At 73.1% G+C, this 55,646-nt stretch carries 54 protein-coding genes and 1 tRNA gene (1 of these 55 running past the window's edge); 21 read left to right on the top strand and 34 right to left on the bottom strand.

The annotated features are described in order from the left end of the window. The 4 genes in view from ABIH81_RS22660 to ABIH81_RS22645 are tightly spaced (each overlapping or abutting the next) and all read right to left on the bottom strand, a layout consistent with a single transcriptional unit that may run on beyond the window. A protein-coding gene (locus tag ABIH81_RS22660) for an ABC transporter permease (protein ID WP_349876894.1) crosses the window boundary here: on the bottom strand, positions 1-575 show its 5' portion. Its footprint begins 229 nt before the window's first position; the window shows 575 of its 804 coding nt (coding positions 1-575); the start codon lies at positions 573-575; the stop codon falls past the left edge of the window. After that, on the bottom strand, positions 572-1,522 hold the full coding sequence (locus tag ABIH81_RS22655) for an ATP-binding cassette domain-containing protein (protein ID WP_349876893.1): 951 nt from the start codon (positions 1,520-1,522) through the stop codon (positions 572-574). The genes ABIH81_RS22660 and ABIH81_RS22655 overlap by 4 nt, the downstream gene beginning before the upstream one ends. Beyond that, the gene (locus ABIH81_RS22650) at positions 1,515-2,162 is read right to left on the bottom strand and encodes a GNAT family protein (RefSeq protein WP_121685240.1); all 648 of its coding nucleotides are present in this window, start codon (positions 2,160-2,162) and stop codon (positions 1,515-1,517) included. Before ABIH81_RS22650 ends, ABIH81_RS22655 begins: the two co-directional genes overlap by 8 nt. Further along, the gene (locus ABIH81_RS22645; RefSeq protein ID WP_121685239.1) at positions 2,159-3,616 is read right to left on the bottom strand and encodes an aldehyde dehydrogenase family protein; all 1,458 of its coding nucleotides are present in this window, start codon (positions 3,614-3,616) and stop codon (positions 2,159-2,161) included. The genes ABIH81_RS22650 and ABIH81_RS22645 overlap by 4 nt, the downstream gene beginning before the upstream one ends. A 168-nt stretch (positions 3,617-3,784) precedes the next feature. On the opposite strand from ABIH81_RS22645, the gene ABIH81_RS22640 reads away from it, so the two are divergent. The 3 genes from ABIH81_RS22640 (at position 3,785) to ABIH81_RS22630 (ending at position 7,916) form a co-directional block, all read left to right on the top strand. Beyond that, complete coding sequence (locus ABIH81_RS22640) at positions 3,785-4,459, top strand: flavoprotein (RefSeq protein ID WP_349876892.1); 675 nt, start codon at positions 3,785-3,787, stop codon at positions 4,457-4,459. An 11-nt stretch (positions 4,460-4,470) separates the two neighbouring features. Further along, positions 4,471-7,077 carry a class III lanthionine synthetase LanKC gene (gene lanKC, locus ABIH81_RS22635; RefSeq protein WP_349876891.1) on the top strand — a complete coding sequence of 869 codons (2,607 nt, stop codon included), beginning with the start codon at positions 4,471-4,473 and terminating at the stop codon, positions 7,075-7,077. Positions 7,078-7,244: 167 nt separating this feature from the next. After that, positions 7,245-7,916 carry a GAP family protein gene (locus tag ABIH81_RS22630; protein WP_121685237.1) on the top strand — a complete coding sequence of 224 codons (672 nt, stop codon included), beginning with the start codon at positions 7,245-7,247 and terminating at the stop codon, positions 7,914-7,916. A gap of 1 nt (position 7,917) precedes the next feature. Here ABIH81_RS22630 and ABIH81_RS22625 read toward each other — a convergent pair whose 3' ends face one another. The 3 genes from ABIH81_RS22625 to ABIH81_RS22615 are packed head-to-tail and all read right to left on the bottom strand — an operon-like array spanning position 7,918 to position 10,234. Then, positions 7,918-8,217 (bottom strand): phosphopantetheine-binding protein, encoded by a 300-nt coding sequence (locus ABIH81_RS22625; protein ID WP_184686150.1) that lies wholly within the window; start codon positions 8,215-8,217, stop codon positions 7,918-7,920. Beyond that, positions 8,214-9,701, bottom strand: coding sequence for an AMP-binding protein (locus tag ABIH81_RS22620; protein ID WP_349876890.1), 1,488 nt, complete (start codon positions 9,699-9,701; stop codon positions 8,214-8,216). Before ABIH81_RS22620 ends, ABIH81_RS22625 begins: the two co-directional genes overlap by 4 nt. Further along, on the bottom strand, positions 9,698-10,234 hold the full coding sequence (locus ABIH81_RS22615) for a hypothetical protein (protein ID WP_349876889.1): 537 nt from the start codon (positions 10,232-10,234) through the stop codon (positions 9,698-9,700). Before ABIH81_RS22615 ends, ABIH81_RS22620 begins: the two co-directional genes overlap by 4 nt. An 833-nt stretch (positions 10,235-11,067) precedes the next feature. On the opposite strand from ABIH81_RS22615, the gene ABIH81_RS22610 reads away from it, so the two are divergent. The 11 genes from ABIH81_RS22610 to ABIH81_RS22560 are packed head-to-tail and all read left to right on the top strand — an operon-like array spanning position 11,068 to position 18,772. Continuing rightward, positions 11,068-12,102 carry a ketoacyl-ACP synthase III gene (locus ABIH81_RS22610; RefSeq protein WP_121685233.1) on the top strand — a complete coding sequence of 345 codons (1,035 nt, stop codon included), beginning with the start codon at positions 11,068-11,070 and terminating at the stop codon, positions 12,100-12,102. A gap of 16 nt (positions 12,103-12,118) precedes the next feature. Continuing rightward, positions 12,119-12,382, top strand: coding sequence for a phosphopantetheine-binding protein (locus ABIH81_RS22605; RefSeq protein WP_349876888.1), 264 nt, complete (start codon positions 12,119-12,121; stop codon positions 12,380-12,382). Positions 12,383-12,393: 11 nt separating this feature from the next. Continuing rightward, positions 12,394-13,050: a GNAT family protein gene (locus ABIH81_RS22600; RefSeq protein WP_233585998.1), complete on the top strand. Its 657-nt coding sequence runs from the start codon at positions 12,394-12,396 to the stop codon at positions 13,048-13,050. Then, a complete protein-coding gene (locus ABIH81_RS22595) occupies positions 13,043-14,029 on the top strand; it encodes a TauD/TfdA family dioxygenase (RefSeq protein ID WP_349876887.1) in 987 nt (328 codons plus the stop codon). The genes ABIH81_RS22600 and ABIH81_RS22595 overlap by 8 nt, the downstream gene beginning before the upstream one ends. Continuing rightward, positions 14,026-15,252 carry an aminotransferase class V-fold PLP-dependent enzyme gene (locus ABIH81_RS22590; RefSeq protein ID WP_349876886.1) on the top strand — a complete coding sequence of 409 codons (1,227 nt, stop codon included), beginning with the start codon at positions 14,026-14,028 and terminating at the stop codon, positions 15,250-15,252. The genes ABIH81_RS22595 and ABIH81_RS22590 overlap by 4 nt, the downstream gene beginning before the upstream one ends. 59 nt (positions 15,253-15,311) lie before the next feature. After that, positions 15,312-16,040: a 3-oxoacyl-ACP reductase family protein gene (locus ABIH81_RS22585; RefSeq protein WP_121685228.1), complete on the top strand. Its 729-nt coding sequence runs from the start codon at positions 15,312-15,314 to the stop codon at positions 16,038-16,040. Next, entirely contained in the window at positions 16,037-16,978 is a 942-nt protein-coding gene (locus tag ABIH81_RS22580; protein WP_121685227.1) for an ACP S-malonyltransferase, read from the top strand. The genes ABIH81_RS22585 and ABIH81_RS22580 overlap by 4 nt, the downstream gene beginning before the upstream one ends. Beyond that, complete coding sequence (locus tag ABIH81_RS22575; protein ID WP_349876885.1) at positions 16,975-17,892, top strand: ACP S-malonyltransferase; 918 nt, start codon at positions 16,975-16,977, stop codon at positions 17,890-17,892. Before ABIH81_RS22580 ends, ABIH81_RS22575 begins: the two co-directional genes overlap by 4 nt. Before the next feature lie 21 nt (positions 17,893-17,913). Beyond that, positions 17,914-18,393, top strand: a complete 480-nt coding sequence (locus tag ABIH81_RS22570; protein WP_334458522.1) for a DUF2975 domain-containing protein — start codon at positions 17,914-17,916, stop codon at positions 18,391-18,393. Then, positions 18,393-18,611 (top strand): helix-turn-helix transcriptional regulator, encoded by a 219-nt coding sequence (locus ABIH81_RS22565; RefSeq protein WP_030499989.1) that lies wholly within the window; start codon positions 18,393-18,395, stop codon positions 18,609-18,611. The genes ABIH81_RS22570 and ABIH81_RS22565 overlap by 1 nt, the downstream gene beginning before the upstream one ends. Then, entirely contained in the window at positions 18,608-18,772 is a 165-nt protein-coding gene (locus ABIH81_RS22560) for a hypothetical protein (protein WP_349876884.1), read from the top strand. Before ABIH81_RS22565 ends, ABIH81_RS22560 begins: the two co-directional genes overlap by 4 nt. 32 nt (positions 18,773-18,804) lie before the next feature. Here the strand turns inward: ABIH81_RS22560 and ABIH81_RS22555 are convergent, their stop codons facing one another. From ABIH81_RS22555 to ABIH81_RS22540, 4 genes are all read right to left on the bottom strand, one after another. Beyond that, on the bottom strand, positions 18,805-20,004 hold the full coding sequence (locus ABIH81_RS22555) for an RtcB family protein (RefSeq protein WP_349876883.1): 1,200 nt from the start codon (positions 20,002-20,004) through the stop codon (positions 18,805-18,807). 30 nt (positions 20,005-20,034) lie between these two features. Further along, positions 20,035-20,107, bottom strand: a tRNA-Glu gene (locus ABIH81_RS22550). 474 nt (positions 20,108-20,581) lie between these two features. Further along, positions 20,582-21,256: an HAD family hydrolase gene (locus tag ABIH81_RS22545; protein WP_349876882.1), complete on the bottom strand. Its 675-nt coding sequence runs from the start codon at positions 21,254-21,256 to the stop codon at positions 20,582-20,584. A gap of 76 nt (positions 21,257-21,332) precedes the next feature. Beyond that, a complete protein-coding gene (locus ABIH81_RS22540; RefSeq protein WP_349876881.1) occupies positions 21,333-21,725 on the bottom strand; it encodes a hypothetical protein in 393 nt (130 codons plus the stop codon). A 147-nt stretch (positions 21,726-21,872) separates the two neighbouring features. On the opposite strand from ABIH81_RS22540, the gene ABIH81_RS22535 reads away from it, so the two are divergent. Next, complete coding sequence (locus ABIH81_RS22535; RefSeq protein WP_349876880.1) at positions 21,873-22,646, top strand: alpha/beta hydrolase family protein; 774 nt, start codon at positions 21,873-21,875, stop codon at positions 22,644-22,646. 32 nt (positions 22,647-22,678) lie between these two features. Here the strand turns inward: ABIH81_RS22535 and ABIH81_RS22530 are convergent, their stop codons facing one another. From ABIH81_RS22530 to ABIH81_RS22520, 3 genes are read right to left on the bottom strand one after another with little or no spacing between them, the layout of a single operon-like run. Then, on the bottom strand, positions 22,679-23,185 hold the full coding sequence (locus ABIH81_RS22530; protein WP_349876879.1) for a DinB family protein: 507 nt from the start codon (positions 23,183-23,185) through the stop codon (positions 22,679-22,681). A 44-nt stretch (positions 23,186-23,229) separates the two neighbouring features. Next, positions 23,230-24,042 carry a M15 family metallopeptidase gene (locus tag ABIH81_RS22525; protein ID WP_349876878.1) on the bottom strand — a complete coding sequence of 271 codons (813 nt, stop codon included), beginning with the start codon at positions 24,040-24,042 and terminating at the stop codon, positions 23,230-23,232. A 55-nt stretch (positions 24,043-24,097) separates the two neighbouring features. Continuing rightward, on the bottom strand, positions 24,098-25,063 hold the full coding sequence (locus ABIH81_RS22520; protein ID WP_349876877.1) for an acetylxylan esterase: 966 nt from the start codon (positions 25,061-25,063) through the stop codon (positions 24,098-24,100). A gap of 198 nt (positions 25,064-25,261) precedes the next feature. On the opposite strand from ABIH81_RS22520, the gene ABIH81_RS22515 reads away from it, so the two are divergent. Next, a complete protein-coding gene (locus ABIH81_RS22515; protein ID WP_349876875.1) occupies positions 25,262-26,287 on the top strand; it encodes a substrate-binding domain-containing protein in 1,026 nt (341 codons plus the stop codon). A 15-nt stretch (positions 26,288-26,302) separates the two neighbouring features. Here ABIH81_RS22515 and ABIH81_RS22510 read toward each other — a convergent pair whose 3' ends face one another. The 6 genes from ABIH81_RS22510 to ABIH81_RS22485 all read right to left on the bottom strand — a co-directional run bounded on the left by ABIH81_RS22510 (position 26,303) and on the right by ABIH81_RS22485 (position 33,334). Further along, on the bottom strand, positions 26,303-27,583 hold the full coding sequence (locus ABIH81_RS22510; RefSeq protein ID WP_349876874.1) for a D-alanyl-D-alanine carboxypeptidase: 1,281 nt from the start codon (positions 27,581-27,583) through the stop codon (positions 26,303-26,305). Positions 27,584-27,674: 91 nt separating this feature from the next. Then, positions 27,675-28,946, bottom strand: coding sequence for a serine hydrolase (locus tag ABIH81_RS22505; protein WP_349876873.1), 1,272 nt, complete (start codon positions 28,944-28,946; stop codon positions 27,675-27,677). A 100-nt stretch (positions 28,947-29,046) separates the two neighbouring features. Next, positions 29,047-29,463: a protein-tyrosine phosphatase family protein gene (locus ABIH81_RS22500; RefSeq protein WP_349876872.1), complete on the bottom strand. Its 417-nt coding sequence runs from the start codon at positions 29,461-29,463 to the stop codon at positions 29,047-29,049. Between the two features lie 99 nt (positions 29,464-29,562). Next, positions 29,563-30,192 (bottom strand): hypothetical protein, encoded by a 630-nt coding sequence (locus tag ABIH81_RS22495; RefSeq protein ID WP_349876871.1) that lies wholly within the window; start codon positions 30,190-30,192, stop codon positions 29,563-29,565. Between the two features lie 13 nt (positions 30,193-30,205). Next, positions 30,206-31,990 carry a DUF4012 domain-containing protein gene (locus ABIH81_RS22490; RefSeq protein WP_349876870.1) on the bottom strand — a complete coding sequence of 595 codons (1,785 nt, stop codon included), beginning with the start codon at positions 31,988-31,990 and terminating at the stop codon, positions 30,206-30,208. A gap of 102 nt (positions 31,991-32,092) precedes the next feature. Then, the gene (locus ABIH81_RS22485) at positions 32,093-33,334 is read right to left on the bottom strand and encodes a glycosyltransferase family 4 protein (RefSeq protein WP_349876869.1); all 1,242 of its coding nucleotides are present in this window, start codon (positions 33,332-33,334) and stop codon (positions 32,093-32,095) included. A gap of 123 nt (positions 33,335-33,457) precedes the next feature. Between ABIH81_RS22485 and ABIH81_RS22480 the strand changes: the two genes are divergently transcribed. Next, on the top strand, positions 33,458-34,039 hold the full coding sequence (locus ABIH81_RS22480; protein ID WP_349876868.1) for a low molecular weight phosphatase family protein: 582 nt from the start codon (positions 33,458-33,460) through the stop codon (positions 34,037-34,039). On the opposite strand, the gene ABIH81_RS22475 is transcribed toward ABIH81_RS22480, so the two are convergent. Further along, positions 34,020-35,468 carry a polysaccharide biosynthesis tyrosine autokinase gene (locus ABIH81_RS22475; RefSeq protein WP_349876867.1) on the bottom strand — a complete coding sequence of 483 codons (1,449 nt, stop codon included), beginning with the start codon at positions 35,466-35,468 and terminating at the stop codon, positions 34,020-34,022. The two genes, ABIH81_RS22480 and ABIH81_RS22475, sit on opposite strands and share 20 nt — an antisense overlap. 185 nt (positions 35,469-35,653) lie before the next feature. Between ABIH81_RS22475 and ABIH81_RS22470 the strand changes: the two genes are divergently transcribed. Both ABIH81_RS22470 and nhaA read left to right on the top strand, forming a co-directional pair. Then, complete coding sequence (locus ABIH81_RS22470; protein WP_349876866.1) at positions 35,654-37,501, top strand: nucleoside-diphosphate sugar epimerase/dehydratase; 1,848 nt, start codon at positions 35,654-35,656, stop codon at positions 37,499-37,501. 161 nt (positions 37,502-37,662) lie between these two features. Beyond that, entirely contained in the window at positions 37,663-38,964 is a 1,302-nt protein-coding gene (gene nhaA, locus ABIH81_RS22465) for a Na+/H+ antiporter NhaA (RefSeq protein ID WP_349876865.1), read from the top strand. 54 nt (positions 38,965-39,018) lie between these two features. Here nhaA and ABIH81_RS22460 read toward each other — a convergent pair whose 3' ends face one another. The 8 genes from ABIH81_RS22460 to ABIH81_RS22425 all read right to left on the bottom strand — a co-directional run bounded on the left by ABIH81_RS22460 (position 39,019) and on the right by ABIH81_RS22425 (position 46,027). Then, positions 39,019-39,222, bottom strand: a complete 204-nt coding sequence (locus ABIH81_RS22460; RefSeq protein ID WP_349876864.1) for a hypothetical protein — start codon at positions 39,220-39,222, stop codon at positions 39,019-39,021. 132 nt (positions 39,223-39,354) lie between these two features. After that, positions 39,355-39,942: a TMEM165/GDT1 family protein gene (locus tag ABIH81_RS22455; RefSeq protein ID WP_349876863.1), complete on the bottom strand. Its 588-nt coding sequence runs from the start codon at positions 39,940-39,942 to the stop codon at positions 39,355-39,357. Between the two features lie 228 nt (positions 39,943-40,170). Then, the gene (egtD, locus tag ABIH81_RS22450) at positions 40,171-41,136 is read right to left on the bottom strand and encodes an L-histidine N(alpha)-methyltransferase (protein WP_349876862.1); all 966 of its coding nucleotides are present in this window, start codon (positions 41,134-41,136) and stop codon (positions 40,171-40,173) included. 32 nt (positions 41,137-41,168) lie between these two features. Next, a complete protein-coding gene (gene egtC, locus ABIH81_RS22445) occupies positions 41,169-41,915 on the bottom strand; it encodes an ergothioneine biosynthesis protein EgtC (RefSeq protein ID WP_349876861.1) in 747 nt (248 codons plus the stop codon). A gap of 9 nt (positions 41,916-41,924) precedes the next feature. Then, positions 41,925-43,232, bottom strand: a complete 1,308-nt coding sequence (egtB, locus tag ABIH81_RS22440) for an ergothioneine biosynthesis protein EgtB (RefSeq protein WP_349876860.1) — start codon at positions 43,230-43,232, stop codon at positions 41,925-41,927. Further along, entirely contained in the window at positions 43,229-44,464 is a 1,236-nt protein-coding gene (egtA, locus tag ABIH81_RS22435) for an ergothioneine biosynthesis glutamate--cysteine ligase EgtA (RefSeq protein WP_349876859.1), read from the bottom strand. The genes egtB and egtA overlap by 4 nt, the downstream gene beginning before the upstream one ends. A gap of 155 nt (positions 44,465-44,619) precedes the next feature. After that, positions 44,620-45,390 carry a hypothetical protein gene (locus ABIH81_RS22430; protein WP_349876858.1) on the bottom strand — a complete coding sequence of 257 codons (771 nt, stop codon included), beginning with the start codon at positions 45,388-45,390 and terminating at the stop codon, positions 44,620-44,622. A 1-nt stretch (position 45,391) separates the two neighbouring features. Then, the gene (locus tag ABIH81_RS22425; RefSeq protein ID WP_349876857.1) at positions 45,392-46,027 is read right to left on the bottom strand and encodes an RNA polymerase sigma factor; all 636 of its coding nucleotides are present in this window, start codon (positions 46,025-46,027) and stop codon (positions 45,392-45,394) included. Between the two features lie 494 nt (positions 46,028-46,521). On the opposite strand from ABIH81_RS22425, the gene ABIH81_RS22420 reads away from it, so the two are divergent. Next, a complete protein-coding gene (locus ABIH81_RS22420; protein WP_349876856.1) occupies positions 46,522-47,907 on the top strand; it encodes a protein kinase in 1,386 nt (461 codons plus the stop codon). Positions 47,908-47,974: 67 nt separating this feature from the next. Here ABIH81_RS22420 and ABIH81_RS22415 read toward each other — a convergent pair whose 3' ends face one another. From ABIH81_RS22415 to ABIH81_RS22395, 5 genes are all read right to left on the bottom strand, one after another. Continuing rightward, positions 47,975-50,455: an FtsX-like permease family protein gene (locus ABIH81_RS22415; RefSeq protein WP_349876855.1), complete on the bottom strand. Its 2,481-nt coding sequence runs from the start codon at positions 50,453-50,455 to the stop codon at positions 47,975-47,977. A gap of 5 nt (positions 50,456-50,460) precedes the next feature. Further along, positions 50,461-51,225 carry an ABC transporter ATP-binding protein gene (locus ABIH81_RS22410; protein ID WP_349876854.1) on the bottom strand — a complete coding sequence of 255 codons (765 nt, stop codon included), beginning with the start codon at positions 51,223-51,225 and terminating at the stop codon, positions 50,461-50,463. 148 nt (positions 51,226-51,373) lie between these two features. After that, the gene (locus ABIH81_RS22405; protein ID WP_349876853.1) at positions 51,374-52,039 is read right to left on the bottom strand and encodes a response regulator transcription factor; all 666 of its coding nucleotides are present in this window, start codon (positions 52,037-52,039) and stop codon (positions 51,374-51,376) included. After that, positions 52,036-53,241 carry a histidine kinase gene (locus ABIH81_RS22400; RefSeq protein WP_349876852.1) on the bottom strand — a complete coding sequence of 402 codons (1,206 nt, stop codon included), beginning with the start codon at positions 53,239-53,241 and terminating at the stop codon, positions 52,036-52,038. The genes ABIH81_RS22405 and ABIH81_RS22400 overlap by 4 nt, the downstream gene beginning before the upstream one ends. A 51-nt stretch (positions 53,242-53,292) precedes the next feature. Next, positions 53,293-53,988, bottom strand: a complete 696-nt coding sequence (locus ABIH81_RS22395) for a DUF305 domain-containing protein (RefSeq protein WP_349876851.1) — start codon at positions 53,986-53,988, stop codon at positions 53,293-53,295. Between the two features lie 138 nt (positions 53,989-54,126). Between ABIH81_RS22395 and ABIH81_RS22390 the strand changes: the two genes are divergently transcribed. After that, a complete protein-coding gene (locus ABIH81_RS22390) occupies positions 54,127-55,578 on the top strand; it encodes a hypothetical protein (RefSeq protein ID WP_349876850.1) in 1,452 nt (483 codons plus the stop codon). The last annotated feature ends 68 nt before the right edge of the window (positions 55,579-55,646 follow it).

The raw sequence follows: 55,646 nt of genomic DNA, 5'->3' as shown, positions 1-55,646 counted from the left end.
GGCACGAATGCGCTCGACAGGAACGTGGCCGGAAAGAGCCAGATGAGGCTCGCGCTCTGCGCCACCTCGGCGTTGCGCACCGCCAGGCCGAGCGTGGCGGTGACCCAGGTCAGCGCGTACCCGAAGCCCAGAACCAGCGCGCCACCGGTAAGCAGTCCGGCCGCGTCGCCGGCCGGCCGCCATCCCACTGCGAGTCCCGCGCCTGCGCAGACCAGGACCACGAGCACCATGCTGAGCAGATCCCCGGCCGTGCGCCCGACCAGGACCGCGGCACCCGCCATCGGCAGCGACCGGAAACGATCCACAATACCGCGTCGCACGTCGTCCGCGAGGCCGATGGCGGTGATCGCGGAGACCCACACCGCGCTCTGCACGATGACGCCCGGCATCAGGTACGCGCGGTAGTCCGACCCGGGCACCGTGATGGCATCCCCGAAGACGTACGCGAAGAGCACGACGAACAGCACCGGCTGGATCGTGGTGAAGACCAACAGGTCAGGCACCCGGCGGATGCGGATGGCGTTGCGCCAGGTCAGGATCGCGCTGTCGGTGAGCGCCCCGCGCAGGGTCGTCATCGGTGTCCGCCTTCCTCTGCCGCAGTCAGGGCCAGGAAGACGTCGTCTAGACTGGGCCGCTCCGTGCCCAGTTCCAGCGGCTCCACACCGTGCGCACGGAGGTCACCCGCCAGCCCGATCATCGCGACGGTGGCGTCGGCCACCGGCACGGAGAGCCGGCACCCGTCCGGGCTCCGGTCCGGCTCCCGCAGGCCGTGTGCCGCCAGCAGACGCGCCGCGCGGTCAGCGTCCCGCCGGTCCACTGTCACCGCCAAACGATCGCCGCCGAGGCATTTCTTGAGATCCTCGGGCGTGCCCTCGGTCACCAGGCGGCCGTCGGCGAGGATCGCGATGCGATCGGCGAGCCGGTCCGCTTCCTCCAGGTACTGCGTGGTGAGCAGCACGGTCACCCCGTCCTCGGCGAGCCCTCTGACGATGTCCCACAGGGCCCGGCGGCCGGCCGGGTCCACTCCCGTCGTCGGCTCGTCCAGGATCAGCACGTCGGGACGCCCGATCAGCGCACAGGCCAGATCGAGGCGTCGACGCATCCCGCCGGAATAACCTCGGGCCGGGCGGTCCGCGGCGCTGTCGAGCCCCAGCCGCCGGATCAACGATTCGGCTCGGCTGCGCGTGGTGCGGCGGTCGAGCTGGTAGAGACGGCCCACCATGGTCAGGTTCTCCAGACCGGTGAGGTACTCGTCGACTGCGGCGAACTGACCGGAGAGGCCGATCCGGCGCCGGACCTGGGCGGGCGCGGCCACCACGTCGACGCCGCAGATCCGGGCGCTTCCGGCGTCCGGTGGCTGCAACGTCGACAGGATGCGGACCAGCGTCGTCTTGCCAGCCCCGTTCGGGCCGAGGACCGCCACGATGCTGCCGCGCGGGACCGCCAGGCTGAGGCCGTCCAGAGCAGGCGTGCTGCCGTACGACTTGTGCAGGTCGCGCACGTCGATGGCCGGCTCAGTCATCGGCCGGCTCCCCGACGAGACGGCGGGCCACGTCGACGGGCGCGGCGGCGAGGTAGCGGGACAACACCCGTCGCGCGGCCCGGCGGTCCTCGGCCGGCACCGCTTCCGCCGACGGGTGCCGGCCGGGCGAAGCGGCGTACTCGGTGGCGAGCAGCGACGAGACGACGGCGTGGTGGAAGCGCCCGTCGAGGTAGAAGTAGTCGCGGAGCACCCCTTCCACCGTCAGCCCCAACGCCGCCACCGTCTCGATCATCATGCGGTCGAAGGTGGCGGTGACCAGCTCCACGCGGTGGGCGTTCAGGGTACGGAAGAGGTAGCCGAACAACAGGGCGAACGCCTCCCGGCCGGCGTCGGCACCCCAGCGCTCCGGATCGCCCACCACGTGCTCGATCGTGTAGCCGCCGGTGACGCCGGCACGTCGCCACGACAGCGCGCCGATCGGGTCGCCGTGCGCATGCTCCACGACGAGAGTGGTCTGCCGGGTCCCCCCGATCACCTCCCGGGCCTGTGACGGCGTCAGGAACCGCGGCCCTCGCGACGAGTGCACCACGGTCTCCGCGGCCAGCCAGCGCGCCACCAGTGCCACGTCGTCGTCATCCAGGGCGCGTAACCGGACCGACGTCCCACCGAGCATGCTCATCGGGGCGCCCCGGACACCGTCATCGCGTGCTTGATCCTGCTGTACTCGTCCAGGGCGTAGATGGACAGCTCCTTGCCGTGACCGGAGACGCCGAAACCTCCGTGTGGCATCTCCGAGGCGAACCGCAGGTGCGTGTTGATCCACACGCAACCGAACTCGAGCCGCCGGACGAGCTCCATCGCCGTACCGTGATCGCGGGTCCAGACGCTTGCCGCGAGACCCTGTTCCACCCCGTTGGCCAGGTCCAGCGCCGTCTCCAGGTCGTCGAAGGGCTGGACGGTGACGACCGGGCCGAAGGTCTCCTCCTGCACCAGGCGGTCATGCTGTCGCACGCCGGACACCACTGTCGGTTCGAAGAAGTAGCCGGTCTCGCCGATCCGCCGGCCACCGGTGTGGATCCGGGCGCCCGGTGTCAGAGCGAACAGCAGGGAGGTCAGCCGGTCGAGCTGAGCGGCGTTGTGCAACGGGCCGAGGTCGCAGTCGTCGCCGGGCGGGCCCACCCGCAGCGACTCCGCGCGTTTCACCAGCGCCGCCACGAACTCGTCGTGCCGCTCGGCGGCCACGATCACCCGGGCCGCCGCCACGCAGTCCTGGCCGGCGTTGCCGAAACCGGACGTGGCGACCGCGTCCACGGCCTCGGTCAGGTCCGCGTCGGCCAGCACCACCACCGGCGCGTTGCCCCCGAGTTCGAGGTGTATCCGTTTCAGTCTGTCGCCAGCGGCCGCCGCGACTTCACGACCGGCGCGGGTGCTTCCGGTGAGCGACACCATGGCGACGTCCGGGTGGACCGCCAGCAGTCGCCCCGTTTCGGCGTCTCCGCAGACGACGTTGACCACGCCAGGCGGCAGATGCGCGTCGGCGAGCTCGGCCAACCGCAGGGCCGTGACCGGGGTGGACGGGGCCGGCTTCAGCACCACGCAGTTCCCGGCGGCCAGAGCCGGGGCGAGCTTCCACACGGCGGTCAGCAGTGGGAAGTTCCAGGGCAGGATCTGCGCAGACACCCCCACCGGTTCCCTGCGCACGAGCGAGGTGAGGCCGGCTTCGTACTCCCCGGCGGCCGGCGCCAGTGCGAGGCGAGCCGCCCCGGCGAAGAAACGAAGATGGTCCACGGCCGGCGCGATCTCGTCGGCGGCGACCAGGCGGGCCGACTTCCCGGTCATGGCAGCCTCCGCCTCCGCGAGAGCGGTGGTCTGCCCCGCCACGGCGTCAGCCAGCGCCAGCAGCGCCGCCGCTCGGCGTGCGGGCGGTTGCCACCGCCAGTGCCCGAACGCCGACGTGGCGGCGCGCACCGCCTCGTCCACGTCCGCGGCGTCGGAGCGGGGTGCAAGGTACGCGGCCCGGCCCGTCGACGGGTCGTTCACCGTGTCCCACCGTCCCGACCGGGGCGGCACGGCCGCGCCGGCGATGTGGTTGTCGTATCGCGGTGGGTGATGGTGCTCCGGTGTGCCGGACATGCGCCCCCCTGGTCTGCCGCGGTTCATGTGGGGGCGAAGCTACCGCTCGGCGCGACGCGTTCCGTAGTGGCTGGCCGGTAGCGGCCAGCGGCGTTGACCAGCCGGCGCGGACGTTCCTACGTTCGGCGCACAGTCCGTATGACGAGCCGGGAGTGGGGCTGATTCACCGTGCCGCAGAACGAGCGCGAACCGACCGCCGACAGCGCGAAGGCCGTTCCGGAGTTCGGCGGCCGGCGTCTGCTGCTGGTCAACAGCGGCGCGGTGGCGGTGATGCACCTGCCGTTCTGGCTCAACTGGATCAGCACCAACTATCCGGATCTGCAGATCCAGGCGGTCGTCACACCGAGCGCCCAGCGCTTCGTCAGTCAGGACGCGCTCACCCTGCTGACCGGACGCCGGGCCCACCTCGACCGGTGGCCGGCGCAGACCGACACTGGCGCACTGCACGCGCAGTGGGTGGAGTGGGCCGACTGCGCCCTGGTCTACCCCGCGACGCTGAATTACCTCGGTCGACTCGCCTCAGGGCTGGGCGACAGCCCGAGTCTGCTCGCCCTCCAGTGCGCTGCCACGATCCCCATCGTGGTGGCGCCGTCCCTGCCCCCCGGTGCCACCGACAATCCAATCGTGCAGGAGAACCTGCGACGGCTGGCCACCCGGCCGAACCTCGTGGTCGCACCCACGCAGCCGGCCCGGAGCGCGACCACCGGCCGGCGCGACGCCGCGGGCGCGGTGCCGGTCTGGTCAGCGATCGTCCTCCTTGAGCGCTGCCGCCGGGCGCTGGCCGGAACCGGCGACGAGCAGGTGACACCACACCGCACGACCCAGCCTATCCGCAGCGCCTGAGGGGGATGCCGATGTTCGAGCTCAAACAGGTCTACTGCTTCGCCGACCAGGTCTTCTTCGACGACGTGAGCAACTGGCGGGACGGACCGGGGTTCGATACGGCGGCGGGATTCCGGGTCGACGCACGTCAGGTGCCGGACGGGTGGACGCGTGTCGAGCGCGGCATCTGGACGGTGCTACGTCCCGATCGGACGGAGGGTCCGGAGCAGGGGTGGAAGATCCACGCCGCTGCCACGCCGCAGAACGCGGACGAGGTGATCTCCCGGGTGTGGGACTACTGCACGGCGCGTGACATCCGGTTCAAGTACCTGCGGAACCCGAACGTGCTGGTCGCGCTGAATGCCAAGTACGCGCCACGCTCGGCCAGCGGCAAGGCCGTGACGATCTACCCCGTCGACGAGGCGGCGCTACGCCTGATCCTCGAGGAGCTCGATCCGCTGCTCGCCGGGCTCTCCGGCCCGTACATCCTCAGCGACCTTCGCTACGGCGCCGGCCCGCTGTACGTCCGCTACGGCGGCTTCCGCCGCATGGAGTGCCTCGACGACGCCGGTCAGCTCGTGCCCGCGATCCGGGACCCCGACGGGACGCTCGTGCCGGACGTCCGGCGGCCCGTCTTCGCGCCACCCTCGTGGGCGACCCTGCCGGAGTTCCTGCGGCCACACCTCGCAGCGCGTACCGCGGGCAGCGGCGGTGAGCTGCCGTACCGGGTGGAGCGGACCCTGCACTTCTCCAACGCCGGGGGCGTCTACCAGGCCCTCCGCACCACCGACGGCAAGCGGGTGGTGCTCAAGGAGGCGCGGCCGTACGCCGGTTTCGACGAGCACCGGCAGGACTCGGTGGCCCGCATGCGGCGGGAACGATGGGCGTTGGAAAAGCTTGCCGGTGTTCCCGGCGTGCCGGAGGTGTACGGCTCTGTCGAGGCCGGCGGCCACCACTTCCTGGTCCAGGAGTTCCTGGATGCTCAGTCGTTGCACGTCTGGCTGGGCTGCAACCACCCGTGGGTGGTACTGGCCGACCCGACCCCTGACGACTTCGCCGCCTTCACCAAGCGGGCGCTGGCCGTCGCCGAACGGATCGAACGGCTCCTGGCCGCCGTCCACGAGCGCGGGGTCGTCTTCGGGGACCTGCACCTGGGCAACGTGATGGTGCACGCGGACGACTCGGTCTCCCTCATCGACTTCGAGCTCGCCTTCGATGCCGCGCAGGCCGACTGGCGGCCGGGGCTCGGGGCTACCGGCTTCACCAGCCGGGACCGCAGCGGCGCCGACCTGGACCGGTACGCGCTGGCCGCCGTCCGCCTCGGCATGTTCATGACCTTGAATCGTGTCGTCGCTCTCGACCCCGACAAGGTGGTCCAGTACGCCCACGAGGCAGAGCGGCACTTCCCGCTCCCGGCCGGCTGGGCGGACGAGATCATCGCGGAGCTGCGCCCACCCGGCGCGAAGGTCCACAAGCCGTGTGGCGACGAGCCGCTCGCGGTCGACCTGGACGCGTCCCTCCCGGACTGGTCCGCTGCCACCCGGTCGATGGCACGGGCCATCATGGCCTCGGCCACCCCGGACCGGGAGGACCGGCTGTTTCCCGGCGACACCCGGCAGTTCTCGGTCGGCGGGCTGAACCTCGCCTACGGCGCGGCGGGAGTGCTGTGGGCCCTGTCGGCGACCGGGCAGGGGCGGTGGCCCGGTCACGAGGAGTGGTTGCTGTCGGCGGTACGACGGCAGACGGGCATGCGACCGGGCTTCTACGACGGGGCAGCCGGTGTGGCGTACGCCCTGCACCACCTGGGGCACGAGGAGGCCGCGTACGACCTGGTGGCACGCTGGGGTGGCGGGCCGGGCGCCGTGCTGCCGATGGACCTCTTCTCGGGGTACGCCGGCGTCGGGCTCAACCTCCTGCATCTCGGCCGAGCGGCCGGGGAGTCGAGCTGGCGGACCGACGCACTCGCCATCGGCGACCGCCTGGCCGACTCGGTCCGGTCCGGTAACCCGAATCTTCCCCGGGGCGAGCGGCGCCCGCCCCGCACCCCGGTGGAGGCGGGCCTGATGCGCGGCTGGTCGGGCGTGGCCCTGTTCCTGCTGCGTCTGTATGAGGAGACCGGTGACCGCGGCTTGCTGGACGCGGCGGTGACCGCGGTGCACCGAGACCTCGACAGGTGCACGACAACCGCCGACGGATCCCTCCAGGTCGAGGAGGTCGGGGTCCGGACGCTGGGGTACCTCGAGGTGGGCAGCGCCGGCATCGCCCTGGTCGCGGACGAGCTGCTGGAACACCGCGACGACGACCGGGTGCGGGCGAGTCTGCCCGCCCTGCTGAGTGCCTGTGCCCGGGGCTTCGTCATCCAGGTCGACCTGTTCCGGGGACGGATAGGGCTCGGCGCGACGCTCGCCCGGATCGCTGGCAGGCACGGCATCACCGACGTGGAGTCCGCTGTGGACCGGCATCTGCGCCGGCTCTCCTGGCACGCCATCGCCTACCGCGGTGAGCTCGCTTTCCCCGGGGACCTCGACTTCCGGCTGTCGATGGACCTCGCGACCGGCACCGCGGGTGTGCTCCTGGGTACCGCCGCGGCGACCGGGCGCACCCCGGACTTCCTGCCGTTCCTCTCACCTCGCCCTTGATCGCCCCCCGGGGGGGGGCACCGCGCCGGTACGCCGCCGTCCGCACCAGACGGCCGTCTCACGAGGACAAATCCGGCGCCGTCCGGGACACGGCCCTACAATGGTCGTGCCCCGGACGCCCACCCCCGGCTGAACCGAGAGGGACCACCCGTGACCAGGAGGCCACGATGATCGCCGGTCTCTTCGGCCTCGCCCTGCTGGACAGCCTCAATCCGTCGGCGCTCGCCGTCACGGTCTATCTGCTGCTCTCGACGAGACCGCCCGGGGCCCGCGTGCTCGTCTACGTGGGTGCCATCTACGCCTCGTACCTCGCCCTCGGCGTGCTGCTGTTCCTCGGCGCGGATTCGTTCCTCGACCGGGCGGGTGGATACCTCGCCAGTGACGCGGGCTACGTGCTGCAGGGTGTGGTCGGCGTGGCGCTGCTGCTCTATAGCTGGCTGGCCGGCCGTCGCCGAGGCGGCGAGCGGCTGACGCCCCGCCGGCCCCGATCCCACTCCTACGCCGCGATCGCGTTGCTCGGTGTGATCGTGACCGTCGCGGAGTTCGGCACCGCGCTGCCCTACCTCGGCGCGATCGGCATCCTGGTCGGCGCGGACACGTCCATCCCGCAGGCGATCGTGCTGCTGGCCGCCTACAACGCGGTGATGGTGTTGCCGCCGCTGCTGGTGCTCGCGGCCTACCAGGCACTGGGTAACCGGATCCGGCAACGGCTCGAGTCCGCTGGCACATGGCTGATGCGGCAGGCCGCTGAACTCTGGCTGTCGGTACTCAGTGCGGCAGGGGCACTGCTGGTCCTTAGCTGCGTGCATCACTTCGAGCTGTGGAAGAAAATCGGCTGAGTCAGTCGGCGCGGATCTCGTCGAGCGCCCGGTGCGGTGACCCGGTGCGGTCCGGATCCGCCAGCCGTGCCGCGACGAACCGCTCAATCGTGTTCACCGAGCGAAAGTCGGCCAGGTCGAGAGCGTCCTCGGCCAGCGGGACGGACCATCGGTCACCCAGCCAGGCCACCACGACATAGACGCCCAGGCTGTCCAGGATTCCGGTTGCCACCAGGTCTTCGTCGAAGGAGAGTTCGTTGGCCGGCACGCCGGGCAAGAACTCGGCCAGCAGGAAGTCGCGGATCTCGTCGTGGCGGCTCACGGCGTCGCTCCAAGATGGAGGCGGGCGGTGGCGATCCGGTCCGGCTTGCCGCTGCCGGTGCGTGGCAGGGGTGTGGTGACCAGGTGGAACCTGCTCGGGACTGAGGTGCGGGCGAGCTGGCCGGCGCAGTGCCGCCGCAGAGCCATCTCACCGGCCGGGGCGCCGCCGGCGGTGCGTACCACGGCGTGCAGGCGCTTGCCCGCCACCGGGTCGTCGAGGGCGACGACCACCGCCTCGGCTACCCCCGGACACTCCAGCAGGACCCGCTCCACCGCCTGCAGGTTCACCTGGACGCCCCGCACCTTGACGTGGAAGTCGATCCGGCCCTGCAGATGCAGCGCGCCGTCGGTGCAGCGCCGGACCACGTCGCCGGTGCGGAAGAACGGCTCGTGGGGAACGCCGGCCACCGGGACCGCGAACCGCTCGGAGGTACGCGCGGCGTCCAGGTAGCCGCTCGTCTGGAAGGGGGTACGCACCCACAGCTCACCGGAGCCAGGGCCGTCGACGGGCCTTCCGTGGTCGTCGGCCAGCAGCCATTCGACGCCGGGCACCGGTTCGCCCAGCGGCACCGGATCCGGGGCCGGCCGGCCGGGAGGTATCTGGTAGACGAAGGCATCGTTGATCTCGGTACAGCCGTACACGCTGCTGATCGCGGCCCGCGGTAGGAGACGAGGCAGTTCGGCGAGGAGCCGGGCCGGTGCCGCATCGCCGCTGTAGAGCACGTGCCGCACCGACGGCAGCGGCAACCGAGGCCGGGCGGCCACGAGGAGCTGGTAGAACATCGGCACGGCCTGGACTATCTCGGGCCGTTCCCGGGCGAGCAGATCGAGCAGCCGCCTTCCGTCGGTGGCGTCGTTCCGGGCGACGGGCACGACACAGCCGCCCCGGTGCAGGGTCGTCCATACATCGAGCAGGCTGAGGTCGAAGTTGAGCGGCGCGTAGCTGAGCACCCGGGTGCCAGGCCCGATCCCGAAACGTCCACCCGCCCATCCGGCGAACCGGTGGATCGCACGGCCGGAGACCGGCACCACCTTCGGCACGCCCGTGGACCCCGAGGTCGTCAGCAGGAAGGGGGTATCCGCCGGGACGGCCGCGGACGGGTCGGTGACCGGTTCGGCCGAGGGCACCACCGTCACGTCGTCACCGTCGGCGACGACCTGGTGCCGGCAGCCCGCCTGCCGCAGTAGCGCCGACAGTGTCTCGGCGGGCAGTTCCCCGGAGGGCAGCAGTACCGGCGCACCGATCCGGTGGCAGGCGAGGATGAGGGCGACGGTGTCGGGCGCGACCGGGGCCACCGCCGCGACAGGGTGGCCAGCCCGGATTCCGAGCATCGTCAGCCGGCGTCGGTGGCGGTCGACGAGACGGGTCAGGTCGGCGTAGGTCACGTCCTCGCCGAGCCAGCGCATTGCCGTCGAGGCGGGCGCGCGCTCGGCGTGCCCGGCGACCCGCTCGGCCAGGGTTCGGATGCCCGGTCCGGGAGTCATCGGCTGCCGTCCTTGACCGCGCGCCGGTTCCGGTGATGCCGTAACGCGAGATGCATTCCGAGCTGGAATCGGCTCCGCGCTCCAGTGGTGGCCATCAGAGCCTGGATCTCCCGGCGGACGGTCCGTTCCCCGATGCGCAGCGCCGCGGCGATGGCGGCGTCGGTCAGTCCGCGAGAGAGTCCCGCCATTATGGCCTCGCGGCGATCCCGGGGACCGCTGTCGCCGTCCGGGAGTGGATGGCTCGCCGCCCACATCCGCTCGAACGTACGGGTGAGTTCGTCCAGGGTGTCCGAGCCCCGCACGAGCACCGCTGAACGCTCCGGACGCACCGTGTTGAGCGACACGATCGCCATCCTGCGGTCCACCATCACGATCGGAAGCGCTGCCGAGTCGACGGGCTGGATGCGGGCCTCGGTCGCCGGCAGCGCCTGCACCACCGGCGCCGCCGGGTCGGGCAGATGGATCAGCCGTTGGACGGTCTCCCCCTGGCCGCCCCGACACCTATCGACCAGATCGGGCGCGATCAGGCGCATCACGCGGTAGGGCAGAGCGGCGCAGAACTCCCTCGTGCAGCCACGGACCGCCTCGGAGACAGAGCGGAGATAGAGCTGGCGGTCGACTCGGACGATGGTGGCTTCCGCAGACCCTGGCGCTGCATCGCTACCTCCAATTGAGGAGACAAGACGGCGCAGTTCATGCATAGCGAGCCCCCGCAGCGCTTAGGTGCACTTCAATTATTGCCGAGAGATTACCTGGCATGAATCTTCGTAGCAACCCCTCGCAGGAAACTCGCAGGAAATCAATGCGATCGAATGACAATTGCGATTTCTCATTCCCCGTCAACATCCCGCCATGTGAACAATTCGGTCAATCCATCCTTGATCGCCCCGATCGGAGGGCCGCCATCTGCATGATGGCCGGATGCTGCCATCGGCTTGACGCTCACATTGAAACGACCATAACCTCTGACTCAGCCTCAACAAAGCTTTTCCGGTGCCACGAAGCTCGCTGCGCCAAGCGCCCGAGACAAGCCCATAGGCACCGAGTTGACGCATCTGATCGCTGGCCGATGCAGTCCGACGACTACGCGCGTCGCAATTGGTCAGCGCTGTTTTCGGAACACCATCCGGTGATTCCGTGAGCACGCACGGGGAAGGGGGTGAAGAAAATGGACCTGTCCAACGTTCTGGACCTTCAGGGCACCGAGGTGGTCGTCGAGCACGTCGACCTGCCGGCCAGCTTCGACAGCTCGACCTGCTGATCGCGGCGCACCACACCGCGCGACGTGGACCTCTCCGGTCCACGTCGCGCGGTACCCCATCGTTCGTACCCAGCCCAGCCCGGCCCTCCGGGAAGGAAGCCACCCATGACAGCGCAACAAGCACCGGCGGCCTACCGGGCGCTGACCGCGGGAGCGCCGGCCGTCCCCGTCGGCATCTTCGGCTCAGGGCTGTACGTACCCGAGCGGGTGGTCGGCAACTCCGAGATCGCCGACGGCCTGGACACTACCGAGGCGTGGATCGAAAGCCGGACGGGCATTCTGACCCGTCACTTCGCCGCCGCCACCGAGTCCACCTCCGACATGTGCCTGCGCGCCGTCCACAACGCCCTGGAGGGGGCACGGATCGACCCGGGCGAGGTGGACGCGGTCATCGTTTCCACCATCACCGCCGACCAGCCTCTGCCCTCCACGGCGGCGGCGGTCGCCGAAGCGCTCGGCGCTCACGCCGCCTGGCCGATCGACCTCACCCAGGCCGCCTGCGCGGGCGGGGTGCACGGCCTGGTGCTCGCCGCCCACCTCCTGCAGAACCCCGAAATCGGAACAGTGGTGGTGGCCGGCGCCGAGACGCTGTCCCGGATCACCGATCCGGCCGACCGCACCACCAGGGTCTTTTTCGGCGACGCCGCCGGCGCTGTGGTGCTACGCCGGACCAAGCCGGGTGGCGGTCTGCTCGCCTGGGACGCCGGCTACAAGCTCTCCTACCGCGTCGGCATCACCGCCGGCGGCAGCCGACGGCCTCTGACCCCGCAACGGGTGGCCGACGGCGAGCACTTCCTGCGGATGGACGGCCGGGCGGTCTGGCGGGAAGCCACCCAGGCTCTGCCCGCCAGCATCCGCAACGTCGCCCGGCGCGCGGGAGTCGCCCTCGACGATCTTGATCATGTGGTGCTGCACCAGGCCAACCTCAACATCATCCACGAAGTGATGGACCAGCTCGGCGTGCCCCGCGGCCGGGCCACGACCACTGTCGGCGACCTCGGCAACACCGGCTCCGCAACCGTCTTCACGGTGCTCCACCAGTTACTCACCTCCGGTCGGCTGCGCCCCGGCGACCTGGCCGTCGTATCGGCCATCGGCGCCGGGTTCGTCTGGGGATCGGTCTGCCTGCGCCACCATTGATCCGAAAGGTCTACACATGCGCGACGAACTCCGGGAGCTCTTCGTCTCCACCTACGATCTCGACCTGCCACCGGGCGATGTCGACCCCACCGAACCGCTGTTCGGCACCCGCTCACGGTTCGGCCTCGACTCGATGGACACCCTACGCTTCATCGCGCTGCTCAACGAGCGCTACGGCCTGGACATCGCCGCCACCAACACGGACACCTTCCGGACCATCGAGCGCATCGAGGCCGTTCTCGGACCCCGGAAGGCGACAACGGTACGGGAGGAGCGCTGATCGTGGAGGGCATGCTCGTCCGGCTCAGACCGGTCAGCGAGGACGACTACGGCCGGCTACCGACGTGGACCCGGCACTCGGCCGCCGGAGTACTGGTAGGCGGAGGACAGAGCGACGGGCTTGATGCCGCGGGATGGCGCTCGGCCATCGAGTCCGGCCACACCGAGTACGCCGCCATCGAGACCCGCATCGACGGCGAGACGATAGGGATGGTCTCCTGGCGGCCCCTGGCGCACGACCGCAGCTTCGCCGTCGGCGCGGTCGTGGGCGATGACCAGTGGTGGGACAGCGGAGCCGGCCTGGAGGGGGCGCTTCTGCTGGTCGACCACCTTTTCCAGCGGGAGCGGGCACACCGGCTGGAGCTGCTGGCGGCCTGTTACAACCGGCGCTCGGTGGCCTTTCTCGCCAAGGGGGATCTCGTCGTGGACGGCGTCCTGCGCGACTACCTTTACGTCGACGGCGGCTACCACGACGCCGTGATCTGCTCCATGAACCGCGAGGAGTACCTCGCTCCCCTCGACGGCTACCTGCCGTCGCTGCGGTTGATCTGCGACGCCGACGCCGACGCCGCGGCCGGCACGCTGCGCCGGTACCTCGCCGGTTCCGGCGGTGACCACCTGCGTGGTGTGCTCTCCGACTGGCGGATGCCGGAGGCCGCGCATGCCTGAGGAAGCGACCACTGCTGCCACGGACCTGGTCGCCGATCTGGCGGCCACCGCGGAGAGACTCGCCGGCCTCGGAGCGGTCCCGGACCGGCTGCTCCAGACGCACGCCGGCCAGATCCCGCGCGACCTCCTGGCCCGCCTGAGCAGGCAGGTGGGCCGGCCGCCGCGGCACAGTGGCGCACTGCTGGTCCGTGGTCTGCTCGCTCCGCTGGCCGCGAAGTGCGGGCCGACGCCCGCCCACTGGTCCGCCGCGCCCACCGGCCCGATGGACCTCGCCCTGGTGCTGGTCGCCGCCGCGCTCGGCCAGGTGTTCGGCTGGGCGCGGCAGCAGGACGGGCGTCTGGTCCACAACATCGTGCCCAGCCAGGGCTACGAGAACCTGCAGGTCGGTGCCAGCAGCAGCGTGCCGTTGGAATGGCACACCGAGGACGCCTTCCATCCCGGCCGGGCCAGCCTGCTGATGCTCGCCTGCGTCCGCAATCCCGCCGGCGTCGGTACCCGGATCGCGTCGGTACGTGAGCTGGGACTGCCGCACGAGGACCTGATCCGGCTCGGCCGACCGGTCGTGCGCATCTCCCCCGACGCGTCGTACCCGGCGACGGGGAGCGGGCCGGGTACGACGCGGCCCGGCGTACCGACGGTGTGGTGGGCGCCGGACGGCCCCTGCCTGCGTTACGACCCCGCCTACAGCACCCGCAGCCACGACGATCCCGCCTTCGAAGAGTCCTACCGGTCCCTGGCGGAGCGGCTGGAACAGAAGGCTCGTTCGGTGCCGATGGGCGCAGGCGATCTCGCACTGATCGACAACGATGTGGCGGTGCACGGGCGTGTGCCGTTCACACCGCGGTACGACGGCACGGACCGTTGGCTCAAGCGCATCATGGTGCGATTGCCCAGCCAGCGCCCGGAGGCCGAACGTCGCGAGGACGGCTACGGCCAGGTCGACATCGTCCTGCCGACGACAGCCGGAGCCGTCCGGTGAGCCCGACGACGCGGATCGGCCTGCCCGAGCACCCGGTGCCGGAGTTGAACGACCTCCTGCGCGCGCCGGTCGACGAGCAGTTTCCCGGGCTGCGCGGCGCCGGCCACCGCTTCGACGCCCCCGGCGGCACATTGGTCCACGCCGCCGTGGTGCGGGCGATGAGCAGGTATCTCGGCAGCCGGCACGTGGCCAACGACCACGGCCCCTTTCCGGCCAGCGCCTACTCCGACGTGATAGTCGAATGGGCCGCCGACCGTGTCCGGGCCCTCCTCGGGGCCGCCGGTGGACACGTCCTGTTCGGCCCGAACATGACCACGCTCACCACTATGTTCAGCCGTGGGGTCGCCGGCGATCTGCGGCCGGGAGACGAGATCGTCTGCACCGAGCTCGATCACGAGGCCAACCACTGGCCGTGGCGTGCGGTGGCGGAGCGGACGGGCGCCCGGGTCCGCCTCGCGCGGTTGCACCCGGACGGCGCCCTGCCGGCGGAGGCGATCATCCGCGAACTGACCCCACGGACCCGGTGGGTGGCGATCAGCGGCGCCTCGAACGCACTCGCCACCGTGCCGGACGTGGCCGCGGTCTCCGCAGCCGCGCACCGGGTAGGCGCGCGTGTCTACGTCGACGGGGTGCAGCGGGTGGCGCACAGCCGGGTGGCTGTCGACGAGTGGGGAGTCGACGCCTTCGTCACGTCCGCCTACAAGTGGTACGGCCCGCACTGCGCGGCGCTGTGGCTCTCCGACCACCTGGACCCACTGCTGCCGGAGCAGGTGCCGTCCGCCGGGGACGCCCTGCCCGGCAGGCTGGACCTCGGCACCACCCAGTTCGAGGCGGTGCTCGGCACCGGCATCGCGGCCGAGGTGCTGTTGGGCTGGGACCGGACCGTCATCGCCGAGCGCGAGCACGCCCTCGCGGAGCGGATTCGCACGTGGCTGCGGGCGGACAGCCGATTCAGGGTGCTCGGGCCGGCCGGGGGAACCCTGATGCCGATCATCACTTTCCAGGTGGCCGGAATGGCTGCGACGGCAGTGGCGACCAGCCTCGCGGCGCGGGACGTCGCGGTCTGGGACGGCACGTTCTACTGCGGGCCGGCGTTCCAGGCGTTGTCGCCCGCGACGTCCGGCGCCGTCCGGGCGGGCGTCGCCGCCTACACGACCGACAACGACGTCACGGCGTTCCTCGACGCGCTGGTCGAGGTGACGCGGAAGAAGCGGGCCGGCTGACGCCGGCCGGCATCCGGTAGGCAGGAGGAGAACGGGTGGACCTCACAGCTCGCGTCGCAATGGTCACCGGCGGGTCGAGTGGGATCGGGCGAGCGGTCTGCCTGCGCCTGGCGCAGGCGGGCGCCCGGGTGGTGATCGGCTATCGCGGCAACCGCGACGGCGCCGACACCACCGCGCAGGCGATCCGGGACAAGGGATGGCCGGAGCCCGCGACGGTCCGTGTCGACGTCACCGATGCCGAGGACACCCAGCGAGTCTTCGGGCACGTGGTCCGGGCGAACGGCAAGCTGGACATCCTGGTCAACAACGCGGGGGTGGGCCAGCCCTCCGCAGTCGTGCCGATGAACCCGGTCGGCGAATGGGCGGCCAGCGTCGAGACCAACCTGCTGGGAACGCTGCACTGCATCAAGGCGAGCTCCCTGCACATGCTCGTGGCCCGCTCAGGCTCGATCGTGAACATCTCCTCGATCGCCGGCCGCGTCGGCATACCCGGTCTGAGCTCCTACTGTGCGAGCAAGGCCGGCATCGAGGGGATGACCCGGGCATTGAGCCGGGAGTTCGCCCCGTACGACGTCCGGGTCAATGCGGTGGCGCCCGGGTACACCGCCGACACGGGGATGGTCGACCGGATCGACGACAAGCGACTGAGGGAGTTCCTCGACCGGATCGCGATGAAGCGGCTCGCGGAAGCACACGAGGTGGCCAATGCAGTGGCCTTCCTGGCAAGTGACGAGGCGAGTTACATCACCGGGCACACGCTGGTGGTCGACGGAGGGCTGACCGCATGAACCGGGAGACGCCCGACGCGGTGCTGTTCAACCCCCAGGTGGTCGTCGAGCCCGGCGACCACCGGGACTTCTACGACGAGTTCCCCGAGGTGCACCGCCGGATGGCGGAGGCGTCGGACGTGCTCGGCGTCGACCTCGCGGCGCGCTTCTACGCGGAGGACCCGGCGGCCATCAACGACGGGACGGTCGTGCGCCCGGCCTCGGTCGCGATCGCGGTGGCGATCTGCGATGTGATCGGCCTGCGTAAACGACCGCCCCGGTACATGGCGGGCCTGAGTCTCGGTTCGATCGTGGCCGCGCACCTCGGCGGATTCATGTCGTTCCGGGACACCATCCGGATGGTGTCCACCATGCCCGCGGTTGAGGACCGGGTGGTGGCGGGGCGGCCGTTGGGCGTGGCGTTCTACTACAACGTCGACCTCGACCGGTTCCAGGCCGAGATGCGGGAGGTATCCACCGCCGAGTCGCCGCTGCTGACCTGCGCGATCACCGCCGACAACCAGATGATTGCCACCGGCGCGGTGGCCGGGCTGCAGGAGCTCAATCTGCGGGCCGCCTCGATCGGCGGCGTCGGCCTGGTGATCCCCTACGGACCGCCCGCGCACAGCCCGCTGCCGGTGCTGTACGACATCAAGGAAACCTTCGCCCGCGAATGGAGCTATCTGGATCCGACGTCGGATCCGCAGGTGCCGCAGCTATGCAATCACACCGGGGCGGTCATCGACCGACGCGAGGACCTGATGGCCGCCTTCGTCGAGCAGTACACGAGAACGGTCCGCTGGGACCTGGTGGTGCGACGGCTCGCGGACCTCGGCGTCAAGCGGGTGACGGTCGTCGGGCCCGGGCACTTCGTGTACCGGTCGATGCAGTTCGTCGACGTGTCGTACCAGGTGCAGACGGTGCTGACCTGCGCCGAACTCCGGAGCGCGGCCGAATGACCGAGGCGGTGCTGCTTCCCGGGCTCGCCCCCTCGAATCACCGCGCGGTGGGTGAGTTCATGGTGACCGATCCCTATGCCCGCCGCCGGGTGGCTCAGGCCGACGCGGTGCTGGGCCGGTCGCTGGTGGACGGTTTCCGGACGGCCGGGCCGGCCGGCAACGCTGACAGTCAGCTCGCGTTCATGGTCAACTGCATCGCGCTGGCCGATCGCGCCGATCAGGCCGGCATGTCCGCCCGGCTGGCCATCGGTCCGAGCTTCGGCCAGTTCGCTCTCGCCGCGCACCTGGGCGTGCTGCCGTTCGAGATCGCCGTCGAGCTCGTCATCGCCTTCTCCGACTGCGAGCGGGAGTACTTCCGAACCCGGCACACCGGCCTGGTGACCCGGTTCTTCTACCGGCTCGACACGACAGGTCTGGCAGTGGTGCGCCGTGAGTTGACCGTGCGCGGCGCCTGGAACGAGCTCTCCTGCGATCTCGACGCCGGCTTCGCCGCGCTGACCCTAGCCAGAGACGCGGTGCCTGCTCTGGACGCCGCGGTGCGAGCGATCGGCGGAATCCCCCTCTACAGCCTCTCGCCGCCCGTGCACAGCTCGGCCTTCGGTCAGCTCCGGGATCGGTGCGCCGAGGTCTGCCACGGTGTCGACTTCGCCGCGCCTCGCATGCCGGTTGTCTCCGACCACGACGGCACACTCGTCACGACCGGGCCAGGCGTACGTGAGCTCCTGCTGGCCGGGATCGTCCGCCCGGTGCGGTGGCCCGCCGCGATGGCCGCCCTGACCGGGGCCGGGGTGCGCATCGTCTGGGTTCCCGGACCGAGCAACCTGTTCGACCGGCTGGCGCGCACCGCCTTCGAGGTGCGCGCGGTCAACCCGGAGAACGCAGCGACAACGTGTGAGGCGATTGACTTTCGATAGGTTCCGCGCGATAGTCGATGCATGTTGACGGCGCAACGCGCGGTGACGCCACTGCGCGCCTTCCTGGTCCTGCTGTTCGCGATCCTGGTGCTGTTCCAGACCATGTCGCTGCCCGGGCAGTTCGCGCACATGGCGCGCGAGAACCCGGACATGGCGTACCTGCGGTGGCCCGCCACCGCGGTGACGATCTTCTGGGTGCTGTGCGTGCAGGTGGTGATCGTCTGCACCTGGCACCTGCTCACCCTGGTCAAGAACGACCGCATCTTCACCGAGGCGTCCCTGGGCTGGGTCGACGGAATCGTCTGGGCGGTCGCCGCCGCCTGGGTGGTGCTGGTCGGCGTGTTCGGCTACGTCGGCTTCAACGCCGACGACCCGGGCCTGCCGCTGTTGCTGTTCCTGCTGGTCACCGGCGTCAGCGTGCTGGGGCTGCTGATGGTCGTGCTGCGCGCGCTGCTGCGCCAGGCCACCACGCTGCGCACCGACATGGAAGCGGTGATCTGATGCCGATCGTCGTGCGCATCGACGTGGAGCTGGCCAAGCGCAAGATGAGCGTCGGCGAGTTCGCCGAGCGCGTGGGGCTCACCCCTGCGAACGTCGCCGTGCTCAAGAACGGCCGCGCCAAGGCCGTCCGGTTCAGCACCCTGGAGGCCATGTGCCGGGTGCTCGACTGCCAGCCCGGCGACCTGCTCGAATGGGTCCCCGACGAGGAGGAGCGATGAGATACCTGGCCACCGCCGTCGCCCTGCTCGCCGTCGCGCTCGGCGTCGCCGGCTTCGTGTACGGCGAGGCCGACGACTCCCCCGGCCTCCAGCTCCTGTCCGCGCTGCTCGTCATCGGCGCGGTCGCCATCGGCGTACGCGTCGCCCGGCGTACCCGGTAGGGCCGGCGCCCCCTCGACGCCGGCCCCGCCGGTCAACCCTTCACACAGACGACCTGCTTGAGGTGGGCGACCACCTCGACCAGGTCCTCCTGCTGAGCCATCACCTCGGTGATGTCCTTGTACGCGCCGGGGATCTCGTCGACCACACCGGCGTCCTTGCGGCACTCCACCCCGGCGGTCTGCGCGGCCAGATCCGCCGTGCTGTACGTCCGCTTCGCCTGCCCCCGCGACATCCGCCGCCCGGCGCCGTGCGACGCCGAGCAGTACGCGTCGAGGTTGCCCTTACCGCGCACGATGTACGAGCCGGTCCCCATCGAGCCGGGGATGATGCCCAGGTCCCCCTTCCCGGCTCGGATCGCGCCCTTGCGGGTCACCAGCACGTCCACCCCGTCGTAGGTCTCCTCCGCCACGTAGTTGTGGTGGCAGGAGATCGGCTCGTCGTAGCCGGCGTGCGGGAACGCCTCCCGGACCACCTGGCAGAGCAGCGCGAGCATGACCGCCCGGTTGCGGCGTGCGTACTCCTGCGCCCACCACAGGTCCCGCCGGTACGCGTCCATCTCCGGCGTGCCGGCGAGGAACACCGCCAGATCCCGGTCCGGCAGGCCGGTGTTGTGCGGCAGGCCGCGCGCCACCGCCATGTGCCGCTCGGCCAGTTCCTTGCCGATGTTGCGGGAACCGGAGTGCAGCATCAGCCAGACCCGGCCGTCGTCCGCGCCGCCCTGTTCCAGGCAGACCTCGATGAAGTGGTTGCCGCCGCCGAGCGTGCCGAGCTGCCGCTGCGCCCGCGTCTGGAGCTGGGCCACCTTCCGGTCCAGCGTGCCGAACCGCCGCCAGAACTCGTCCCAGCCCGCCTGCTCCAGCCCCCGGACCCGGCGCGGATCGACCGCGTCGTCGCGCATCGCGAAGCCGACCGGGATCGCCGCCTCGATCGCCGAGCGCAGCGGCGCGAGGTCGTCGGGCAGGTCGGCGGCGGTCAGCGAGGTCCGCACCGCGGACATCCCGCAGCCGATGTCCACGCCGACCGCGGCCGGCGACACGGCCTGCCGCATCGCGATCACCGAGCCGACGGTGGCGCCCTTGCCGAAGTGCACGTCCGGCATCACCGCGACACCCTGCACCCAGGGCAGCGCGCCGATGTTGCGCAGCTGCCGGGCCGCCTGCGCCTCGATCGCGTACGGGTCGGTCCAGACCCGGACCGGCGCCCGGGTACCGGCCAGCGGGGTGAAACCCATCGTCGTCTCCTTGCTCATGTCCGTCTGACGTAGGCCGTACGGGACTCGAACCCGTAGCCTCCCGGGTGAGAACCGGGTGAGCTGCCGATTGCTCCAACGGCCCTCCGGCGGCGTGACGCCGACGGCGGATCCACCCCGGACACGGAGAACCGCCCGGCTCCGAATCTGGGGGCGGGCGGTTCGCGCGGATCGTCGCGCCGGCGCTAGACGCGCCACCACCCTGGTTGCCACTGCCGTCGCCGGCCCGTGCCCGGTTCGGGCAGCAGGGCACCGGCGCGCGGCGCTTGCCGCGCGGCGCGGGTGCGGTTCTGCTGCGACACGGTGGGCTCCCCTGGTGGATCAGAACGTTGCCGCTCACGGTACGGCCGCCGCGCACCGGCGGCAACGTGAATTTGCGACAGCGCTGAGCCTGTCCGAGCAAGTGCTGATTACGATCGGTGAGGGTCTTGGGTGTCGTACCAGGACTCGCCGACGTGGTCGGCTGCGACCGATTCGAGTGAAGCCCTCGTATGAAGGAGGTCTCTGCCAAAAGATCAACTTCACGAGGAGCTTCACGTGAGTGCCAGCGACAGACCCGTCAGGACCGAACCTGGGCAAGCCTGAGCACGTATTCGAATCCGCGTTTCTGCGCGGGCGAAGCCACCATTGGCAGGATCAGCGCTGGTATGCCGGCGACGACCGATCCGCCGTCGCCGGTGGGATGATCACCGACCATCAGGGTCTGGCCCGGTGCGGCATGGAGGGCTTCGAGGGCGGCGACCCAGATCCGACGGTCCGGTTTGACGAAGCCGACCTCGTAGGACAGTACGAACGCATCGACATAGCCGTCGAGTCCGTGGCGGGCAAAGCATTTGCGGATGTCCCAGCCGACGTTGCTGACGACGCCGATGCGAACACCGCTGTCACGCAATGCGGACAGGGTGGAGACGGTGTCGGCGTACGGCTCGATCGCTTCGGCGTGTGTTTCGTGCATGACCGATGCCAGCGCCTGGTCAACCCCAGGAATCTGTTCCAGCACGGTGAGGATCGCCCGATCCCAGACTCGCGGGTCCAGATCTCGGGCGATGTGGGCCGGATCCGTGGCCGTCTCCCGCAACAGTTCCGCGAAGGCACCAGCAATACGGTGCGCCTCGCCGGCAGCCAATGTCCGGTTGATCGATGCCGCCGCGTTGCCCACCCAACGCTCCGAGTCTCTGGCGAACAGAGTCCAGGCAAAGTCGAACAGTACTGTCGTCACGCGCCGGGCGGTCATCGCATCACCCTAGATCAACACGACGCGTCCGGGAGCGGCGGTCGACCTGGATCGGGCAGGGCTGGGGTGCCCGGCCTCAGCCGGCGTGTGCCACCGGGTGGCGCCGCATCTCCTCCATGAACGGGTAGCGCGCGGTCAGCTCGGCGAGCGTGATGCCGGCCCGCCACGCGGCCGCGACCTGCGCGACCTGGAGCAGGTCGGTGGCGTCGCCCCGGGCCTGGACGTCACCGTCTACCCGCAGGTCGATCATGAAGTAGCGGGCCTGGGAGCCGAGGCTGACGCAGACGACGCCCCGGGGGGAGGTCATCTCGGCGCAGGTGAACCGGCTGCGTCCCTGCTCGGGCGCGGTCACCTCGCCGACGTCGAGCTGGTTTGCGGCGGCGGTCGCCACGAGCGCGGGGGCGAGACCGCCGGGCTCGACCAGGTCCGGGTAGAGGCGCACACCCAGTGCGGCCGACACGTCGCTCATGACTGACTCCCACTTCCTCGTGACAGAGACCAGCAGCGCGCTGGTTACGGTTGTGTTTCCGGCACGCACGGCCATCTTTTCCCGTGCGACCGCCCCGGGGCAATAGGAACGCCCCCATCGAACCCCTCCGAGGTACGCTGCCGCCTCATGGCGCTGATCCGGTGTGACTTCTTCTCCGAGGCGCTCGGCATGGGCACGTCGATGACGGTGCTGCTGCCCGATCGTGGCGCGGCCGGGATCGGCGTGCCGGGCGCGACCGCCGACGGTGACCCGCCGGTGCTCTACCTGTTGCACGGCCTGACCGACGACGACACGGTGTGGACCCGGCGCACCTCGATCGAGCGGTACGTCGCGCCGCTGGGGCTGGCCGTGGTGATGCCGCAGGTGCAGCGGAGCTTCTACTGCGACGAGGCGCACGGCAACCGGTACTGGACGTTCCTCAGCGAGGAGCTTCCCGAGGTGTGCCGGTCGTTCTTCCGGCTGTCCACCCGGCGGGAGGACACGTTCGTCGCGGGCCTGTCGATGGGCGGCTACGGGGCGGTGAAGTGGGCGCTGCGCCACCCGGACCGGTTCGCGGCGGCGGCCAGCCTGTCCGGCGCGCTGGACGTGACGCGCCGCCGCCACCATCCGACCCATCCGGTCGACCCGGCGGTGTGGCACACCGTCTGGGGTGACGGCCCGGTACCCGAGGACGACGACACGGTGGGGCTGCTGGAGCGCTCCGGCGACGACCGGCCGGCGCTCTACGTCGCCTGCGGCACCGAGGACTTCCTGTACGAGGACAGCACGCGGTTCCTCGACGTGGCCCGGAAACGCGACGTGCCGGTCACCGTCGACTTCGGTCCGGGTGACCACGACTGGGCGTACTGGGACGCGCGGATCTCCGACGTGCTGGCCTGGCTGCCGCTGCGCACGCGCTGACCGCGGTGTGGGCGCGGGCTGACCGCGCGGGCTCAGACGCCGACGGTGCCGTCGAGCGCCTCGCGGATCAGGTCGGCGTGCCCGTTGTGGCGGGCGTACTCGTGCAGCATGTGCAACATGACCAGGCGCAGCGAGACGTCCTCGCCCCAGCGGGCCTGGTGACCGGTGACGTCGAGCGACTCGGCCTCCCGCTCGATGCGCCGGGCGTGCTCGATCTCGCGCCGCCACGCCTCGAACGCCTCCGCCGGGTCGGCGTCGCGGGCGTCGTACGCCTCCTGGAAGTCGCCGGTGTCCGACCACACCAGCGGTACGTCCTCGGCGGCGATGACCCGGCGGAACCAGGTGCGCTCCACCTCCGCCATGTGCCGGACCAGGCCGAGCAGGGACAGCGTGGACGGCGGCGACGCCGGCCGGCGCAACTGCTCGCCGGTCAGCCCCTCGCACTTGAGGGCCAGCGTGGCCCGGTGGAAGTCGAGGAAGGCGCGCAACGACTCCCGCTCGCCGGCCAGCAGCGGCGGGCCGATCCGTTCGGTCTCCATGAGCGTCCAGCCTAGCTGCGGTCGATCATGGTGGAACGACCGCGTCACCGCAGCGACGAACCGGCCACCGGGAAGTCGAACCAGGTGTCCGGGTACGGCTCGTCGACGTACCGGTAGTGCCACCACTCCAGCGGATAGTTCTCGAAGCCCTGCGCCGACATCAGCCGCCGCAGCAGGTCCCTGTTGCTCCGGGCGGCGTCGCTGATCCGCGCGTCGGCGGTGTGGGCGCGCGGGTCGAAGCAGTCGAACCCGGTGCCCATGTCGATCGAGTCGTCGGCGAAGCGGCGGCCGGCGGGCTCGGTGCAGGGCACGAGCGCCTGGCCGGGCGTGTACGCGGGCTGCGCGGCGGCGGAGACCGGGACCAGTGTCAGGTCGACGGTGCTGCCCCGGCTGTGCGCGGTGGGCGCGCCGATGTAGCCGTCGGCGAACAGCCGGTCCTTGGGCACGCCGGGGTAGAACTCACCCTTCATCCGCTGCTCGCCGGGGAGTTTCGCCCAGGCGACGAAGTCGTCCGCCGCGCGCTGCGGGCGGTAGCAGTCGTACACCTTGAGGCTGTGCCCGCCGGCGAGCGCGGCGGTCTGCACCCGGTGCAGCGCCTGCGCCGCCGGGCGGGTGAGCAGGCAGCGCGGTTCGGCGTAACCGTCGATCGGCCGGCCGACGAAGTTGTGCGGGCCCGCGTACCGGATGTCGGTGCGGACGGTGGGGTCGACGGTGGTCAGGTCCACGAAGTCCGCCGGGGCACGGGGTCCGGTCGGGGTGGGTGACGGCGGCGGGGACGGCGCGGGCCGCTGGCAGGCGGCGGCGAGCAGCGCGGCCGCGACCGCCAGGACCGCCGTCGCGCGTCTGCCGGTGCCCACCCGCCGTGTCTACCAGTCCCGGCGGGCCACCGGGCCGCATCGGCGGAACCGGTGGTCAGCCGCCCAGCACGGTACGGAGGAAGTCGGCAGCGGCGGCGTCGTCGTCGATGCCGCCCGCCTCGTGGCCGTTGAACCGCCACACCGTCAGGTCCTTGTCGCCGCGGTAGTCGTGGTAGGCGGCGTAGACGGTGGACGGCGGCGTGATCTCGTCCATCAGCGCGACGGAGAACCGGGCCGGCACCGTGGCGCGGCGGGCGAACGCGACGCCGTCGACGTAGCCGAGCGTGCGCAGCGCCTGCTCCTCACGGTCCCGGTGCACGGCCAGGTAGTCGCGGATCTCCCGGTACGGCGTGGCGTCGGTGATCGTGATCGCGCGCGGGATGTCGCAGAGGAACGGCACGAGCGCCACCGCCGCGCGTACCCTCGGCGCCAGCGCGGCGGCGGCGAGCGCGGCGGCCCCGCCCTGGCTGTGACCGAGTACGGCGATCCGGTCCGGGTCGACCGCGGGCAGCTCGCACGCGGCGTCCACGGCGCGGACCGCGTCGGTGAGGAAGCGCCGGTAGTAGTACCGGTTCGGATCCTCGATGCCCCGGGTGGCCATGCCCGGCGCCTGCGGCCCGGCGGCGGCGACGTCCGGTGTGTCCCCCCGGCTCCACCCCGAGCCCTGGCCGCGCGTGTCCATCTGGAGGTGGGCGAAGCCGGCCGCGGACCAGAGCAGGTTCTCCAGCGCGTGGCCGCGTCCGCCGCCGTACCCGACGTACTGCACGATGGTGGGCAGCGGCCCGGAGGCGCCGCGCGGCACCCGCAGCCAGGCGCGGATCGGCTGTCCGGCGAAGCCGGGGAACGTCACGTCGAAGACGTCGACGCCGGTCAGCGGCGTCGGCAGCGGGGTCGCCGACACGGGGTCGCCGCACGACCGCGCCTGTGCCAGAGTGTCAGCCCAGAAGGCGTCGAAGTCCGGAGGCTCGTGCAGGTCGCTGCGGTAGGTACGGAGTTCGGCCTCGGTCAGGTCGGTGAACACGCCTCGGATTCCTCGTCGTTCGTCGGGGGTGGACGGCGAGCCGTCGGAAGATGGCGGGCGCATTTCCGGAAGGTTTCCGCAACTCGTGCGAACGCTAGGGCCGGTCCGGCCTGTCGTCAAGCCCTCGGCGTACGGCAAGATGTGCGTGGGGCGGGACGGTCTACCGGTCGGTTCCGGCAGCCGGCGAAGGGAACACGGGTGAGCGCGGACGACGAGCGCAGGGTGACCATCACCGCGATCGCACGGGAGGCCGGCGTCTCGGTCCCGACCGTGTCGCGCGTGCTCAACGGGCGTTCCGACGTCGCGCCGGACACCCGGGAACGGGTCGAGGAGCTGCTGCGCCACCACGGCTACCGGCGCCGGGGCAGCCGTACCGTGCGCCGGGCGGACCTGGTCGACCTGGTCTTCAACGACCTGGACAGCCCGTGGGCGGTGGAGATCATCCGCGGCGTGGAGGACGTCAGCCACGCCGCCGGGGTGGGCACCGTCGTCTCGGCGATCCACCGCGAGTCCAGCTCCACCCGGCAGTGGCTGCACAACCTGCGCGCTCGCGCGTCCGACGGCGTGATCGTGGTGACCTCGCACCTGAGCCCGGCCGTGCAGGCCCAGCTGCGGCGCCTCAACGTGCCGGTGGTGGTGGTCGACCCCGCGGCCGGCGTGGCCGCCACGGACGTGCCGGCGATCGGCGCCACCAACTGGACCGGCGGCCTGGCCGCCACCGAGCACCTGCTCAAGCTCGGCCACCGCCGGATCGGTTTCGTGGCCGGCCCGCCGCACCTGCTGTGCAGCCGCGCCCGGCTGGACGGCTACCGGGCCGCGCTGGCCGCCGCCGGAGTCGCCGCCGACGACCGGCTGGTGCAGCCCGGCGACTTCTACCACGCCTCCGGCTTCACCGCCGGTGGCGCGCTGCTCGACCTCGACGACCCGCCGACGGCCATCTTCGCCGCCAGCGACCAGATGGCGTTCGGGGTGTACGAGGCGGTGCGCCGCCGCGGGCTGCGGGTCTGCGACGACGTGAGCGTGGTGGGCTTCGACGACCTGCCCGAGGCGCGGTGGGCGTCACCGCCGCTGACCACGGTGCGCCAGCCGCTGGTGGAGATGGGCCGGCTCGCCGCGCGTACCGTGCTGCGGCTGGCCCAGGGCGAGGAGATCGACTCGCCCCGGGTCGAGCTGGCCACCGAACTCGTGGTGCGGGACAGCACCGCGGGGCCCGCCGGCCGCTGATCCGGGCCGCTCCTTTCAGTCCTGTTCCGGAATTTCCGGCTTTCGGGGGGCCGACCCGGTCGACATGGCGACGGCGGCGGCGTTGCGGCGACGCCGAGCCAGCAACAGCGCTCCGCCGGCCGTCACCACCGCGCCCACCGCGACCGTCACACCCGCGCCGGGCCGCGGCCCGGGCGCCGCCCCGCCGCCGGCCAGACCGGCCTGCCCGGCCAGGGCCGAGGCCGCCCCGCCCGCCGGTGGCGCGGGCCGGTCCAGCTCCCCCGGCTCGACCAGCCGTCCGACCGAGGCGTCCCGGGACTGCGCGAACCCCCAGTCCAGCAGTGCCGCGCCCTGCTGCCAGCCCCGCTGCGTGGTGACCTCGGCGCCGAGCAGCGTGACCACCAGGCGCCGCCCGCCGCGCTCGGCCGCACCGACGTACGTGTGCCGGGCCAGGTCGGTGAAGCCGGTCTTGCCGCCGAGCGCGCCCGGATAGTGGTCCAGCAGCATGTTGTCGTTGGAGATGGCGAACGCCTTCGCCCGCTGCGCCGGCTGGGCCGGGATCTGCGCGGTCCGGGTGGCGGCGTACCTGCGGAACGCCGGGTCGGCGAAGCACGCCCGCGCGATGAGCGCCATATCGTACGCACTGGTGAACTGCCCCGGCCCGTCCAGCCCGGACGGGGTGACCGCGTGCGTCTGCCGGGCGCCGAGCCGGTGCGCCTCCTCGTTCATCGCCCGTACCCCGCCGGCCAGCCCGTCCGGGCCGCCACCGAGCCGGGCGAGCGCGTTGGCCGCCTCGTTGCCGGAGCGCAGCAGCAGGCCGAGCCAGATCGTCTCGATCCGGTAGCGCCCGCCCTCCACCAGTCCGGCCGCCGAGCTGCCCGGTTCGACAGCCAGGTCCCCGGCAGTCACCGTCACCTCCCGGTTCGGGTCCAGCCGGGGCAGCATGGTGGCGGCCAGCAGCAGCTTCTGCACGCTCGCGGGCACATCGTACTCGTGCGGGCCGCAGCCGCCGAGCACCGCGCCGCTGTCCAGGTCGGCGACCACCCAGGAGGTGGCGGTCACCGCCGGCGGCGCGCTCGACGTGGGCGGGACGACCAGGCCGGCGGTGTCCAGCGCGGTGCCGCCGATCGCCCGCGCGGCCGGGTCGGGCGCCGGCGGCGGCTGCGGTGGCCGGGTCGCCGGGGCCGGCACGTTCGGGCAGGGCGGTGCGGCCGGCGGCCGGCGCACGGGCGCGCGGACGGCGGCCACCGCCGGTGTCGCCGGCGCCGGCAGCAGCAGGGCGGCGGCCAGCGCCACGAAGGGTTCCCAGGTCCTCATGACCCGGAGGCTAGCCACGCCGACCCGAACGGGTCACCGGCTCCGGGATTCGCGTTCCGCCGCCCGAACCGCGCGGTAGGGTGCCGTCCGGTCAGGCGCGGCGGCGTCCGCGGCGGCGGGATCGGCCCCGGCGGGCGGCGAGCACCGCCGCCACCCCGCCCACGGTGAGCGCCAGCAGACCGGCGACCGGCACGATCACCCGCCAGTCCCCGTCGCCGATGCGTTGCAGCGCCGTCCCGGCCGGCCCCCGCCACGGCGGGGCGGCGGTACGGGTGGGCTCGGCGGCCGCCGCCTGCCGGGGCTCCGCCGCCTCGGCTTCCCGCTCGCCCGGCTCGACCAGCCGGCCGACCGAGGCGTCCCGGGGCAGCCGGAAGCCCCAGTCGAGCAACTGGGCGCCCTGCTGCCAGCCGCGTATTGGGCGGGCCTCGGCGCCGAGCAGCGTCACCACGAGGCGGCGGCCGCCCCGCTGCGCGGCGCCGACGTAGCTGTGCCGGGCCAGCTCGGTGAAGCCGGTCTTGCCGCCGAGCGCGCCGGGATAGCGGTAGATGAGCTGGTTCTCGTTCTGGATCTGGAACCCGCCCTTCTTCAGCGCGGGCTGGGCCGGGATCTGCGTGCGCTCGGTGAGCGCGTACCGGCGGAACGCGGCGTCGGCGAAGCAGGCCCGCGCGATGAGCGCCAGGTCGTACGCGCTGGTGAACTGGCCGGGACCGTCCAGACCGGACGGCGTGACCGCGTGCGTCTGCCCGGCGCCGAGCCGGCGGGCCTGCTCGTTCATCTCGGCGACGCCGGCCTGCGCGCTGCCGGCGCCGAGGCGGGCCAGCATGTTCGCGGCGTCGTTGCCGGACTGGAGCAGCAGGCCCAGCCACAGCGTCTCGACCGTGTAGCGGCCGCCGACGAGCAGGCCGACGGCCGAGCTGCCCGGTTCGATGTCCAGGTCGGCGCGGGTGGCGACCGCCACCTGCCTGGGGTTCAGCCGGCTCAGCATGGTGGCGGCCAGCAGCAGTTTCTGGGTGCTGGCCGGGGTGCCGGGGACGTGCGGGCCGCACGCGCCGAGGACCGCGCCGGTGTCCAGGTCCGCCACGAGCCAGGTGGTGGCGGTGACCGCCGGGGGCGCGGGGCTGCCGGGTGGCGTGACGAGGCCGGTGCCGGCCAGCGCCTCGCCGCCCACCGCCGCCTGCTCCGGCGTCGTGGCCGGCGGCGTCGGGCGGGGCGGCCGGCTGACCTTCGGTGCGGGCAGGCGCGGACAGGCGGCCGTGGCGACGGGCGCGGTGATGGGTGTGGCCGGGGCGGCGGTGGCCGGGGCGGGCGCCCCGGTGGCGAGCAGGGTGACGGCGATGGCGGCGGCCAGGGCCCGGGCTCTCATGAGAAGGCACACTACCGAGCCCGATGATCAGATCCGGGCGGCTCACCGGTGTCGTGACGCCGTGCCGATCGGACGGCCGCGGTGGGTGACGGCGGTGGGGTCAGCGCACGCCGCGCAGCCACCACCGCTGCCACGGCGTCTCCACCGCGCGCCGGTGATAGCGGGACCGGACCCAGGCCACCGCCCGGGCGGGCGGCAGCCCGTCCAGCACGGCGAGCGCGGCCAGCGCGGTGCCGGTCCGCCCGACGCCGCCGTGACAGGCCACCTCGACCCGCTCGCCCGCGTACGCGCGCCGCCTCGCCTCCCGCAGCGCGTCCAGGGCGTCGGCGCGGTCGGCCGGGATCCAGAAGTCGGGCCAGTGGATCCGCCGGGCCGGCCACTCCGGCTCGGGACCGGGCGCCAGCAGCAGGGCGAAGTCGGCGGGCGAAGCGGGCTCGGCGACCTTGCGCCCGCGTACGGTGGCGCCCCCGGGCAGCGTGAGCAGGCCGGCCTGGTCGGTCCACGGTGTCGCGTCCATGGCTCATTGTGTCGTGTCGCCCCGGACACGTGAGTGCCCGCCGGACGAGGTCCGGCGGGCACTCACGATCGAGCCGGGTGGTTCCCGGCGCGTCCCGGATCAGCCGGCGCGACGGCGGCGCCAGGCCATGGAGGCCAGCAGCAGCACCGCACCGGCGGCGGCGAGGCCACCACCGAGCTTCAGCGGCGTGCCGATGCTGTCACCGGTGACCGGCAGCCCGCCGTGGTGCGGCGGCCGGGTCGGCTTGGTCGGCCTCGGTGGCAGGACCGTGCCGGTCGCGCTCGCGGTCCGCGCGGAGGTCAGGCCGGTGGCGGTGAACGTGTGCCGGCCCGGCCGGGTCGGCCGGTAGGTGACGGTGTACTCGCCGTTGCCGTCGGCCGTCACGGTGAACGTGGTCGGCGCGGGCTGCGGCTGGGCCCGGTTGGGCGTGTAGGCGACCGGCGCCATCGCCACCGTGCTGCCGTCGCTGCGCCGCGCGGTCCCCTCGGCCGGGGCGGCCGCGGGCAGGCCCGAGATCGCCACATCGTGGCGAACCGTCTCGTTCGGCGCGAAGTTCGAGCCCCGCAGGGTGAACGTCTCGCCGAGCCGGATGGTCGTCGGTGAGACGGTCAGCGACGCGACCCCGGGCGGGTAGACCGGTGGCTGCGGCTGCGCCGCCCCGGCCGCGGTCGGCACGGCCGCTACGGCCAGGCCCACCGTGAGCGCCATGATGATGCGGGATAGCCGCATGATGGTTTCCCTCCTACTGTTCACAGCTTGGTGCGTTGACTACTTGGGTGGTCCATGGGGTGACGGTGGGCGTGTGTACCAGCTCGGCCGTCCCGGCGCCGGTCTTGCCGGTGAGCACCGTGACGTCGAGCGTCCGGGTCTGCCCCGGGGGGGCCTCGACGTTCGCCACCGCCACCTGGCGGCGGCCGTGGGTGCCGCTGCCCATCGCGGTGTCCCGCCCGTCCAGCCGGCCGGTGAGCACGGCGCCGCCGGTGGGCGTGTGGACGGAGACGAAGGTGCGTGCGGTGTACTTGTCGCCTGCAAGAGCCAGCCCGGTGACCGACTTGCTCAGGCCCGACTTGGGGGCGGTCGAGTGCACCGTCACCCGCAGCCGCAGCTCGCGGCGCCCGTCCGGGTGGCATTCGCCGACCGTCATGGTGGCCGAGAACCTGAGGTAGTAGCCGAGCTTCGCGCCGCTGCCGTCGTTGAGGAACACGCCGACAGTCGGCACGGAGTCCTTCTCCGGGAGCTGACCGGCCAGCCGGCTGCCGGCCAGTGCGCGTTGCTCCTCAGATCGGACACTCCAGAACAATATCCGACGTTCGTTGATTGAACGGGTAAAAACGGTCAAAAGTGCGCGCGGGTCGACCGTCTTGGTGAACAGGGTGTCGAAGACGCCCGAGGCGGCCTTGGTGAAGTACTCGTCCTGGTCCTTCATGTCCAGATCCCGGTACGAGTCACTGAGGAGCGTCCGTACGGCGGTGGCGGCGCCCAGCGACGGCCCGTCCGGCACGTTCACCGGACCCACGACGCCGAGCAGGTACGACAGGACCACCGGGTCCACCGCCAGCACCCCGTCCACTGTGGTTCCGGTCCGGCGATGCACCATGTCCCGGTAGAGCGCGGCGGCGGCCGGGAAGTCCGGGTTGAGGTTCACATCCGCCGGATAGATGCCCGGCAGGTCGCCCCAGAGCCGCTTCGCCTCCGCGTCGACCTTGAGTGGCGGGTCGAAGAACCGCAGGTCGGACGAGCTGCCCTGCTTCACGAGGCGGATCCGTCCACCCTCGGCGCGCAGGACGGCGTACGCGCCGAACATGCCACCCGTGGCGCGCAGCTCGGCCGGGTTCTGCGAGACCAGCAGATAGCTGCGCGGTCCGTCCGCGCCGAGCAGTGGCGGCAGCAGCCGCGCGCCGCGATCAGCCGCCGACGTCAGCTCGCCGAGCTGGTCCAGCTCCGCGCGCAGCGCGGTGACCGCGTCGCGTACCTGCGTCACGAGGTCGCCCGTGGGCACCTGCCGCAGCCGGTCGGCGGTCGTGCGCACCGCCTGGTCGGCGGCGGAGACCTCGGCCGAGACGGCGCGCAGGCGGGCCAGGTCCAGCTTGCCCTGCTTCGGCACCAGCGAGGCGAGGTCGACGCGCAGCAGCGTGGGGAACGCGAGCCGGGCCAGGTCGTCCACCGCCACCGAGATCTGCCGTACCGCGGACAGGTTGTCCCCCGCGTACGGGGTCTGCTGGCCGACCCACCACACCGGATCCCCGGTTTCGCCGCGCGCGGCGGCGGCCTGCTCCTGCAAGGCGGCGAGCGTGCGCTGGGCCCGGGCCACGTCGCCGTCGAGCACCTGGGCGCTGAGTTCCCGGGCCAGTCCGGCGGCGTTGACCAGGTGGGCGCGGGCCTGCCAGCCCCGGAACGCGACCCAGCCGCCGGCGCTAAGCAGCACCGACACGACGACCAGCCCGGTCAGCAGGATCCGGCGGACGCGGGCGCGCCGGCGCCGTCGCGAGCGGCGCCGCCGGCCGGGCGTGGCACCAGGTCCGGTCACGGATTCCCCCTACGTGTCGGTCGAATCGGACACAATTCGCAATCGAGTGCTTTTTAGCACGACAAAGTGCCTGTTCGAGGTGTTATTCGCCACTCTGGCGATTTATCGGCTGCGCGCGAGTTTTGTTCGGTTCGACGTTCCGTCGGCCGCCTCGTGCAGCAGCGCCTCGATCCGGTCCACACCGGCCCGCATCGACATGTCCCGCAGGTACGCGTCGCGGCCCCGCCTGCCCATGTCGATCCGGGCGGCCGGCGGGATGGCGGCGGCCAGCCAGAAGCGGTCGGCCAGCGCCGCCCAGTCCTCCGGCGGGCAGGACAGGCCGGCGCGGGCCCGCTCCACCACCTCGGCCGTCTCCCCAGCCGCCGAGGCGACCACCGGCGCGGCGCAGGAGAGCGCGGCCTGGAGCTTGCCGGGCACCCGGCCGCGTAGCTCCGGCAGGTCGCGCTGGGCCACGAGCTGGTAGTCGGCGGCGGCGTAGAGCTGCGGCATGTCCACAGCCGACCGTCGCTCCAGGAACCGGACGTTGTCCGCGCCGAGGTCGGCGGCGAGCCCCCGCACCCGCCGCTCCTGCGGACCCGAGCCCACGAGCACCAGGTCCATCCGGTCGCCGAGCGCCGCCGCCGCGCGGACCGCCGTCTCCAGATCCTGGCGCACGCCGATCGTGCCGGCGTGCATCACCACGCAGCGGTCGTCCCGGCGGACCAGCCGACGCACCGCCGGGCCGGCCTGGGTGGGGCGGAAGACGCGCTCGTCGGTCCAGTTCGGCGCGGTGCGCACCCGGCCCGGGTCGGCCCCGCCGGCGCGGACCAGATCCGCCATGGACGGCGAGCCGACCGCCACCACGGCCGCCTCCCGGTAGAGGCGACGGGTGGCGGCCTCCAGCCGCGCCGGCCATCCGCTGTCCCGCTCCGCGCGCCCGTCCCGCTCGGTCCACACGTCCTGCACGTGCAGCACCGTCGGCGTACGGCCGAGCAGCCGCAGCAGCCCGGTGGCCGCGAACGTGACCGCCGGGTGGCCGTGGACGTAGAGCACGTCGACGTCGCGCAGCAGGCCCCGGCCGGCGAGCGCGGCGCTGCCGGCGAAGGACAGCCAGCTCGTGGTGCGGCCGCGGGCGGAACCGTCGCCCGCGGCATACCGGGGCACCCGGCGCACGGTCAGCCGCTCGCTGTGCGTCTGGTGCCGCCAGCGCTGCCGCCAGCCGGGATAGACGTGGCCGCCCGGGTAGTCCGGGAATCCGGTGAGCACCCGTACCTCGTGACCCCGGGCCACCAGTTCCTCGGCCAGGCTGCCCGGGACGAACGCCGGCTCGGGCGGGAAATGGTAGGTGAGGATGCCGACCCTCATGGCCGCGCTCCCGGCGCGGCTTTCCGGACGGCCGGGCGCCGCACCGCGTACCATTCCCGCATCCCCTCTGCGTCCGGCCGCGACCGCCGGAAGAACGCCGTCGCGGCACCCTCCGTCGCGACCATGCCGACGAGAGGGGTGCAGATGGTCGACGAGGTGCTCTTCGTCTGCCACGCGAACATGTGCCGGTCACCGATGGCGGAGTTCATCGCCCGCCGGATGCTGGCCGGCCTGCCGCTGGCGGTGGCCAGCGCGGGGACCGACGCGATCGACGGGGCTGCGATGCACCCGTACGCGGTCGAGGTGACCGCGGCCACCGGCGCGGACCCGGCGGCCTTCCGGACCCGCCGGCTGCGCCCGGAGCACCTGACCGGGGCGGCGCTGGTGCTGACCGCGACCCGTCGGCAACGCTCGGCCTGCACCGCGCTGGCGCCGGCCGCGCTGACCCGGACGTTCACGCTGCGGCAGTTCGCCCGTCTGGCGGCCGAGGCCCGCCCCGCCGAGGCGGAGGCGGACGCGGGCACGCCGTTGCGGGCGGCGGTGTCGGCCGCGGTCCGCGCCCGGGGGCGGCTGCAACCCGCCGCCCCCGACGCGGAGGACCTGCGCGATCCGATCGGCGGCTCGCCGGCCGACTTCCGGCGCTGCGCCGAGGAGATCGAGCGGTCGATCCGGCCCGTGCTCGCGCTCATCGCGACAGCCGGGTGAGTTCCTGCGTCCGGTCGCCCACGGCCTTCGCGCCCCGGCGGGCGCCGGCCCGGTCGGCCGGCACGGAGGGCGCCGCGGGCGGCACGGCCACCTTGTACGCCTCGTACTGGTAGGCGTCCGACTTGGCCACCTTGGCCATGTTGAGCACGCAGCCGAGCAGGCGCACCGAGACCGAGCTGAGCGCGTGCGCCGCCGCCGCGACCTGGCTGCGGGAAGTACGCCCCTGCTGGGTGACCAGGAGCGCGCCGTCGGCCTGCACGGCCACCACCACGCCGTCGGTGACCGCGAGCAGCGGCGCGGTGTCGATGACCACGATGTCCGCCGAGTCCCGCAGCGCGACCAGCAGGTCCGCCATGGACTTGGAGCCGAGCAGCTCGCTCGGGTTGGGCGGGGTGGCGCCGCTGGGCAGCACCAGCAGGGACTTCTCGCCCCAGCGCTGCACCACGTCACCGACCTGGACGTCGCCGACCAGCACGTCGGTGAGGCCGACGCCGCCGTCGAGCCCGAGGTAGTCGGCGACCTTGGGGCGGCGCAGGTCGGCGTCGATCAGCAGCACCCGCCAGCCCGCCTCGGCCAGCGCGATGGCGGTGTTGCAGGCCATCGTGGTCTTGCCTTCGCCCTGCAGCGCGCTGGTGACCGCGATGACCCGGGCCGGCTCGTGCACGTCCACGAAGCGCAGGTTGGTACGCAGCTTGCGGACCGCCTCGGCCCGGGCCGAGGTGGCTGCGTCGCCGACGATCAGCGGCGCCGAGCGTGCGCCTGCCTCGTAGGGGATCTCGCCGAGCAGCGGACTGCCGGTCACCCGTTGCAGGCCGGCGCCGTCGCGCATCCGGACGTCGGCCACTCCGCGCAGCACGGCCAGGCCGACGCCGGCCAGCAGGCCGAGCAGACCGCCCAGGACCAGGTTGCGGGTGGGCTGCGGCGAGACCGGGCTGGAGGTGACACGGGGACCGCTGACCACCTCGATCTTGATCGGCGGGGCGTTGCCGTCCGGCGGCGTCTCGACCTTGCGTACCAGCTCGGTGAACTTCGTCGCGAGCGTCTCGGTGGTCTTCAGCGCCCGGGTCTGGTCGGTGTCGGTGATCGTCGCCTTGAGCAGGACCGTGCCGGCCGTGGCGGTGGTGTGGATCCGGCTGCGCACCTGGTCGGCGGTGAGGCCGAGCGGCGCGTCGGCGACCACGCTCTGCGCCAGCCGGTCGCTGGTGAGCAGGTCACCGTAGGACTTCACCCGCTGCTGAAGGAAGAGGCCGCCCTGGTAGGCGTCGGTGACCCCCTGGCTGGGCGTGGTGACGAAGAACGTCACCGAGGCCTCGTACCGAGGCGCCGTCCGGACCGTCACCAGCGCGGCGGTGCCCAGGCCGAGCATCACCGTCACCAGCACGATCCACCAGTGGCGTCGGACCAGGCGCAGGTAGCCGAGAACGTCCATCACGCTCCCCCTCGCGACACGCCGGTCTGCCGATGAAACTGCACGAAAGCCCCCTAAAAACCCCAGTCGCCGTGCCAGGATCGAATCGCCTATTCACGACGTTACGTGACTGGACGACAGTAAACGACCGAACAGGCACAGAAGGTCTAATCCTTTCAATACGGATAGGACACAGAGGGCAGCCCATGGATCGTGACGCGATCACAGCCGTTCGACCCCCCGGCCGGATCACCCACCGCGCCGCCACCCTTTCCCTGTTAACGCTGGACACGGCCGCGTGGTGCGGAGGTTTTCTCGGCGCCGCCTGGACGCGGTACGAGTTCGACCTCACCGCCGCCGCCAGCGCCCGTACGCTCGGCGTGGCGCTGGCCTGCGCCGCGCTGTACGCCGCGCTCACGCTGCTGCGGTCCCGGCTCTACGGCCGGTATCCGATCGGCAGCGCCGGCGACGCGCAGGGCCTGGCCACCACCGTCGCGCTCGTCGCGGCCGCCGGCTTCGTCGCCCTGCTGCCGTGGACGCAGCACCCGGTACCGGCCAGCACGCCGCTGGTCGGCGGCGCGGTGGCGCTCGTGGTGATGGCTACCGCCCGGGGACTCTGGCGGGCCCAGGCCGACCGCCGGCCGCCCGCCGCACGACACGCCGAGCGCTGCCTGATCTACGGGGTGGACGCCGCGAGCGAGCGGCTGGTCCGGGTGCTGCTGCACGACCCGGACAGCAGCTACCGGCCGGTGGGCCTGCTCGACGACGCACCCGACAGCCGCGGCCTGCGGCTGGAGCGGCTGCGCGTGCTCGGCGGCCGGGAGCAGATCACCGCCGCCGTCCGGGCCACCCGGGCGAGCACCGTCATCTTCTCGATGAGCGGCTCCGACCCGCAGCTGCTACGCGACGTCCGCGCCCGCACGCTGGAAGCCGGCGCGGCGTTCAAGGTGCTGCCGCCGGTGCGCGAGGTGCTCGACCCCCCGGTGGCCGCCACCGACGTACGCGACCTCCAGATCACCGACCTGCTGGGCCGCGCGCACCGGGTGGCCGAGCTGAGCGTCGAGCGCGGCGGGCTGGCCGGACGCCGGGTGCTCGTCACCGGCGCCGGCGGCTCGATCGGCTCGGAACTGTGCCGGCAGATCGCCCGCTGCGAGCCGGACGAGCTGATGATGCTCGACCGGGACGAGTCCGCGCTGCACGCCTTGCAGATGTCCCTGCACGGCCGCGCGCTGCTGGACGGGCCGGAGCTGATCCTGGCCGACATCCGCGACGCCGAGGGCATCGCCCGGGTGATCGCCGACCGGCAGCCCGACGTGGTGTTCCACGCCGCGGCGCTCAAGCACCTCACGCTGCTCCAGCGCCATCCGGGTGAGGCGATCAAGACCAACATCCTGGGTACGCTGAACGTGCTGGAGGCGTGCCGGGACGTCGCCGAGTTCGTGAACATCTCCACCGACAAGGCGGCCAACCCGGCGAGCGTGCTCGGCTACTCCAAGCGGATCACCGAGCGGCTCACCGCGTACCACGCGCAGCGACTCGACGGCCGGTACCTGAGCGTCCGGTTCGGCAACGTGCTCAGCAGCCGCGGCTCGGTGCTCACCGCGTTCCAGGCGCAGATCCGGGCCGGGGTGCCGATCACCGTCACCCACCCCGACGTGACGCGCTACTTCATGACCGTGCAGGAGGCGGTGCACCTGGTGCTCCAGGCCGCGACGATCGGCCGGGGCGGCGAGGCGCTGGTGCTCGACATGGGCGAGCCGGTCCGGATCGCCGACGTGGCGCGCCGGCTGGCCGCCGAGGCGGACCGCCCGGTGGAGATCGTCTTCACCGGTCTGCGCCCGGGCGAGAAGCTGCACGAGCACCTGTTCGGCGCCGACGAGGTGGACAGCCGGCCGCTGCACCCGCTGATCTCCCACGTCCCGGTGCCCGAGCTGGACCCGGACGAGGTGCGCGGGCTCGACCCGTACGCCGACCCGGACGAGCTGATCAAGCGGATGGCCGCGTTCTGCGACCCGGCCGGGTTGACCCTGCCGGCGCTGCCCGGACAACGCTGACCCGCCGGTGGATGGGACGCCCCGACCACTTGATGAGACGGGCGTCCCATCGGCCGGCTCGGCTCGCCGCCGGCGACGGCACCCGATAGGGTTGGTTCCGGTGTGCCGGGAAGCCTGGTCGGCGATGGTTCCGCCGATCCCAGCTTCCGAACGGACGCCGCATGCCCCAGCACACCCCGCACCGGTCCCGCCTGCTGTCCCGCCGCTCCTGGCCGGAGACCCGCTTCCTGGCCGACGTGCTGCGCACCGAGACGGTCGGCGGCGGCCTGCTGCTGCTCGGCGCCGTGCTCGCCCTGATCTGGGCCAACTCGCCGTGGCGCGCCGCGTACGCCGAACTGAGCCACTGGGTGCCCTGGCCGGGCGGCGCCGGCCTGCACCTGGACCTCGACCTGCGCACCTGGGCCGCCGACGGGCTGCTGGCGATCTTCTTCTTCGTGGTCGGGCTGGAGCTCAAGCGCGAGTTCGTCGCCGGTGACCTGCGCGACCCCCGGCGGGCCGCGCTGCCCGTGATCGCCGCGCTCGGCGGCATGATCGCGCCCGCGCTGATCTACCTGGCGGTGACACTCAGCGCCGGCGGTGCCGGCCTGCGCGGATGGGCCATCCCCACCGCCACCGACATCGCCTTCGCGCTCGCCGTGCTCGCCGTGATCAGCTCCCACCTGCCGCAGGGGCTGCGCGCGTTCCTGCTCACCCTCGCGGTGGTCGACGACCTCTTCGCCATCACCATCATCGCGGTCTTCTACACCGCCGACTTCCAGCCGCTGCCGCTGCTCGGCGCACTGCTGCCGATCGCCGCGTTCGGGCTGCTCGTGCAGCGCCGGCGGACCTGGTGGTGGGCGCTGATCCCGCTGGCGGTGGCCGCCTGGACGCTGGTGCACGCCTCCGGCGTGCACGCCACGGTGGCGGGCGTGCTGCTCGGTTTCACAGTGCCGGTGCTGCGCAGCCGCGACGGCGCGCCCGGCCTGGCCGAGCGGCTGGAGCACCGCTGGCGGCCGGTCTCCGCCGGCCTGGCTGTGCCGGTCTTCGCCTTCTTCGCCGCCGGGGTGACCCTGGTCGGCGTGGACGTGGGCGGCGTGCTGACCAACCCGGTGGTGATCGCGGTGGTCGCCGGGCTGGTGCTCGGCAAGGTGATCGGCGTGTTCGGGTCGACGTACCTGCTCGCCCGGTTCACCCGGGCCGAGCTGGACGAGGAGATCACCTGGGCCGACCTGCTCGGGCTGGCGCTGCTGGCCGGCATCGGCTTCACCGTGTCGCTGCTCATCGGCGAGCTGGCGTTCGGCGCCGGCAGCCCGGAGGAGGACGGCGTCAAGGTGGCGGTGCTGCTCGGCTCGTTGATCTCCGCCCTGCTCGCCTCGGTGGTGCTGATCCGCCGCAACCGGGTCTACCGCCGGATCAGTGAGCGGGAGAGCCGGGACGCCGACGGCGACGGCGTCCCGGACGTCTACCAGGAGGGCCCGGCCTGAGCCGGCGCGGCGGGTGCGACCAGCCGGTCACACCCGCCGCATGTCGGTCACGCCTCAGCGCCGGCGCTCGGCCGGGCTCGGCTCGCGCTTGCGCTCCGGTTCCTCGAGCGCCTCGGCGGCCGGGGCGGTGAGGTCGTCACCGGGCACGGCCACCTGCTCGACGCGGTCCTGCTCGTCCTCGCGCCCGCCCGGCGGCGGCTCCGGCGCGGTGGCGCCCCCGGCGAAGCCGTACTCGTTGGGCTCGTCGTGCCTGCTCATGGGCGGAACCTCCCGGTCGTGGCGAATCGTCCTCCGCCGGGCGGTCACCGCCACGGCGCTCACCCGGGCTACTTACCCACCGAAGCGGTCTCCGATCATCGGGCGCCGTCACACCACTCGCGTCAGTTCAGCTCAGGTCAGCTCGGAGACCGCCTCGAAGATCAGCCAGAGGCCGCAGATGGCGAACAACACCGCCGCGCCGTAGCGGATGGTCCGCTCCGGCAGATGCCGCCCGAGCAGCCGGCCCACCAGGATCGCCAGCGCGTCCGCGGCCACCATGCCGAGCGTCGACCCGAGCCAGGTGCCGAACCAGCCGTACTTGGTGGCCAGCGTGATGGTGGCGAGCATGGTCTTGTCGCCCAGCTCGGCCAGGAAGAACGCCACACCCACGGCGATGACCGCGGACCGGCCGCCGCGCTCGGCCTTGCGCTTCTCCTCCTCGGTCAGCTTGTCTCCGCGCAGCGTCCACGCGCCGAAGCCGAGGAACGCCAGACCGGCGATCAGCGAGATCCAGTCGGTGGGCAGGGCGGCGTTCAGGCCGTACCCGATGGCGACCGAGGCCAGGTGGACGATCGCGGTGGCGATCGTGATACCGATGAGCACCGGCACCGGCTTGAACCGCGTGGCGAACGTCAGTGCCATGAGCTGGGACTTGTCGCCCAGCTCGGCGACGAAGATGACGCCGAAGCTGACCACCAGCGCGACGAGGAAACCCTCCATGTGAACCTTCCCGATCAAGCCGGGAGGAGGAACGGGAGCGCCCTCGACCCGGCTGCGACAGCCTGAGTCGAAGGTCTCGCCCGCCCCGGAGACCGGGGCCGCGTGGCCGGATGCGGAACGCACCAGTGTGTCGACCACGACATTGGGGGCTACTCCCCTTCGCGCCACCCAGCCTAGCCGATCAGCGGCAGACCCGGTCACCGGGTGCGGGCGGAGCCACGGCGGCCCTCAGTCGGCCCGGGCCAGGCTCACCCCGAACAGCCCGTCCGGATCGGTCCAGAACGCCCGCCGGTCGAACCCGGCGGCGGTCAGCTCGGCCGCGATGCCCTCCGGCCGGAACTTGGCCGACACCTCGGTACGCAGCTCCTCGCCGGCGGCGAACACCACGTCGGTGTCCAGAACCCGCACCCGGGCCGGGTGCTCGGCGCGCAACCGCATCTCGATCCACTCCCGCCGCGGATCCCAGACCGCCACGTGCCGGAAGGCGTCGACGTCGAAGTCGGCGCCCAGCTCGCGGTTGATCACGCGGAGCACGTTGCGGTTGAACTCGGCGGTCACGCCCGCCGCGTCGTCGTACGCGGGCACGATCACACCCGGATCCTTGACCAGGTCGGTGCCGACCAGCAGCCAGTCGCCGGTCTCCAGCGCAGCGCGCATCGCGGTGAGGAACTCCGCCCGCTCCGCCGGCATCAGGTTGCCGATCGTGCCGCCGAGGAACGCCACCAGGCGCCGGCCGCCGGTGGGCAGCCGGTCCAGGTGGCGGGTGAAGTCGGCGACGATCCCGCGCACCCGCAGGCCCGGGTACGCGGCGGCGATCTGCTCGGTGGACGACCGCAACGCGCTCACCGAGACGTCCAGCGGCACGAACGTGCCCAGGTCACCGTGGCGGGTGAACGCGTCGAGCAGCAGCCGGGTCTTCTCCGACGAGCCCGAGCCCAGCTCGATCAACGTCTTCGCGCCGGTCATCGTGGCGACGTCGTCCGCGTGCGCGGCCAGCACCGCCCGCTCGGCCCGGGTCGGGTAGTACTCCGGCAGGCGGGTGATCTCCTCGAACAGCTCGCTGCCCCGGGCGTCGTAGAACCACTTCGGCGGCAGCCACTTCGGCGTCGCCGCCAGCCCGACCCGTACGTCCTCCCGCAACCCACGGTCGAGGTCCTGCTGCTCCAGGTGGATCTCCAGCGGCTCCGCGCTCATCGGGTGTCCTCTCTCGCGGTGGGTACGGATCGTCAGGCGGTGGTCGTCTCCCGCACGTCCAGCCCGCCCGTGGTCGCCACCACGAGCCGGCCGTCCGGCACGGCCCGCCAGGCCGGGTCGTCGTCGAACGGTTCGGACGCCAGCAGCACCGAGTCCGGGCCGCGGCGCACCGACAGCGCGTGCCCGGCCGTGCTCGCCACCACCGTCGTACCGTCGGTGAGCAGCAGGTTCAGCCGCGAGCCGGGAGCGGCGGCGGCGACCGCCGAGACGGTGTCCGCCACCGCCTCGTCCGGCGGCACGCCGGCCCGCAGCCGGTGCCGGACCAGCGCCCACAGCAGCGCCGAGTCGGTCGGCACGTCGAGGGTGATCAGGTCGCGGACGGGCAGGCCGGCGGCGAGCGGGACCAGGCTGTCCGGCCAGCCCCTCACCACGCCGTTGTGGCTGAACAGCCACCGCCCCTCGGCGAAGGGCGCCGCCGCGGTCTCGTGCAGCGGCATGCCGACGGTGGCGGAGCGGACCGCGGCCAGCACCGCCCGCACGCGCGTCACGGCCGCCAGCTCCGGCAGCGTGGTGTCGCTCCACATCGGCTGGGCCCGCCGGTAGCGGACCGGGTCGCCGTCGCCCGCGTACCAGGCGACGCCGAAGCCGTCGGCGTTGATCGTGCCGCCGCCGCGCATGTCACGCGGCGCCCACGACTGGCGCAGCAGCCCGTACGGCGGGTCGAACAGCAGGCTGCCCAGGAGCACAGGTGGACCGAGGTACGCGAGGTGACGGCACATCGGGCCGGCTCACTCCTCCGGTCCGGCGTCACGGGCGCAGCGGAATCCGCTGAAGATCTGCCGCCGGATCGGGTAGTCCCAGTTGCGGAACGTGCCCCGGCAGGCGGACCGGTCGGTGCCGAACGAGCCGCCCCGCAGCACCCGGTGGTCGTCGCCGAAGAAGACCTCCGAGTACTCCCGGTACGGGAACGCGGTGAAGCCCGGGTGGCCCCGGAACGGCGAGGAGGTCCACTCCCACACGTCGCCGACGAGCTGGTGCACGCCCAGCGGCGAGGCACCGGCCGGGTACGCGCCCACCGGCGCCGGCCACAGGTGGCGCTGACCCAGGTTGGCGTGCTCGGTGGTGGGATCGTCGTCACCCCACGGGTAGCGGCGGGACCGGCCGGTCGCCGGATCCCAGCGGGCCGCCTTCTCCCACTCCGCCTCCGTCGGCAGCCGCTTGCCGGCCCACGCCGCGTACGCCTGCGCCTCGTACCAGCAGACGTGCACCACCGGCTCGTCGTCGCGTACCGCCGACCAGCGGCCGAACCGGCGGTACGCCCAGCCGTCCCCGTCGCGCCGCCAGTGCATCGGCGCGCTCAGGTCCGCCTCGACGCGGTGCCGCCAGCCGGCCTCGCTCCACCAGCGCGGCTCGTCGTACCCGCCGTCGGCGATGAACGCCCGGTACTGCCCGTTCGTCACCGGGGCGGCGTCGATGACGTACGCGGGCAGGTCGACGGTGTGCGCCGGGCGCTCGTTGTCCAGCGCCCACGGGTCGGCGGAGGTGCCCATGGTGAACGGCCCGGCCGGCACCCGTACCTCCCCGCCGACCCGGGCCCGGGGCTCCGGCGGGGGCGGCGCGTCCAGGACCGGGGTGCCGGCGCGCAGCTGGTGGGTGGCGAGCATGGTCTCGTCGTGCTGCTGCTCGTGCTGCACGATCATGCCGAAGGCGAACCCGTCGGCGACGAGGGGATGCTCGGTGAAGCGGATGCCGTCGAGCAGGTCGTACACCTTGTCCCGCACCGTGCGCACGTACGCGCGGGCCTCGGCCGGCGGCAGCAGCGGCAACGCCGGCCGGTCCTTGCGTGGCTGCTTGAACGCGTCGTAGAGGTCGTCGATGTCGTGGCGCACCGGGTCGCGGCCGCCGACGTCGCGGACCAGCCACAGCTCCTCCTGGTTGCCGACGTGCGCCAGATCCCAGACCAGCGGCGACATCAGCGTGGAGTGCTGCCGGACCAGGTCGTCGTCGTCCACCGCGTCGGTCAGCAGCGCGGTACGGGCCCGGGTGCGCTCCAGCTCGGCGGCGATCCGGTCGCGTAGTCGCTCGGTGGTGGTCACCGGTGTCCCCTCTCCGCGGCGGCGCGGTGCCGCCGGATCGCTCGCTGGGTCTCGTCGTGGATGCCGGCCGGCAGGTCGAGCCGGGGCAGGGCCGTCAGGGCCAGGTCGAACAGCGCCGCCGCGGCGCTCGCCAGCGGGCGCTCGGCCAGCCCGCACCGGGCCGCCGCGCGCCACCGGCCGGCGACCGGGGCGGCAGCCGCCAGCGCGTCCCGGGTGGTGGCCGGGTCGGCGAAGATCGCCGCCAGCACCGCCAGCGGCACGGTCCACTCCGGGCCGGGCTGGGTGTCCAGGTAGCGCAGCTCCAGGTAGCCGCGCGGGCGCACCGGCGGGAACAGCGTGCTGAGGTGGTATTCCAGGTCGTCGGTGGTGGGCGGGCGGGGCAGCGCCCCGGCCAGCCAGTCGGTGAACGTGACACCGGGCGGCGCCGTCCAGTCCGGGCCGTCGCCGCGTACGCAGAGCAGCGGCGCGGCGAGCGCGTACCGGGTCCAGGCCGCCACCGGGTCCTCGTCGGCGCGCTCGGGCGACCAGACCGGACGGGTCCGGGCCGGGTCGATGGCCAGCCAGGTGGCCATCCGGGCGGAGGCCCAGCCGGTGCGGCGCCCCGCGTGCCGGTCGGCGGTGGCGAAGGCGGCGAGCAGCGGCGGGCCGACGGCGTGCGCGGCCGCCCACCGCTGCGCCAGATGTTCCGGCTCCCCCGCGTCCAGGCAGACCTGGAGGCCGGCGGTGCTGTACATCATCGCCCGTCCCGCCGGGCCACGCCGGTCGAAGGCACACCGCATGGCCCGGTAGCGCGGCGTCTCCACGACGGGCCGGGGAAGGCGCCAGGGGTCCATGCCGCTGCGGCCGAGCACCAGGCCGGCGGCGTCCAGCCGGGCCCGCAGCTCGGCGACGTCGGCCTCGGTGGCCAGGATGAGCGCGGCGACCGACGATCGCGGTGTCGCGGAGATCTCCACCTGCCCGCCGGGCTCCACGGTCACGGCGCCGCCGCGCCGGAGCTCGTCGGCCGGGCTGGTGGGGTCGAGGGTCACGGGGCTGTGCCGCCCCAGCGCCTCGCGTAGTCGCTCGCGGTCGACCGGCCGGGCCGGGTCCGCGGCGTCGTGCACGGTCCATTCCAGTTCGACGCCGACGAGTGCGGGTGGCCCGGTCTTGAAGCAGATCCGGGCGAGGTGGCCCCGGGCCGCCTCCTCGTCTCCCAGGACGACTGCCCGGTCCAGATCCGGCGACATCACCATGGGACGGCTCCTCCTCGGCGATGGGCGACGACGTCGTCGCGACGAGCCCGGCCGGGACGGCACGGGACGCCACCCCACCATCCTCTGTCTAGCAGACGAGATCCGCTTGCCCGGAGAGATGAATTTTTGTCCGGGATCTGATTGCGCCGTAGCGTTCAGTCGTCCGTCCGCGGACCCGGACGCCCGGGCTCCGGCTCGTCGTCCGCCGGCGCGCCGACCAGGTTCCGGCAGTAGCTCTCCACGTGCTCGGGGCCGCCCGCGGCGGCCACCAGGTCGGCGAAGCCCGGCGAGGTGAGCGCCTTCTCCCGCTGCCGCTCCGACTTGGCCAGGTAGGCGCGGCAGTGGCCGGCCATCCGGCCGCTGGTGGCCGGGGGCGCGGGCGGCCCGGCCTTGGCGCTCGGAGTCCCGGACGGCGCCGGCGTCGGCGCCGGTGGCGACGCCGCGTTGGAAGAGTCACCGGCCGGGGTGCTCGGCGCCGGCCGCGACGGCCCGGTGACGGCGGGGCCGGAGCCGGTCGGTCCGGCGCCGGTGGGGCCGGCCGTCGGCGCGGGCGGGAGCACCGGCTCGGGGGCGCGGTCCAGGCGCACGGCGGCGAACGCCACCCCGGCGACCGCGGTGGCGGCCAGCCCGGACAGCGCGGCGGCGATCCGCAGGCGCCGGCGCGGGCGCGGCGCGGCCACCGCTGCCGCCGCCGGGGCCGGCGCGGCCGCCTCGCGGGCCGCCCGGAAGGCGGCGAGCGCCCGCTCCTCCCCGGCGACCTCGCCGGGGGCCGCCGGTCCGGCGGCGGCGGACAGCAGCCGGGTCAGCGGGTCGGCGTCGGCCTCCGGCGGCGTGCCGGCGCGCGCGGCGTCGAGCAGGCGGTCGGACTCCGCCCGGTCGGCGGGCCCGCCGGACCGGCGAGCGTGCATGCCGTCGTCTCCCCTCACGTCAGCCCTCCGCCGGCTCGGCCTCGGGCGCGTGCGGCACCTGGCGGTCGGTACGGGGACGCGGCGCGACGGCGTCCCGGGTGTCGTCCGGCGCGGCCTGCGCCGCCGAACGCTCCAGCAGCGCGGCCAGCCGGCGCAGGCCCCGGTGTGCGGCGGTACGCACCGCGCCGGCCCGCCGGCCCAGCACCCGCCCGGCCGTCTCCGCGTCCAGGCCGATGACGGCCCGCAGCATCACCGCCTCGGCCTCGGCCGGCGGCAGCGTACGGATCAGCGCCAGTGCGCTCTCGGTGGCGATGGCCTCACCGGCCCGGTCGGCGGTGTCGACGTCGGCGGCCAGGTCGTTGAGCGCCTGCACGGGCACCGGCACGGAGGGACGCCGCCGCTGCCGGCGCAGATGGTCCATGGCCCGGTTGCGGGCGATCGTGACCACCCAGGCGCGGAACTCGCCGCCGGTGAACGACGGCAGGTCGCGCGAGATCTGGAGCCACGCCTCCGAGGCCACGTCCTCGGCGTCGGCGCCGACGAGGGCGGTCAGGTAGCGCAGCAGCGCGGGTTGCAGGCTGCGGTAGAGGAAACGGAACGCCTCCTCGTCGCCCGCCTGCGCCCCGGCGACCGCCTCGTTCAGCTCGGCCGTCACGCTCGCCGTCCCGTGACGGCCCGGCGCCGGGCGTCGACGGGAGCCGGTGACCACACCGCCATCCGCACTCGGCCCCCCGGTGAGCTGATCAGGCACGCGCACGAGAGTGCGGTGCGCCCTGGACACTGCCGCGCGGCACGGGCGTCGGCGGGACATACCGTACCGGCGTCCGGGGCCGACCGGGAGTCGGGCCGACACCGGGACGGGCTGGGCGGCCCGGCAAGCCGTCGGGGGCCGGAAAAACAGAGAGAAATGTCTAGCTCCGGCATCGGCGTGTCGTGGTAACGCCGAGAGCGGGCGGGACGCTCCCCCGGGACGGACCACCGTCGGCACGGCGGACCGGGAGCGCGGGGGCGCGTAACTTTCTGGCCGATCGTACCGGGCCGATCACGATCAGCCGATCGGCGGACCGGCTGCCGGACACCCGGCCGAACGGCCCGGCGGACCGGACGCCGATATCGCGGGAAATACTTCGCGCCTGCTGTGGGTACGGTATGGGGGTGCTGTCCTCAGACGTCGTACTCAGCGGTCGGTACCGCCTGGATGACCGTGTCGCCACCGGCGGCATGGGCGACGTCTGGCGTGCCACCGACCTGGTCCTCGGTCGCCCGGTCGCGGTGAAGGTGCTCCTTCCCGCCCTGGTGTCCGACCCCGACTTCATCGCCCGTTTCCGGTCCGAGGCCCGGATCATGGCCTCACTGCGCCACCCCGGCGTGGTCCAGGTCTTCGACTGCGGCGAGGACGACCTGCCCAGCGGCGGCCGGGCCGACTACCTGGTGATGGAGTTCGTCGCCGGTGAGCCGCTGTCGCGGCGGATCGAAACCGCCGGGTGCCTCGAGGTCGCCGAGACCATGTCGATCGTGGCCCAGGTGGCGCAGGCGCTGCACGCGGCGCACGGCCGGGGCATCGTCCACCGGGACGTGAAGCCGAGCAACCTGCTGGTGCAGGACGACGGCACCGTGGTCCTGGTCGACTTCGGGGTGGCCCGGTCCGTCAACGTCACGAGCATCACCAGCACGAACGCGGTGCCCGGCACCGCCCTCTACATGGCGCCGGAGCAGGCCGCCGGCCGGCCCGTCTCGGGCGCCACCGACGTGTACGCGCTCGGCGCGGTCGCGTACTGCTGCCTCACCGGCAGCCCGCCGTTCACCGGTGACAACCCGCTCCAGGTGGCCGTACGCCATCTCGACGACGAGCCGCCGGAGCTGCCGGCGGAGATCCCGGCGTCGGTGCGGGAGCTGGTGTCCCGGGCGCTGGCGAAGGATCCGGCCGACCGCTACCCGAGCGCGGCGGCGATGGCCGACGCGGCGCGGGCCGCGCGTACCGACTCCCCGACGGCGACGGTGGCGCTGCGCGGCGCGGCGGGTCCGGCGCGGTCGCGGGACGACCAGCCGGCCGTCCGCCCGGGCGCCGCGGTGGCGACGTCGCGGCGGCGGGGCCGGCGCGGCACGCTGGTCGGAGCGCTGGGCGCGGTGCTGGTGGCGATGGGCGCGCTGGGCGCGCTGGTGGCGGCCGCGAACGACACGGCGGAACCGGCTACGAAGATCGACAAGACGGCGCCCGCGGTGGCGCCGAGCGACCAGGCCGCCGAGCCGGTCGTCGACGAGCCGTCGGCGGACGACGAGTACACCTACCGCCCGGTCGGTCCGGGCGGCCGGCCGTCGGTGACGCCTTCGGTGACGCCGAGTTCCTCCCCGACCCCGTCGGCGCAGCCGAGCGTGACGGACGAGCCGGCCCCGACGGACGAGCCGAGCAGCACGCCGTCCAGCGCGCCGACGACGACGGCACCCACCACGCCGCCCGCGCCGGACCCGACCACCGCCGACCCCGGCACCGGCACCGGCGGTGACACCGGCGGGCAGCCGGCCACGCAGCCCTGACCCGCGGCACCCACGAGCCGGCCCCGCCCACGGCGGAGCCGGCTCGTCCGTGTCCGGGCGGCGGTGCTCAGTCCGCGCCGAGCGACGCCACCACCGGCCGGGACAGCGCCCGGCGGGCCGGCAGGACCGAGGCGAGCAGCGCGGCCACCACCGCCACCGCGACGATCAGCCCGATCCGCGCCCAGGGCAGCACCAGCGTGAAGTCGCCGCCGATGCGGGCCACCACTGCCATCGCCCCGGCCGCCGCCCCGGTGCCGAGCGCGATGCCGAGCAGCGTGCCGACGAGCGCGGTGAGCACCGCCTCGACCGCCAGCACGCCCCACATCCCGGCCCGGCTCAGCCCGACCGCGCGCAGCACCGCAGTCTCCCGGGTGCGTTCCACCACCGACAGGCTGAGCGTGTTGGCGACCCCGACCAGCGAGATCACCACGGCCAGGCCGAGCAGCGCGGTGACGAACCCCAGCACCATGTCGACGGTGCCGGTGAGCATCTTCTTGTACGCGGCCTGGTCCATCACGTTCACCGTCGGATAGCGGGCCAGCACCGACTCGACGGCGGTCCGGGCGGCGTCGACACCCACCCCGGGGGCCGGGTCCACCTCGGCCAGGTAGCCGCGCTCGGTGGGGAACATGGCGGTGAAGTCGGTGTCCAGCACGTCCACCAGGTGGCCGGCGGGCACCGGGCTGCCGGCCAGGACCGGCTCCTCGTCGGCCACCACCGCGACGACCCGGAACGGGCGGCCCGCCAGCGTGATCGTGGAGCCGGCCGTCCAGCCCCGCGCCGTGGCCAGCTCGCGGTGCACCAGCACCGAACCCGGGCCCAGGTCCGCCGGGTCACCGGCGTCCACCGCGGACAGCGTGCGCCGGACCAGCGCCGGATGCGCGGCGCGCAGCTGCACGTCGCCGACCACCCGGCTGCGCTGCTCGTGCACCACACCCAGCTCCGGGCGGGCGGCCAGGTCGTCGGCGACGGTGGCCGGCAGGTCGCCACCGATACCGGTGACCAGGAAGTCCACGCCGATCCGGGCGTCCACCGCGCGTTCGATGCCGGACTTGACGCTCGCCGCGCCGACCACGAACGCGGAGACGAGCCCGATGCCGATCACCATGGCCGTCGCGGTGGCGGCGACCCGGCGCGGGTTGCGTACCGCGTTCGACACGGCCAGCCCGCCGGTGGCGCCGAACGCCGCGCGGAACGGCCCGCCGAGCATCCGTACCAGGGCCGGCACCAGCACCGGGCCGAACGCCACGATGCCGCCGAAGGCCAGCAACGCGCCGGCTGCGACCAGCACCACCTGGCCGGTGGCACCCGCGCCGGCCAGCGCCGCCACACCGGCGGCGAGCGCCAGCGCGCCGACCGCCAGCCGGACCCGCCCGGCCGGGCGTACCGGGTTGATCGCCGCGTCGGTGAGCGCGGCCACCGGGGCGACCCGGGTGCCCTGCCAGGCCGGCAGCGCGGCCGACGCCACGGTGAGCAGCGTCCCCAGCCCCAGCGAGAGCAGCAGCGTCCGCGGGGTCAGGGTGAGCCCGCGACCGAGCGGCGCGCCGGTGCCGGCGAGCAGGAGGCCGAGGCCGCCGGCCACCGCCGCGCCGGCCAGCACCCCGGCCGCGGAGGCGAGCAGGCCGGTCACCGCCGCCTCGGACAGCGTGGCCCGGTAGATCTGCCCCCGGGTGGCGCCGACCAGGCGCAGCAGCGCGGTACGCCGGGAGCGCTGGGCGAGCACGATGGCGAAGGTGTTGGCGATCACGAAGCCGGCCACCACCACCGCCACCGCCGCGAACGTGCCCAGCAGCATGCCGAACTGCCGCAGGTCGCGGACCGCGTCGTCGACTGCGGCATCGAGGATGGCATCGCGGTCCCGGACCGTCACGTCCGGTCCCACCACGGCGCGGATCCGGTCGGCGAGCGCGGCCGTGTCCACCCCGGGCCGCGCCGCCACCATGATCCGGCCGTACCCCTTCTCGCCGCCGACGGTGAGCGCGTCCGGTCCGGTCAACCCGATGTACGGGCCGCCGACGTCGCGGGAGCTGCCGTCCACGTCGACGGTGCCGACCAGGGTGTACGGGCGGGCCGCGCCGTCCTGCCCGCCGATCGACACCGGCCCGCCGACGGTGAAGCGCTGCTCGGCGACGGTCTCGTCGTCGAGCACCACCTCGCCGGGGCGCTGCGGCAGCCGCCCGGCGACCAGGTCGTAGGACTGCAGGTCCGTCTCGGTGGGGATCGCGGCGAGCACCGCGTACCCGAGCACGGGACGGCCGTCGCGGCCGACCACCCCGGCGGAGCCGGTCAGCTCGCCCGCGGCGGCGTCCACCCCGTCGACGGCGCGCACCCGGTCCACGAGCGCCGGGGGCAGCGGGTCGGTCTCGGCGTACGCGGCCAGGTCGGTGTGCCTGTCGAACTCACCGGCCCGCTCGTACGCCCCGGCGCGCATGCCGTCGATGAACATCAGCGTGCCGGCGACGAACGCGACGCCGAGCACGATCGCCAGCGAGGACAGCAGCAGACGCAGGCCGTCGGCGCGGACCTGGCGCAGGGTCAGGCGCAACATCCCGGTCACCGCCCCGCCGGGGTCACGGCCGGGTCGAGCCGGCTGAGCGCGTCCCGGACCGCGCCGACCGTCGGCGCGTGCAGTTCGTCGACCAGCCGGCCGTCGGCGAGGAAGACCACCCGGTCGGCGTGCGCGGCGGCGGCCGGGTCGTGGGTGACCATGACGACGGTCTGGCCGAGCGTGTCGACCGCCTCGCGCAGCAGCCGCAGCACCTCCGCGCCGGAGCGCGAGTCGAGGTTGCCGGTCGGCTCGTCGGCGAAGATCACCCACGGCCGGGTGATCAGGGCGCGGGCCACCGCGACGCGCTGCTGCTGGCCGCCCGACAGCTCCGCCGGGCGGTGTCCGAGGCGATCGGTCAGGCCGACCGCGGCCACCACCTGACGCAGCCAGGTCGGGTCCGGGCGGCGGCCGGCGATGGCCAGCGGGAGGACGACGTTCTCCTCGGCGGTGAGCGTGGGCAGCAGGTTGAACTTCTGGAAGACGAAGCCGATCCGGTCCCGGCGCAGCCGGGTGAGCCGCCGGTCGTCCAGGCCCGTCAGGTCGGCGTCGCCGATGTGGACCGCCCCGGCGGTCGGCCGGTCGAGGCCGGCGAGGCAGTGCAGCAGTGTGGACTTGCCGGAGCCGGAGGGTCCCATCACGGCGGTGAACCGGGCGGCGGCCAGGTCGAGGTCGACGCCGTCGAGCGCGACGACGCGGGACTGGCCGGCGCCGTACTCCTTGCGCAGCGCGCGGGCGGCGAGGGCGACGCCTGTGGTCGGTGGTGCGGACACTGTGGTGCTCCTGTCGGACACGGTCTGAAGACCCTTCCGACGCTAGGTCCGGCACCGCTGAGTCGATCTCCACCTGCGCGCTCGACCTCGGTGCGACCACGGTCGTCCCCCACCGGGGGAACCCGTACGACCTGAGACGTACGGCCGGTCAGCCGCCGGGCGTGACCAGGCCGCTCTCGTACGCCAGCACCACCGCCTGAACCCGGTCGCGGAGCTGGAGCTTGGCCAGGATGCGGCCCACGTGGGTCTTCACCGTCGCCTCCGCGACGTGCACCCGGGCGGCGATCTCGGCGTTGGAGAGCCCCTGCGCCACCAGCAGCAGCACCTCGCGCTCCCGCTCGGTGAGCTGGGCCAGCCGGGGGTCGGCGGCCGGCGCGGGACCGAGCTGACCGGCGAACCGGTCGAGCAGCCGCCGGGTGATCGACGGGGCCACCACCGAGTCGCCCTGGGCCACCACCCGGATCGCGGCCATGAGCTCCTCCGGCGGCACGTTCTTGAGCAGGAACCCGCTCGCCCCGGCGCGCAGCGCGGCGAACGCGTCGGCCTCGGTGTCGAACGTGGTGAGCACCAGCACGCGCGGGCCGCCGCCGTCCGGGCGGGCGCAGATCCGCCGGGTCGCCTCCACCCCGTCCATGGTGGGCATGCGCAGGTCCATCACCACCACGTCGGCCTCGACCCGGTCCAGCACCCGCAGCGCGTCCGCGCCGTCGATGGCCTCGCCGACCACCTCCAGGTCCGGCTGGGAGTCGAGCACCATCCGGAACCCGGCCCGCACCAGCATCTGGTCGTCGACGATCATCACCCGCACTGTCACGCCGCCGCGCTCCCTTCCTCGATGCCGGCTGTCCCCGGCAGTGGCAGCCGCGCCTGCACCCGCCAGCCACCGGCGAGTGTGGGGCCGGCGGCGAGGCTGCCGTCGTACACCCCGACCCGTTCCCGCATGCCGACCAGGCCGTGCCCGCCGGACGGGGCCGGCCGGACCACCGGACGGCCGCCGCCGTCGTCGACCGCCCGGACCACGACGGCGTCGGCGGCCCAGTCCAGCGTCAGCTCCACCGACGCGCCGACGCCCGCGTGCTTGAGCGCGTTGGTCAGGCTCTCCTGCACCACCCGGTAGACGGTCAGCTCCAGGCCGGGCGGCAGCGCCGGCGGGTTGCCGGCGCCGCCGCAGGTGATCCGCAGCCCGGCGGCGCGGAACCGGTCGAGCAACGCGGGCAGTTCCACCAGCGCGGGTCGCCGGTGCGCCGGCTCGTCCGCCGCCGGCAGCGGCTCCGGGCGGTCGGGTTCCCGGAGTACGCCGACCAGCCGCCGCATCTCCTCCAGCGCCGCCCGGCCGGTGTCCGCGACCACCTTGGCCGCCTCCCGGGCGGTGGCCGGATCCCGGTCGAGCGTGAACCGCACCCCGTCCGCCTGCACGATCATCACGGCCATGCTGTGGGCCACCACGTCGTGCAGCTCACGGGCGATGCGGGTGCGTTCCTCGGCGACGGCGGCACGCGCCTCCGCCTCCCGTTCCCGCTCCAGCGTGGCGGCGCGTTCCTCCAGGCTGACCACGTAGAGCCGGCGGGTGCGCAGGTTCAGCCCGGCCAGCCAGACCGCGCCGACGATCAGGGTGTAGAAGAACGCGCTCATCCACCAGGGTCCGGTGCCGGGTGCCTGGAGCGCGGCGAGCACCCCGCCGATCACGGCGACGATCCCGGCCGCGATGCCGTCGCGGAGCCGGTCGGCGTACTTGACCACGCTGTAGAGGGCGATCAGCACGGAGATGTCGTAGCTGAGCGGACCCCAGCCGGCGATCACCTGGACCAGCGCGAGCGCGGCCACCAGGGCGCCCACCGCCGACGGGTGGGTACGCCGGAAGAACAGCGCCGCCGCCATCGCCACGCCGACCGCGGACGCCGCGAGCCCGGTCTGCCCGGCGAGGTACCCGGACAGCGCGAAGAACACGACGAGCCCGCAGACGGCCGCGTCGAACGCGACACCCCGCAGCGGACGACCGAGGATCAGGCGGTTCACGATCCCCCAGCCTAGGCCCGCCCCTCGCGTCCTCCCCCGCCCGCTCCCAGGTCAGGGGGTCAGGAGGGCCTGCATGCGGGTGATCTCGGCGGACTGCTCGACCGCGACCGCGGTGGCGAACTCCTGCATCGGCTGGTCGACGCCGACCTTCAGCAGGTCGGTGGACATGACGACGGCGCCCCGGTGGTGGTCGGACATCATCTGCACGAACAGCCTGTCGAACGCCGCGCCGCGCGCGTCCGCGAGCCGCCGCATCGCCTCGGCGGACTGCATTCCGCGCATGCTGCCGTGGTCGTGCCCCGGCACGTCGGCGGGCAGGTCGCGCGTGCTGAGCCAGGCGCGCAGCAGGCCGACCTCCGGGCCCTGCGCGGCGCGGATCCGCTCGGCCACGGCGCGGATCCGCGCGTCGGCGGCACGCCCGGGCGCGAGCGCGGCCATCTCCAGGGCCTGCTCGTGGTGCGGGATCATCATCCGGACGTACCAGACGTCGAGGCTGTTCCACCGCGGCGTGGTGGCGCCCCGGACCTGCTCGGCGGGGCGGGTCGCGGCGGGCTCCCCCGGGCGCCCCGGCACCACCACGGGTGGCGCCGACGCGGCGGCGTTCGCGCTCGGCTCGGCCACCGCGGCGGTTCCGGCCGCCTCCGGCGTACGGGCGTCCCCGGGCCCGGTGAGCGCGAGCGCGCCCACCACCACGAGGGTCACCAGTGCTGTGACGCCCACCCACACGCGCGCCTGCCGGCTGGTCATAGGACGCCTCCTCCGGTCAAGGTGACAGCGATCCTATCCATAGACGAAAGTTCCCTAGTGTGACCCAGATCACATTGATGGCCGTCTCGAATCGGTAAGGTGTGGCGAATCATGACCCCCTTTCGAAGGGTGTTGCCGATGATCAACGTCCGCACGTCCCGAATCCGGATCGTCAGCCTGGCCGCCGCCAGCCTGCTGCTCGCCGGCGTCTTCACCGCGCCCCCGAGCAGCGCGCAGGAGATCCCCCGCGCCCAGGCCGCGCCGACCACCGTGGACAACGCCGTCCCCGGTGTCGACGAGATCTCCAGCAGCCCCAACCTGCGCCAGGTGGCGAACCTGCCGAAGCAGGCGCCGTTCGACACCACGGCCGCGCTCGGCACCGACATCGCCTTCCAGGGGCGGTACGCGTTCGTCGGCAACTACGACGGGTTCGTCGTCTACGACGTCTCCCGCCCCAGCCGCCCGACGATCGTGTCCCAGGTGCTCTGCCCCGGCTCGCAGAACGACATCTCGGTCCACGGCAACCTGCTGTTCCTGTCGACCGACTCTTCCCGCAGCGACGACTCCTGCGCCAGCACCACCCAACCGGCGTCGGTGAAGGAGTCCTGGGAGGGCATCAAGATCTTCGACATCCGGGACAAGCGCAACCCGCGCTACATCAAGTCGGTGGAGACGGCGTGCGGCTCGCACACCCACACCCTGGTGCCCGGCAAGGACAAGCGGAACGTCTACCTGTACGTCTCCTCGTACAGCCCGCGGGCCGAGTTCCCGGACTGCCAGCCGCCGCACGACTCCATCTCCATCGTCAAGGTGCCGGTTAAGAACCCCACCACGGCCTCCGTGGTCGCCACGCCGAACCTCTTCCCGGACGGCGGCTACCCGGGCATCCCGGGCCAGTCGTCGGCCACCGCCGGCTGCCACGACATCACCGCGTACCCGTCGAAGGACCTGGCCGCGGGCGCCTGCATGGGTGACGGCATCCTGCTGGACATCGCCAACCGCGAGGCGCCCCGGGTGATCGAGCGGGTCACCGACGCGGAGAACTTCGCGTTCTGGCACTCGGCCACGTTCAACAACGCCGGCACCAAGGTCGTCTTCACCGACGAGCTGGGCGGCGGCGGCGCGGCCACCTGCAACGAGGTGGTCGGCCCGAACCGCGGCGCGGACGCCATCTACGACATCACCGGTCGCGGTGACGCGCGCAAGCTGGAGTTCCGCAGCTACTACAAGATCCCCCGCGTCAACACGGACACGGAGAACTGCGTGGCCCACAACGGCTCGCTGATCCCGGTGCCCGGCCGCGACATCATGGTCCAGGCCTGGTACCAGGGCGGCATCTCGGTGTGGGACTTCACCGACTCGCGCAAGCCCAAGGAGATCGCCTACTGGGAGCGCGGGCCGCTGGACGCCTCGCAGCTGCGTACCGGCGGGTCCTGGTCGGCCTACTGGTACAACGGCCACATCTACTCCAGCGACATCCAGAAGGGACTGGACGTGCTGGAGCTGCGTGACCCGCGCACCTGGCTGGCCCAGTTCCTGCTGGTGCCCGAGCTGAACGTGCAGACCCAGGCCGGTTACCTGAGCTGGTGACCCGCTGACCGTCGCCGGGCCCGGCGCTCCCTCGCGGGGGCGCCGGGCCCGGTGCGTTCCCGGGACGG

Origin of the sequence: Micromonospora sp. HUAS YX12 (genome assembly GCF_040215685.1) — a bacterium.
Lineage (GTDB): Bacteria > Actinomycetota > Actinomycetes > Mycobacteriales > Micromonosporaceae > Micromonospora > Micromonospora tulbaghiae.
The sequence above is the reverse complement of the archived record's forward strand: the minus strand, read 5'-3'. Positions and strand labels throughout refer to the sequence as shown.

Coding starts and splice junctions, on each gene's coding strand:
- ABIH81_RS22650 (WP_121685240.1), bottom strand. CDS start 2,162: ATGAGCATGCTCGGTGGGACGTCGGTCCGGTTACGCGCCCTGGATGAC.
- ABIH81_RS22580 (WP_121685227.1), top strand. CDS start 16,037: ATGAACCGGGAGACGCCCGACGCGGTGCTGTTCAACCCCCAGGTGGTC.
- ABIH81_RS22600 (WP_233585998.1), top strand. CDS start 12,394: ATGCTCGTCCGGCTCAGACCGGTCAGCGAGGACGACTACGGCCGGCTA.
- ABIH81_RS22455 (WP_349876863.1), bottom strand. CDS start 39,942: ATGGAGGGTTTCCTCGTCGCGCTGGTGGTCAGCTTCGGCGTCATCTTC.
- ABIH81_RS22505 (WP_349876873.1), bottom strand. CDS start 28,946: ATGAGAGCCCGGGCCCTGGCCGCCGCCATCGCCGTCACCCTGCTCGCC.
- ABIH81_RS22575 (WP_349876885.1), top strand. CDS start 16,975: ATGACCGAGGCGGTGCTGCTTCCCGGGCTCGCCCCCTCGAATCACCGC.
- egtC (WP_349876861.1), bottom strand. CDS start 41,915: ATGTGCCGTCACCTCGCGTACCTCGGTCCACCTGTGCTCCTGGGCAGC.
- ABIH81_RS22615 (WP_349876889.1), bottom strand. CDS start 10,234: ATGCGCCTGATCGCGCCCGATCTGGTCGATAGGTGTCGGGGCGGCCAG.
- ABIH81_RS22560 (WP_349876884.1), top strand. CDS start 18,608: ATGAGATACCTGGCCACCGCCGTCGCCCTGCTCGCCGTCGCGCTCGGC.
- egtD (WP_349876862.1), bottom strand. CDS start 41,136: ATGAGCGCGGAGCCGCTGGAGATCCACCTGGAGCAGCAGGACCTCGAC.
- ABIH81_RS22460 (WP_349876864.1), bottom strand. CDS start 39,222: ATGAGCAGGCACGACGAGCCCAACGAGTACGGCTTCGCCGGGGGCGCC.
- ABIH81_RS22495 (WP_349876871.1), bottom strand. CDS start 30,192: ATGCGGCTATCCCGCATCATCATGGCGCTCACGGTGGGCCTGGCCGTA.
- ABIH81_RS22655 (WP_349876893.1), bottom strand. CDS start 1,522: ATGACTGAGCCGGCCATCGACGTGCGCGACCTGCACAAGTCGTACGGC.
- ABIH81_RS22390 (WP_349876850.1), top strand. CDS start 54,127: ATGATCAACGTCCGCACGTCCCGAATCCGGATCGTCAGCCTGGCCGCC.
- ABIH81_RS22510 (WP_349876874.1), bottom strand. CDS start 27,583: ATGAGGACCTGGGAACCCTTCGTGGCGCTGGCCGCCGCCCTGCTGCTG.
- lanKC (WP_349876891.1), top strand. CDS start 4,471: ATGTTCGAGCTCAAACAGGTCTACTGCTTCGCCGACCAGGTCTTCTTC.
- ABIH81_RS22535 (WP_349876880.1), top strand. CDS start 21,873: ATGGCGCTGATCCGGTGTGACTTCTTCTCCGAGGCGCTCGGCATGGGC.
- ABIH81_RS22585 (WP_121685228.1), top strand. CDS start 15,312: ATGGTCACCGGCGGGTCGAGTGGGATCGGGCGAGCGGTCTGCCTGCGC.
- ABIH81_RS22595 (WP_349876887.1), top strand. CDS start 13,043: ATGCCTGAGGAAGCGACCACTGCTGCCACGGACCTGGTCGCCGATCTG.
- ABIH81_RS22605 (WP_349876888.1), top strand. CDS start 12,119: ATGCGCGACGAACTCCGGGAGCTCTTCGTCTCCACCTACGATCTCGAC.
- ABIH81_RS22420 (WP_349876856.1), top strand. CDS start 46,522: ATGGGGGTGCTGTCCTCAGACGTCGTACTCAGCGGTCGGTACCGCCTG.
- ABIH81_RS22565 (WP_030499989.1), top strand. CDS start 18,393: ATGCCGATCGTCGTGCGCATCGACGTGGAGCTGGCCAAGCGCAAGATG.
- egtA (WP_349876859.1), bottom strand. CDS start 44,464: ATGGTGATGTCGCCGGATCTGGACCGGGCAGTCGTCCTGGGAGACGAG.
- ABIH81_RS22620 (WP_349876890.1), bottom strand. CDS start 9,701: ATGACTCCCGGACCGGGCATCCGAACCCTGGCCGAGCGGGTCGCCGGG.
- ABIH81_RS22480 (WP_349876868.1), top strand. CDS start 33,458: ATGCCGACGAGAGGGGTGCAGATGGTCGACGAGGTGCTCTTCGTCTGC.
- nhaA (WP_349876865.1), top strand. CDS start 37,663: ATGCCCCAGCACACCCCGCACCGGTCCCGCCTGCTGTCCCGCCGCTCC.
- ABIH81_RS22645 (WP_121685239.1), bottom strand. CDS start 3,616: ATGTCCGGCACACCGGAGCACCATCACCCACCGCGATACGACAACCAC.
- ABIH81_RS22395 (WP_349876851.1), bottom strand. CDS start 53,988: ATGACCAGCCGGCAGGCGCGCGTGTGGGTGGGCGTCACAGCACTGGTG.
- ABIH81_RS22530 (WP_349876879.1), bottom strand. CDS start 23,185: ATGGAGACCGAACGGATCGGCCCGCCGCTGCTGGCCGGCGAGCGGGAG.
- ABIH81_RS22485 (WP_349876869.1), bottom strand. CDS start 33,334: ATGAGGGTCGGCATCCTCACCTACCATTTCCCGCCCGAGCCGGCGTTC.
- ABIH81_RS22475 (WP_349876867.1), bottom strand. CDS start 35,468: ATGGACGTTCTCGGCTACCTGCGCCTGGTCCGACGCCACTGGTGGATC.
- ABIH81_RS22630 (WP_121685237.1), top strand. CDS start 7,245: ATGATCGCCGGTCTCTTCGGCCTCGCCCTGCTGGACAGCCTCAATCCG.
- ABIH81_RS22570 (WP_334458522.1), top strand. CDS start 17,914: ATGTTGACGGCGCAACGCGCGGTGACGCCACTGCGCGCCTTCCTGGTC.
- ABIH81_RS22500 (WP_349876872.1), bottom strand. CDS start 29,463: ATGGACGCGACACCGTGGACCGACCAGGCCGGCCTGCTCACGCTGCCC.
- ABIH81_RS22415 (WP_349876855.1), bottom strand. CDS start 50,455: ATGTTGCGCCTGACCCTGCGCCAGGTCCGCGCCGACGGCCTGCGTCTG.
- ABIH81_RS22545 (WP_349876882.1), bottom strand. CDS start 21,256: ATGACCGCCCGGCGCGTGACGACAGTACTGTTCGACTTTGCCTGGACT.
- ABIH81_RS22470 (WP_349876866.1), top strand. CDS start 35,654: ATGGATCGTGACGCGATCACAGCCGTTCGACCCCCCGGCCGGATCACC.
- ABIH81_RS22610 (WP_121685233.1), top strand. CDS start 11,068: ATGACAGCGCAACAAGCACCGGCGGCCTACCGGGCGCTGACCGCGGGA.
- ABIH81_RS22555 (WP_349876883.1), bottom strand. CDS start 20,004: ATGGGTTTCACCCCGCTGGCCGGTACCCGGGCGCCGGTCCGGGTCTGG.
- ABIH81_RS22540 (WP_349876881.1), bottom strand. CDS start 21,725: ATGAGCGACGTGTCGGCCGCACTGGGTGTGCGCCTCTACCCGGACCTG.